The organism is Lacticaseibacillus salsurae, from assembly GCF_045862175.1.
GTDB lineage: Bacteria > Bacillota > Bacilli > Lactobacillales > Lactobacillaceae > Lacticaseibacillus > Lacticaseibacillus salsurae.
Window position 1 is genome coordinate 1 of sequence record NZ_BAAFZI010000003.1, and the last position, 56770, is coordinate 56770.

Below are 56770 nucleotides of genomic sequence, written 5' to 3' on the forward strand. Positions count from 1 at the left end.
TGCATCAAGACGATACCTCTTTCATTAATTGTGTAGGAACTTTAATGATAACAGGTCGTATCGACTTGGTGTTTTTTATTTTGTCTGAGTGCTAACGATAGTGGCTAACTTGATTGTAAAACGCGGGGATACTTATTATTGCTAATCTTGGCTATCGAATCGAAAATAACCTTCACCAGATTCCACCGTATAAGTCATCATATCACCGCGTACAATAAAATGAGAGTACTCAATTGGGGTCGCATTGATGTTGAAGCTTGTTTTATCAACTGCAAAAAGTGGAACTACTTGCTTTAACTCTAATTGTTTACTGATTGTTTCATCAGGCAATATAACATTCAGATCTTTGATGGAGCGATCGATGCGTTCATTATACGATTGTTGAAGAATGCGATAAACCGACACATCGTCAGTTATACGGGTCAACAAGTCGGGAAACTTTGACGCTGGATACCAAGATGTGTCGATCATCATCGGCACGTTGTTGGCTAAAAGAATCCGCTGAATGGCAAATAAGTCAGCATCAGCATCTATGTTTAAAGTCGCTGCAATATTTGCATCTTTGACCACTTCACGTTTCAGGACATGTGTATCGCTAGTCATCCCGTGTTTCGTTACATAATCTGAAAAACTTAACGTGCGGTCTAATTTTCCTTGGACTTTACCTAAAGGCGCAACAAAAGATCCTTTGCCTTGACGACGAATTACAAGCCCTTCATCAGCTAGTAATGTTAAGGCCTTCCGAATCGTAATCCGGCTCACTTGATAGTGCACACCAAGGTCGCTTTCGCTGGGAAGTTGTTCACCACGTTTCAGGGTGCCATCAAGGATGGCTTGTCGAATTTCATTTCTAATTTGTTCATATAGCGGGGTAACTGCCTGCGACTGGATCGCCAAAATACTCACTCCATTCATAGGGTTCTGCAATTATCATAACGGTTTGTGTCAACGAAGTCACGGAAATAGCTAATAAAATGTTAACTTACGGTGAGTAAAAATTAGAATAAATTAGAAAATGATGTTGACAAGATGAACATAAGGAATTACATTATCTTATGACAACACATAACAAATGCGCAGTCGAAAACATTTTTGGAGGATCGATTCAATGCAAAAACAATTTCAACAAGAAATCACTGCCGCAGTTAGCGCAGTGAAAGCCCAACAACCAATTTCTCATTTTTATTTTGTTGCGTGTGGTGGGTCCTTAGCTTTTATGCAACCAGCAGAGTTTATTTTCACCAAAGAGTTGACCGTGCCAGCGACCATTTTACCTGCTCGTGAGTTTGTTACTCGTGATCCTAAAGCTCTCGATGAACATAGTGTTGTTGTCAGTTGTTCACATTCAGGCACAACACCAGAAACAGTGGAAGCAACTAAATTTGCTGCTGAACATGGTGCTTTAACGATTGCATTCACAAACGCAGAACAGTCACCACTGGCTGAAGTAGCTAATCAAGTAATTCATTACAACTGGGGCAAAGGAACTGATGCCTCGGATTTGAACACGGGTGTTTTATATGGTTGGTTATTTGAAACGTTGAATGCTTTACAACCATCTGATAAATATGTTCGCGGTCGTCAAACAATTGATACGTTTGAACCAGTAGTTGCTAAAGCGCGCGTTCAATATACCCCGATTATGCAACAATGGGCCAAAGAGTTAAAACGAGAGAAATTGATTTATGCCATTGGTTCTGGTGTGAACACTGGGGAAGTTTATTCCTTCTCTGCTTGCTGGTTGCAAGAGATGCAATGGATCAACTCAGGATTCATTCATTCTGGTGAATTCTTCCATGGTCCCTTTGAAGTTACTGATTTCGATGTTCCGTTTGTGATTTGCAAAGGAATCGGCAAGAGTCGTGTGATGGATGAACGCGCGGCAACTTTCGCTAAACGTTTTTCTAAGAAAGTTTATGAAGTCGATGGCGCTGACTTTGACATGACCGGTGTCGATGAAGACTTGCAAGAATACTATTCACAAATTATTTCTGGAATTGCTTTCCGAGCGTTGGCAGAATCTTTGGCTTATGAACGTGGTCATTCCTTAGATGTTCGTCGTTATATGTGGCATCTTGACTACTAAAAAGGTAACAATATGAAATTAATTGCAGTTGGCGATAACGTCACAGATACTTATGTTGATGAAGGCATTTATTACCCGGGTGGTAATTGTATTAACGTTGCTGTTGATGCTAAAAAAGCTGGTGCAACCAGCGCCGGCTATATGGGAATTTTTGGTAACGATGTGCGGGCGATGCATATCCAAGATGCACTTGATCAAGAAGATGTTGAACAAGTACGCTGTCGCCGGGTATATGCACCAACTGCAATGCCAAAAGTTATCATTGCGCCTGATGGTGATCGACAGTTTCAAGCTGGCCCCCAAGACAGTGCGCAACATCTCTTTAAGTTGCGGCTAACGCAAACGGATCGCCAGATTATTAACAGTTATGATGTGCTACATACGAGTATTTACTCCAACATTGAAGCAGATCTGACGACTTTTGATTCACATGTAAAAATCGCGTTTGATTTTTCTGATTGTCGAGATGAAGATTATTTGGCGAAGACTTTGCCCCTGGTTGATTTAGCCTTTTTCTCGGGTTCGACATTGCATGATGATGAAGCGGAAAGCTTAGCGGCTCACTGGCTTGCTTTAGGTCCTGAAGTCGTTGTAATAACACGTGGCGGTCAGCCAGCATTATTACAGACTGCCACCCAGCGTGTTTATCAACGGCCAGAACCAGTAGATATTGTTGATACTATGGGCGCGGGAGATAGCTTCATTGCAGGATTCTTGGTTGCATATGCTGATGGCAAGTCACTGGATGCATGTGGCGTTAGAGCAGCAGCTAATGCGAAAGCAACTTGTCAATTGCATGGTGGTTTCGGCCACGGACACCCGTTTGCGTAACGGAGGAATTGAAGAATGAAATATAAAAAAACAGTGACCAGTGCTTTGGTTCTGGCGGGAACTTTAACGCTCGCGGCTTGCGGAGGAAATAGTAGCGCAAGTACCAATAGCAAAACTTTAACAATGGTACAAACGAGTTCGCTTGATTCACTGGATCCAATCTTAGGTTATGAAACTAGCTCCTGTACAGTTATTGGTAACACATACGAAGGGCTGTATTCAATCAACAATAGCGGTAATGCAACATTAGCCTTGGCATCAAAAGTGAAAACTTCTAGCGATGGCTTAACGCAAACTTACACGATTCGTAAGAATGCCAAGTGGTCTAATGGAGATGATGTGACCGCGGAAGATTTCGTCTTTGCTTGGCAACGTTTAGCGGATCCTAAAGAAGCATCAGCTTTTAACTTTGAGTTAGGAGCCGCAGGTATCAAGAATGCAGACGATATTGTTGCTGGGAAGATGAGCCCAGATAAGTTAGGTGTTGAGGCTAAGGATAAGAAGACTTTGGTTATTCATTATGCTAGTCGGGTTCCTTATGTGAAGAATATCTTGTCATTTTCAGCATTAGCACCAGTCGACAAGAGCTATTATCAAAAGACTGGTAAGAAGTTTGCTCAAGATTCTCAACACCTTGTTGCAGCTGGACCTTATAAGGTTTCTAAGTGGAAATCTGGCGATAACACCGTTACTTTAGTGAAGAACAATAAGTATTGGGATGCTAAAGCTGTTAAAGTCAACAAAGTGAAAATTCAAGTAATCACGGACCCAGAAAAAGCGGCTATTGCTTATCAAAATGGAACGGTTGATTACACACCACTGAGTAGCCAACTGGCTTCTAAATACAAAAAGACTGCTGGATATAAAAATCAGTTAGGGAACTTTACCCAATATTTGATGTTTAATATGGCAAGATCTAGCGTTAATAATACCGCCTTACATCAGGCAATTGCTTATTCAATCAACAAGAATACGATTGTCAAAGATGTGCTTAAAGATGGTTCTGAAGTTGCTAATTCAATGATCATGAAGAATTTGGTGACCGATCCAGGCACCAATAAAGATTTTGCTGATGAAAGCACTAAAGGCTATGGTTATTCTCCAGCCAAAGCTAAGGCTGCTTGGGCCAAAGCCAAACAACAAACATCGACGCGCAGTATCACATTGATGTACGATGACTCAGATCCTGCCTATGCTAATGTAGCGGCGTATATCAAGTCACAAGTCGAAAAAAATCTCCCAGGATTTAAAGTCAACTTACAACAAGTTACTAAAAAGACCCGTTCTAGCAAGCTTACCAGTGGTAACTTTGATGTGATGCTAACTCGCTGGGGACCGGATTATGCAGACCCAACAGCAATTTTGACGATGTACCGTTCCGACAATAACAGTAACTATATGAAGTGGGTCAACAAAGACTTTGATGCTGCTATGGATCAAGCTGCCGGTCGTGATGCAAATGACAGTGCCAAACGGTATCAAGATTTATTGAAGGCGAATGACATCTTGGTTAATAGTGCTGCTTGCCCGCCACTCTATCAAATTTCAAGCCCTGTTTTGCAACGTTCAAGCGTACACGGATTAGTCGATCATCTGGCTGGTGTTCCTTATCGTTTCAAATACGTAACGGTTAAGTAACGAAGTGGGTCGTGACAGTTGTCACGGCTCGTTTTTATAAGAGAGATTTCGTCGCCTTTTAGCTCGACTGTGCGTAATTGCGGTGAATTTTAGCTATCGGTTCTCGTTATTGAACACTGTTTGCCTAATTAATCGCTTGCGTTTGAGTGAAATTTGAATCAGCAATTTGATGGGAGGACATCATATGAAAAAATATATCTTCAAGCGCGTCCTCATTGCGGTGCTTACGCTTTTTATTATCACGTTAGCGTTGTTTGTGATGGAAAAAGCGATGCCCGGCTCCCCGTTCAATGACGAGAAGATGACGCACGCTCAACTACGGATTCTTTATGCTAAATATGGCCTTGATCAACCAGTATTGATTCAGTTCTGGGATTATTTTAGGCACATGCTGACTGGCGATTTTGGAGTGTCGTACTCCGTTCAAGTAAATACGCCAGTGGTCACTATGATTGCCCAACACTTCCCAATTTCTTTACAAATCGGACTGCAAGCAACCGCTTTGGGTGCTGTGATCGGCATGGGTTTAGGAATTGTGGCTGCGCTGAAACATAATAGTTGGATCGATAATTTAATGACTGGGGTCTCAGTGATTGGGGTCAGCTTACCAAACTTTGTTGTAGCGTTGATTTTATCGCTGCTATTTTCCTATCTGGTTCATTGGATGCCAGCCGTGTATGATGCTGATCGAAGTTGGGTGTCCACTGTTTTGCCAACAATTGCGCTAAGTACTTTCACTATGGCTAGTATGGAACGTTATGCACGTTCAGAAATGGTCGACGTGATGCAATCAGATTATTATCGTCTTGCTGATGCAAAAGGAATTACCCACGTTCAGTTGATTTTGCGGCACGTGTTACGGAACACTTTGATTTCAGTGATTACTGTGTTGGCACCCTTGATGATTGAATTGATTGCTGGCTCAATGGTAATTGAGAAAGCTTTTTCAATTCCGGGACTGGGCACGTTATATATCAGCGCAATCCAAGCCAACGATTATAACGTGGTGTTAGGAATCACATTCTTTTATGCATTGTTGTTTGTCAGCATTATGTTGATTGTTGATATCTTGTATGGCGTGATTGATCCGCGCGTACGATTGGAGAAGAGGTGAGCATAATGGCTGAGAACAATGATGACTTTACGTTTGCTAACAATGAGACTTCAGTGGAGCATTATAGTGGTGAGTCACTTTCCTTTGCTCAACTTGTTGTACGGCGATTCTTGCGTAACAAAGGCGCAGTTGTTGCACTAGCAGTAATTATTTTAATTGCTTTGTTTGCCTTTACGGTGCCGCTGATCAGTCGCTTTGCTCCTGAAGCAGTGGATCCGTCGCATTCTAATTTAGCTCCGGGTACGTTAGGACACTGGTTTGGTACTGATAATTTGGGCCGAGATATTTTCACTCGAGTTGCAGAAGGTACTGGGATCTCTTTGCGTGTGGCAGTGATTGCTATGCTGATTGATTTGTTTATTGGTACCAGTTATGGATTAGTGTCGGGATATTTTGGTGGTCGGATCGATATCGTGATGCAACGGATCACTGAAGTGTTGAGCACTATTCCGATGATCATTATCGTCACATTATTGGTGTTGGTAATGAAACCAGGACTAACAAGCATTATTGTGGCCATGATGTTGATGGGTTGGATCAATATGTCACGAGTTGTTCGGGCCCAGGTGTTGAAAGTTAAGTCCGAGGAGTATGTACTCGCGGCGAAAAGTATGGGAGTATCAACGAGCCGGATTATCTTCTCTGAGATTTTACCTAACGTCTTTGGTCAGATTGTAACGACCTTTATGTTTTCGATTCCCAATGCAATCTTTTTGGAAGCATTTTTAGCGTTTGTTGGTTTAGGTATCCCTGCTCCGCTGGCATCATTAGGGACGATGATCAACGATGGATACAGCCAAGCCATTGTTTATCCTTATATGGTCATCTTTCCGGTGATCAGCTTGGCGTTAATAATGTTAAGCTTTAACATTATTGCTGATGGTTTGCGCGACGCGATTGAATTAGATTAGGAGGGTGCATGATGAGTGAAAACATTTTAACGATGACTGATCTACAAGTCTCATATACCACCTTTCATGGTAGCGTTCATGCGGTACGTGGCATTTCTCTTGAAGTGAAGCGCGGTCAAACTTTAGCTCTGGTTGGGGAATCAGGTTGTGGTAAATCTGCAACGGTTAAGCCAATTATTGGTGAGGATGCTCCAAATCAAGTGATTGAATCAGGTAAGATCGAATTCACATATCAAGCCGACTCTGGCCAACGGACTGTTGATCTCCTTCAGTTATCAGCTAAAGAGATGCAATCTACTATCAAGGGAAAACAAATCGCTATGATTTTCCAGGACCCGATGACCTCGCTTGATCCAACAATGCGGATCGGACGTCAAATTGGTGAGGCGGTTGTCGCTGCCCATCCCAAGATTGAACAAGCGACGCTACAAGCCAAAATCATTGAGCTAATCACAACTGTTGGTATCACACGAGCCCAAGAAGTGAGCCGACAATATCCTCATCAACTGTCTGGTGGTATGCGACAACGGATAGTGATTGCCATTGCATTGGCTGGTGATCCAAGTCTTTTAATTTGTGATGAGCCTACCACTGCCCTTGATGTGACGATTCAGGCCAGAATATTGGCGTTAATCAAACAGATTCAATCTGAACGCAATCTCTCAGTGATCTTTATCACCCATAATCTTGGGGTCGTGGCTAAAGTAGCTGATCAGGTTGCAGTGATGTATGCAGGGAAGGTAATCGAATTCGGTACTGTCGATGATATTTTCTTCGATCCGAAGCATCCATATACTTGGGGATTACTGTCATCAGTACCAGATGTTTCAGCACACTCGACAAAACTGGCAACGATTAGTGGGACGATTCCAGACTTGACCAAACCAATTGTCGGTGATGCTTTTGCGCCACGTAATCCTTATGCGCTCAAGATCGACTTCAAAGAAGAACCCCCGATGTTTCAAGTAAATGAACATCATCAGGTGCGGACTTGGTTATTGGATCCACGTGCACCTGAAGTTAAGATGCCGGCGGCGCTTGCGGAGAGAATTCAAAAGATGAAAGCAGAGGCACAATATGACTGAAGCATTATTAACCGTGGCACATCTAAAGCAATATTTTCCTGGTGCGAATAAGCAAGTCATTAAAGCTGTTGACGATGTCTCCTTTAGTGTCCAGCCCGGCGAAACGTTTGGTTTAGTCGGTGAGTCTGGCAGTGGCAAAACTACCATTGGTCGGGCTATTATTCGTTTGTATCATCCCACTGCAGGAACGGTTACTTTTGAAGGAATGCCGATTTCTGGACAGATGGACGCGGCTACTACTAAGCAGCTCCGAACAGACATGCAAATGATTTTTCAAGATCCAATGTCGAGTCTCAACCCTCGTAAAAAGGTTGCAGACATTATTCAACTTGGCTTATTGACACATCATCCTGAAATGTCAAAAGCAGATCGGCTTGAAGCGGTAAATGTAGTATTGCGAAGAGTCGGATTAGACGAATCATTTGCAGTGCGTTACCCGAAAGAATTATCTGGTGGACAGCGGCAGCGAGTTGGAATTGCACGTGCTTTGATCCTTAAGCCTAAATTGATTATCGCTGATGAAGCTATTTCGGCGTTGGATGTTTCAGTACAAGCACAAGTTGTTAACTTGTTGAAAGAAATTCAGCAAGACACTGGTACGGCAATGCTATTTATTGCGCATGATTTGGCAATGGTACGGTATATTTCGGATCATATTGGTGTCGTTCACCTCGGTCATCTGGTTGAAATCGGGACCACAGAAGAAATCTTTGAACATCCCTATCATCCATACACGAAGAGTCTGCTGGCAGCAATTCCAACGATTAACCCACGTCAGCGTCAATTGTCATCAGGAGTTAGTTATCACGCCCAAGCGCAACAATATGAGAACAGATCGTTACACTGCATCGCCGGATCACACTATGTGTTAGCGAATGAAGCGGAGTTTGCAAAATGGCAATAAAATCGGAGCGTAAATTTCATAGTCTCGTTTTATAAAATAACCCTCAAAATACAAACGCCTCTACCTCATGCAAGTGATTGCGTGGTGTAGAGGCGCTTATATTTTGGGTGAAAACATACTTTATATTTGAAGTTGTATGTTAATCTTTTTTGCCGCTGTATACCGGAAAGGCTTTGTCAGCACCGTAATCAGTGAAGTGGATCTGATCTAACTTGGCTATATCACTGGCTTTGATGGTGAAATCCAAGTCCGCATTGGCCTTTAAATGCGCGATGCTGGCTGATTTAGGTAGCGGCAGTAAATCGTGTTGCAAGGTGTATTTGATCGCCAACTGCGGCACAGAAACGCCATATTGCGCCGCCATCGCGACGATCTGCGGTTCATTTAACATTGCACCATGGGCCACCGGCGAATAAGCTTCAGTTAAAATGTCATGGGCTTGGTCATAAGCCATCACCTCAGTGGGCAGGTTGCCGATATGGGCAAGCACTTGGTTGACTTGTGGGGCGATGGTACCGTGATCGAGAATATTTTGTACATCGATAGGCTCAAAATTCGATACCCGATGGCGCGCAACTTGCCTGCTTTGTAGGCATCTTCTAAAGCGCGCCAAGCTTCCAGATTGCCTTGAAAATAGTGGTCGCCATCACGGAAGTTAGCCCAAGGTTCTGGCGCATGGATCAACATTAAATCGATATGATCCAAACCGAGTTTCTTCAAGGACTCATCGATTGCTGCACTTGCTGTGGCATAGTCTTTATGTTCAGCAGCTAGTTTGGTGGTGACAAATAGGTCATCTCGCACCACGCCAGCAGCGCGGATGCCGCGGCCAACACCAGCTTCATTGCCGTAAGCTTGGGCAGTATCTAAATGCCGGTAGCCGGCTTGAATCGCCGCTGTGACCACAGATTCAACTGGGCCGTCATCGATCAACCAGGTGCCTAAGCCCAGTTTAGGAATGGCAACACCATTGGCTAAGGTATATTTTTCTTCGTGGATCGTCATACTCACGCCTCCTCGCTGTAGATCTTTTTGGCCAACGCAAAAGCACTCCAAGCTTTAGGCCAACCGGCGTAAAAGGCCAAATGGGTGATCAGTTCCACCATTTCGTCTTTAGTGACGCCATTTTGTTTGGCGATGGCCATATGCGTGTCAAGTTGTGGGAACAAGCCTTGCGCCATTAACGCTGAGCAAGTGATCAAACTACGATCGCGCGGCGACATTTGGGCTTCGCGCGCCCACACTTCACCAAATAACACATCATCATTCAATTCCGCAAACTTTGGGGCAAAATCTCCCAGTTGGTCGCGGCCAGCGGTTTGTTTTTTCATCATTTAGTCCTCCAAGGCGTTGTAATCAGTGTCAGATACCGCTTCTAACCATTCTGGGGTGCCGGCGGTAATGGCAATGTGGCTGAACCAAGCGTCTTTGGTCGCGCCATGCCAGTGCTTGATGCCATCTTTGGTCACGACGGTATCGCCAACATGTAATTTGCGCGCCGGTTGTCCAGCTTCTTGATACCAGCCAACGCCGCCGGTGACGATCAACAGCTGAAAGCCATCATGGTGAATATGCCAATGATTGCGGCAGCCGGGTTCAAAGCTGACTTCACCAACGCCGACATTGATGTCAGGGTCTGAGATCAAGTTGCGTAAGTAGCTGTTGCCGGTGAAATACTTGGCATAAGCGGTATTCAGTGGGCCATTTGGATATATTTTCGAAATTTGTTCAGTCATGATCTTCCTTCTGATCGAGTCTGTTGAGATAGGCTTCAAAACTTTCATCTTCGGCGATGGTGGCATCAACTTTGCCTTGATACCAATCGATTTTATGCTCCAGCACCGCCAGATTATTTTGCAATGCGCGGATCTGCGCATGGGCATCCGCTGCCACATCATGCAGCAACGTTAAGCGTTGTTTGATCGTGGCATCGCCTTGTGCGCGCAAACGGACATAAGTTTTCAATTGCGTCATAGTCATGCCAGTGCCTTTGAGATGCAAAATAAAAATCAGCCACTTCACATCGTCGTTAGTGTAATAGCGTTGTCCGTTGGCGTCGCGATGCGGTAGTAGTAAGCCAACTTGTTCGTAGTAACGCAGTGTATAAGTTGATAAACCGACTTTAGTGGCAAATTCACCGATACGATAAGTTTCCATGCGCCACCTCCTGATGACAGTAGCATAAGCCTTAGCGTGTACTCTAAGGCAAGCCTTTTTTGAAAAAACGCGAAAAATTATTTCCCGGGAAATCGATGGCAACAAAAAAGCCGCACGCGGCGGCTTTTTAGCAGATCAAGAGCGTTCAGGCACGGCATTAGGTTCGTCGAGAGTTTCTGGTTCTGGTTGGTGCTTAGCTTCAGCGCGCAGCTTGCGTTCCAGTTCGCGAACGATTTCAGTGTGGCGCTTTTCGGATAACTTCACTTTGAACATGTAAACCAAAGCCGATAAGATCAACAAGACCATTGGCACATAGAACATGTAAGATTTGAAGGTAAACAGTTCGCCTGCAGTAATGCTTGAAGGCTTGGCGTTGCCGACCATGCCGGCATGCACTGCGGCTAAGCCAACGACCCCCATGGCGATAGCACCGGCAAGTTTGTCGATCAAAGGCCGCACAGATAAGGTGACAGATTCATTGCGGGTGCCGTTTTTCCATTGGCCATATTCCACGGAATCGGTAATGGTCATTAAAGCGGCCAAGAAGATCATCGGGTATGGGAAGAAGAAGACGGCAACTGCCAGCAAAACCATGGTCAAGTTGCTACCAGCAAACAAGAACAGTAAGTAGCCGACAAACATCATGGCGATCCCGCCGACGAAGATCTTTTCGCGATGTAACACGGCGACTAAGCTTGGGAACAAAACCACGGAAACGATCCCTAAAATCGCGGTGATCACGCCGACTAACCAGAATTTGTCTGAAGCGCCTAACACATAAGTAAAGTAGTATGCGGTCAAGGAGTTGGTGACCACATAGCTTAAAGCAAATAAGAAGTAAGCCAATGATAACCACATCAGTTGATCATTTTGGCCGATGACTTTGAACACATCGCGGAAGCGTACATGTTCGGTGTTTTGACGCAGCAAGTTTTGCTTTTCCTTGGTGCCTAATGCGACAGCCATTGCGCCTAAGAAAGAGATCAAGCCGATCACAATGGCAAAGCCGGTCCAGCCAGCTTGGGTCTTGGTGTTGCCTTGGGTGCCGGAAATCGATTGTGAAAAGAACACAATCAAGGGGTAAATAATGATCGGGACGCCTTGCGCGCCTAAAGTCGAACCGAAACGGCCGATCGTGCCAAAGCGAGCGCGGACTTTGGAGTCAGTGGACAAAGCCGGTAACATGGACCAAAACGAAATATCTTTAAACGAGTAGAAAATGTCCAAGATCACAAAGGCGAAACCAAACAAAATCAAGTAAAGGAGTGGTTGGCTGGTGGCCAAGCCGCCGAAGTTGGTGAAGATCAATACCAGCATCACGGAACTGATCGTTGCCCCAGTCAACAGCCAAGGTTTGAATTTCCCCCAGCGCGTTTGGGTATTATCAACGGCGCCGCCGATCAAGGGGTCACAGGCGATCTCGGCGATACGAATGACGGTCATCATGACGGTCACATAGCCGATCATGCGGGTGTTGAAGCCTGAATCGGCGGTATTGAATAATTGCGAGGTGACAAAAAGCATGAAGTATGTCGATAAGGTGGCATAAAAGGCATCATGGCCAAACGCCCCAAAGGCATAAGACGAATATTGTTTGAGATGTTTCATGGTGGGTCCTCCTAAAGCGGTATCAGTGAGCGCTTACAGTTAGCGGAAAAATATTTCCGGCGATTCACCGCCGGAATGAGGGATCAATAACGATGTTCCATGATCTTTTGTAAGATCTTGGTACGTTGATCTTCTTTAGCAATATCAAATTGGGTGTTTTCAAGATTATTGAAATCTTGAATCATCAGCAACGCTTCTAGGTATAAACGCAATTGGCGTTTAATGTAGACCCGGTTGTCTTCGTCTGGGCCTTTAGGATTGCCTGCCAGGATCGTGCGGGCAAAGACTTCAGGATCGATGATGATTTTGTCACTTTTTGTCATAAGCGTTCTCCTTGTGTCAGGTAAACTTTAACTACCGAGAAAACCTTGCTGCTAATGAAACCGCTAACAGAAATATCGGTACTCGGCTTAACCGGTTAGTTATAGTCTAACGCGTTTTAGTAAAATGTAAAGCAAAAGTTTTACTAATTATGGTAAATATTTACCTAATCAGGCAAAAGCTGGGTTTCCGCCGCAAAACGGATTCATCATGAAGCGGTCTTAGCTTTTTACGCAGGTGAGTTTTGCAACGAACTTACTAGAAATTTAGTAGCAGGAAGAAAAACATGCTATAATGAACTCGTAGATAGAACCAAGTCGAAAGCCGCAGTGGGAGTAGTGCCCTGCTGTAAGCCGGCGGGCGGGACCTGATGATCAGGGTTCCGCTTTTTTTGTTCAACGATAACAAAACGCCCCACCCAGGTAGTGCGACCTGGGTGGGGCGTCGTTAGTCGGTACTATCGCTTGCGACGGCGTTTACCGTGGTGATGAGTGTGCCGGCCCTTGAGCTGCTGGTTGTGGTGGAGCAGATACCGACAAAGGTAAGTGACACTTGAAGCCAGCAGTGTGGCCAACGCCGGAGCGATGACCAAAGTGTAGATAGAACTCAAATCTATTCACCGCCGAGAGTCGCTGCAGCGGAGCTCCCAGCTTTATTAGTGTCACATGTAAGATATGCTGAATGCGTGCAAATATTATTCATCTGCAAGCATGGGTTGATTATTACGCTTCATGGTCTGTTGCTACATCAAGCGCACGTGTCAGTTTGCCAAGCTCTTGTGCATGTGATTATTGTAAGGCAGCATCAATGGCGGCGAGCTCGTCATCAGTAAAATCAAGTTGATCCAACGCTTTCAAGTTGGCAGCCAATTGACTGGTACGCGAAGCCCCAACTAACACGCTGGCCACGACGGGCTGGCGCAAGTTCCAAGCTAACGCCATCGCGGCTAAGCTTTGGCCGCGGTTTTGGGCGATCGCATTGAGCTTTTTCACGGTTGCTAAAGTGGCGGCAACTTTATCTTTATGCAAAAATGGACTGGTCGACCGAGCAGCGCGAGAATCAGCAGGGATGCCGTTTAAATACCGATCGCTTAACAACCCTTGCGCTAAAGGACTGAAGGTGATCGCGCCTAAGTGTTGTTTGGCTAAGGCTTGAAACAACCCTTGTTCTGGTTCGCGGTTAAACATGTTGTAGCGCTGTTGTTGAATAATGAACGGTACGTGTAAGTCTTGCAACAAGGTGCTCATTTGCACGGTGGCTTCTGGTTTATAGTTGGAAATGCCGATGTATAAGGCTTTGCCGCTGCGCACCAGTTGCGCTAAGGCTTCGGCAGTTTCAGCCAGCGGTGTGTTTTCATCAGGACGGTGATGGTAAAAAATATCCACATAATCCAAACCTAAGCGGCGCAAGCTTTGATCACAAGACGCGATGATGTGTTTGCGCGAGCCCCATTCCCCATAAGGACCAGGCCACATCAAGTAGCCGGCTTTGGTGGAAATGATCATTTCGTCGCGGTATGCGGCAAATTCTGAATGAAACAGCCGCCCAAAGTTGCTTTCGGCGCTACCTGGTTCTGGGCCGTAGTTATTCGCCAAGTCAAAATGCGTGATCCCGTGATCAAACGCATATTCAAGCAAGGCTTTTTGGTTGCTTAACGGGTCGACACTACCGAAATTGTGCCACAAGCCTAAGCTGATGGCAGGTAAATGTAAGCCGCTGGTACCGACTTGTCGATATTGCATGTGATCGTAGCGTTTTGGATCTGCTTGATACATGGCACTCACCTCAATAAAGTTTAGTAAACGTTGTCATTGTACCACCAGTGGCATAATTATTGTGATAACTTCAGACTTTTTGACGAGGAAAAGCCTTCAATTCATGGTATATTTAGCGTGTTCAGATTGGAGGGGTAGTATGGAAGCTTTATTGAAAGTTTCAGGGCTCAACAAAACTTTCGGCAAGAAAAAAGTTTTACATGGCGTCGACTTCACCGTGGCTTCAGGGCACGTGGTGGGTTTGGTGGGACCAAACGGCGCCGGCAAAAGTACGATCATGAAGGCGATCTTAGGGCTGATCCCCACGAATGGCGGTCAGATCCAAATCGCCCAACAACCGGTGAGCATCACCAAACACCAAGCGTTGCGCCATGTCGGGGCGCTGATCGAATATCCTGGTATTTATCCGTTTTTGACAGGGCGCCAACACCTTAACTTGTTTGCCGCGAAGAAAAATCGCCAAGAACATGTTGCTGCGATCGTACAGGCTTTGGGTATGGCCGGCTACATCGATAAACCAGCCAAGTCTTACTCGTTGGGGATGAAACAAAAGCTAGGCATCGCCCAAGCGTTGGTGGATCAACCACAATTGGTGATCTTGGATGAACCGATGAATGGCTTGGATCCGCAAGCAGTCAAAGATCTGCGCGACATTATTCGCCGCATGGCTAAAGCGGGCACCAGTTTTTTGATCTCTAGTCACATTTTGTCTGAGTTGGAGAAAGTCGCCGATGATGTGTTGATCTTAGATCACGGCCACATTATTCAACAAAGCACCATGCAAGCACTGGCTGACGCTGGTGGAACGATTTATGTGTTGCACACTGTTAATGACCGCGAAGCTTTGGCGGCGCTACAAGCCGCGCATGTGCCAGTGAATTTGGTGGATCGCCAGCTGCAGATCACCCAAAGCGACCGCACCGTGTTAAATGCGGCACTGATCGCGTTGGTGCATGCTGGCATTGCGGTACAAGATGTGACCAAAGCCCAACATGACTTGGAACAGTCATTTTTGGATCTGGTCGAACAGGAGGTGCACTGATGGGGACATTGATCAAACAAGAGTTATTTAAGCTCACCCATAAAAAAGGCACCTGGCTGGCGTTAGCGTTCATGGTTTTGGTGCAGATCGGCTTTGCGGCATGGATGTGGCGTCATCCTAAGTTCTTATCGCCACAAATGATGATCAGCATGAATTATGTTGGTGGGATGTTGGTGGATTTCATTATGATCGCCAGCGTCGCGTCAACGATCGCCATGGAGTTTCAATATGGCACCATCAAACAACTGCTGTATCGCAAGTATTACCGCAGCCAAGTGTTTGTCAGCAAGCTCATCGTGATGTTGTTGCAGTTAGTCGGCTTGCAGGTAGTGGCCAGTGGGATGACTGGGTTATTGACGCTTTTGGTCAAGCCACATTTTGATTGGCAACAAATGGCTAACAATATGCCGCTATGGCAGGCGTATTTGGTCAACACCGGCGCGTCGTTATTGGTATTGTTGTTACTACTGAGTGTGGTGATCTTGATGGCGACATGGTTTAAAACCAATGCCGCAGCGATCGCCTGTGGGTTCATCGGCTATTTTGTCGCGTCAGTGGCCGCATCGATCTTAGTGATGTTTATTCGCTATCAGCACTGGTTGAAGTGGAATCCCTTCACCATGCTATTGGTGGGCAATCAAATCGAAGATCCGAAAACTTATCACGCCTTGACGCTACTAGATACGCCAGTGATGATCGCTTGTACCGTTGGTTATACCGTATTGTTTACGTTTATCGCTTACTTAAGTTTCCGCCGCCGTGCGGTATAAAGGAGAATATGATGACAGAAATTTTAGTGACCACGACTGAGAACATTCCAGGTCGTCAATATGAGATCATCGGTGAAGTCTTTGGCTTGACCACCCAATCCAAAAACGTTTTTTCCAATATCGGTGCCGGCTTGAAGAATGTGGTCGGCGGCGAGATCAAAGCTTACACCAGCATGTTGCATGACTCACGGGAAAAAGCCATCGAACGCTTGCGCCAAGAAGCCGTCAACAAAGGTGCTGACGCAGTGGTGATGATGCGCTTTGATTCTGGGGCGATCGGCGGCGACATGCAATCAGTCGCCGCATACGGCACCGCCGTGAAGTTTATCGACTGATTCTGACCAAGGAAGATCAAGGCCCGATGAACAGTTACGAAATGAATACGACAATTTCTGAGATGTACGCGCCATAAAGCAACGCATTTGCGTAGAAAAGTCCTGCCAAGCAAATCCTAAGACCGGGATTTACTCGTCAGGACTTTTCTACTCGATGCTTTGACCGCTTGATGGCCCAGCCACTTTTTTCTGGCCAAACGCAGGGGCTTTGACCAACTGCGCTATAATAGAAGTAAAGCACAAGGGGGCAACAAGATGGCCAAAGTCGATTTAAAACGCTATACCGTCGTGAATACAAACGGTGAATTCCTCAAAACAGATAATTTATTGTTATTGCCGGCTTGGACACAAGATTTCCACGAAATGTGGCTGACTTATTCCGCCCTTGAAGCCCAAAAAGTGGCCCATCAAGCCGATGGTGTGGCTTGTGAGTTAAGCGTCACGCCGCTGGCCGTTGACCCCAAAGCCACTAAACACCGGGGTTTGCCGGTGGCAGTGCAGCAACAGATCGTGTCACTGCGGGCACAAGGAATGACTTACCGGCAGATCGCGGCTTTACTGAATATCGCCAAGTCTAGCGTTGGAAACATACTGAATAGGTAATCGGTTAACCGCCTGATATGGCGGCTTTTTTATTGAATGAAAATGAAACCGCTGACAAATCCTAAAAAAAGAATACGCTTTTAGATTGCGCTTTCAGTACCTAAAGACTATACTTTTAGTTGTAAATGGTTGCGCTTTAAAAATTGACTACCGTTAGGAGGTGGGGCAAGCAACGTAGGATCAGTTCTGGGGGGAACACAGTTTTATTTTTACCTAAGTGAGCACTTAGGTACGCTATCATATTTTGGTTGAAACGGAGATGAATCAATATGGAAAGTAAGAAAAAGCAAAGTGGCTTTTCTAAAGCACTGAACGAAACAATCTTTCCTGCGATCATGAAGTTCGTCAACACCAAGGCCATTACGGCGTTGAAGGATGGTATCGTTTATTCTATGCCATTCATCATTATTGGGTCGATCTTCTTGATCTTGAACAACATCCCGATTCCTGCAGTATCTGCTGCAATTACGGCATCGGGTTGGGGCGCTATTTTTAACCAGGCATACACCGCAAGTTTCGCGATCATGTCTGTATGGGCGGCTGTAGGTATCGCGTATGTCTACGCCCGTAACGAAAAAGTTGAAGCACTGCCAGCTGGCTTGACCAGTTTAGCTACCTTCATCTTGATCCAATCCTTATCCATCGCTAACCCATTGGTTGCTGCGATGGGCAAGACTGGTACTGGTGTCACTGATGCGGCTGGTAAAGTCGTATGGACTGGTACTCAATTATCTAACTTCATCGGTAAAGCGCCTGCCGCTGTGCAAGCCTTTATGAGCAAAGATGTTACCGGCGTTATCAACTTGACTTGGTTAGGCGGTCAGGGCATGATCGGTGCCATCATCGTTGGGTTGTTAGTCGGCTGGACTTACACTTCAATGATGAAAGCCGGCTGGCAGATCAAGTTGCCAGAACAAGTGCCTGCCAACGTTGCTGGCCAGTTCTCTGCAATGATCCCTGCTGGTATTATCTTAACTGTTGCGATGATCATCTACGGCTTGTTATCCAAGTTCGCTAACACTAACTTGTTGCAACTGGTTTACACTTGGTTGCAAACACCATTACAAGGGGTCTCCGATTCCTTGGGTGGCGCGTTGATCATTGCCTTCATGGTGCCATTCTTCTGGTTCTTCGGTGTCCATGGTGGGATGATCATGGGTGCCGTTACCGGCGGCTTGTTGATTCCTAACACTGCTGATAACGCGGCCTTGACTGCTGCTCACAAGTTGACTTTGGCCAACGGTGCGCACATTGTAACTAACGAATTCTACAACAACTTCATTAACCTGACTGGTTCTGGTATCACCATCGGGCTTGTGATCTTCACCTTGTTCTTTGCTAAGTCTATCCAACTCAAGTCCATTGGTAAAATTGAAGCCGTACCTGCGATCTTCAACATCAACGAACCATTCCTGTTCGGTTTACCTTTGGTCATGAACCCATGGCTGGCTGTACCATTCTTCTTGACACCAGTTATCGTTGCTTTAACGACTTACTTGGTCATTTGGTCTGGGATCGTACCACCACTGAATGGTGTTGCGGCGCCTTGGACCACTCCTCCGATCATTTCTGGTTTCTTGATCGGCGGCTGGAAGATGGCAATTTGGCAAGCAATCGTGCTGGTCGAATCAGCATTGATCTACTTCCCATTTGCTAAGAAGTACGATGCTTACTTGCTTTCCGAAGAACAAGCCAAAGCTGAAGAAGAAGCAAAAGCAAAGGCTTAACATTTCCACTGTTTAGCGTTATCATATAAATGAAAACGTGTTAAACAAAAATTGGAGGCAATATTATGGCTGAAAAAACGATCATGTTAGCTTGCTCAGCAGGCATGTCCACAAGCCTTTTAGTTTCAAAAATGCAAAAGGCGGCAGAGGCCGCGGGTAAGGATTACAAGATTTTTGCCACCTCTGCCTCTGACATCGACAATCAGTTGGAAAACGGTAACGTCGACGTCTTAATGCTCGGACCTCAAGTCGGGTACATGAAAGGCGACGTGAAGAAGAAGACTGACGCCAAAGGCATTCCTATGGACGTCATCAACATGCAAGATTATGGCATGATGAATGGCGCGAAGGTTTTGACCGCAGCTGAAAAGTTGCTTGGCCTCTAGTCAACTTAATAAAGGAAGCCTTGGCATTTTCCCCGCCAAGGCTTCTTTTTTTACATCGCGACTCAGATTAGACCAATACAATAAATTGTGAGCGTATCCGCAAGCTTACAAGCAAGTGGGTCTAGCCCAGCAACATCAGGCGTGTGATTGGGCACACGTCGGCTCAAAACGGTGACAAAACAGTGTATCAGATAGCGTATAATGATGGGTAACAAAAGGAGTGGGACACATGGCGACACCTAAATATCAAATGATCGCAGATGAGATCCGTCGACGCATTCATATGAATGTCTATCCAGCAAAATCTTTGATCCCCGATCAAAACACCTTAGCCAAAGAGTTCGGCGTCAGCCGCATGACGATCAAAAAAGCCTTAGATGGCTTAGCAGTTGAAGGTTTGATCTACAAACAATCAGGACTAGGCACTTATGTCTTAGGTGATGTGTCGGTGCATGCATCAGACTCGCCGGCTGAAGCTTTTGACGGCTTGACCAAACAAGAAGGCGAGGGGCATGTCAGCTCGGAAGTGATCAAATTCGATGTGTCATTACCAAATGAATTGATCCAAAAGAAACTGGATGTGGCCAGTGATGAGCCAGTTTACGTGATCGATCGGCTGCGTAAGATCGATGAGGTGCCGCGGGTGTTGGAGCATACCATTTTCCCATTGAAGCTGGTGCCTGGCTTGACCCGTGAGGTGCTGTTAGGGTCAGTTTACGACTACTTGCATCAAGCTTTGAACTTGAAGTTTGGCGGCGCGCTACGGCGTATCAATGCCACGTTGGCGACAGATTTTGATGTTGCTCACTTGAATGCCACCACTGGCGAGCCGGTGTTGGAAGTGGAGCAGGTGATCTGGTTGACCACTGGCGAAAACATTGAATATTCCACCAGCCGCAACTTAGCCAGCTTCCGTGGTTATACGGTGTTGGATATTAATAACGAATGATCTAAAGTCTCACACTTGCGTCATGCTTGTGTGAGGCTTTTTTTGCGTTGGGAGGGCCGGTCGTTTGAATTTAGGACTCCGGCGGGTTTCGCCGCGGCATGGTGAGGGTCCTCGGGAAAGCTAGCCGGGATGTCTCGCTGTGCTCGCCACCCGCCGGATCTTTCCCTGCGGCTTTCCGTAGGCGATAAATCGCCAACGGAAATCTCACTATGCCGCGCCGAACCCGCCTCCGTCCTAAATTCAAACGACCTCCGCACCGCGGTAACGTGCTAGTAGGCATTGCCTACTAGTGGAGAAAAATACGTCAGCGAAATGAGCCCGTTCCTTCCCAAACTTTACACGACCTTCGTGCTATCGCTAAATAACTGGTGATACTTTGATATCGCTCAGGCGCTAGTAGGCAATACCTACTAGCGGCAACCTGGACCTTTCAGGTTTAACTTGGCGATCTGAGAAAATCTGGCAGTGCAGGTGAATTGGGATCACTTAGGGAGGTTGGCCAAGTACCATGACAGTGAAATACCGCGTTGATGAATTTTTTCCCCACTGAAGTTGAAGCGCGGACTGGCGCTGTAAGTTAGTACCACTAGCGGAGAAGATCTGAGGGCGGAGGTAAAAAGGGCGTAGGCGGGCTGGTCATCAGCCGTGGGGGTCATAGCGGTTTACCGCTTAGACCCCAGCGAGAAGGAGATCCACTCGCGGTTTTTGCGAGTTAGCTCCGACGAGCGTCATTGCGTTCCATGACCAGCCCGCCGGAGTGCTTTTTGCCGCAGCCCCCAGATCTTCGTGAACGCCTGCAACAAAAAAACCGCAGCGCTGGCAAGGCGCTGCGGATATATAGGAAGATTCGAAACTAGAACACTATTTGGCTTGCTTGTACTTGCGCATCATTTCGGCCATATGGACTTCATGGACCAAGAACTCATGGGTGCGGCAGATGTAGTCGTGTTCGCGGCCGATTTTGGCGATATAGCCGTTGATGTAGTCGACTTCGGTGTTGCGGCCTTTGGAGAAATCTTGATACATTGAAGGATAATGGAATGGATTGGCCACGCGAGAGACGTAATCAACAGATTCAACTTCTTCTTGGCGGGTTTCAACCAAGTGGATGCCGGCGCGTTCGCAAGCGTCAAACGATTCATTCATCAATTGTTCCGCCATATCGCGCGCGCCTGGGTATTCGATGAATTGACCCATGGTGATCTCAAACATCGTGCATAACGTGTTGACCACGGCGTTGAACACCACTTTGGACATCAAGGTGCCCATAAAGTTTTCCGTTAAGATCGGGCCTAAGCCGGCTTCTTTGAAGTCATCAAACATTTGTTGGGTCATCGCGTCGGTTTTTTCAGTTTTGTTGCACAAATGCATGACGCCGGTGCGTGGGGCACCCATGAAATCGACATCGCCAGGGCCGTTCAAAACAGTGGCGATCATGGCAGTGCCGCCGACGATGTGGTCGTCTGGGAAGTATTCAGAGATCTTATCGATATGACCCATCCCGTTCATTGCGGAGAAAACATATTGATGAGACTTAAACAATGGGGCGCAGCGCTTCAACACTTCAGCCAATTGCATTTGCTTGACGAAAATGATCCACACATCAGGGTCGCCGGTATAGTCTTCTGGGAAGGAAATGTTGATCGGGACCATGTGCTTGTCTTTGTGGTCACGCGATACCCAAGTGCCTTGTTGTTCCTTGATGGTGTTGACGCTTGGTTCCCAAGTATCAATGAAGTCAACTTGGTTACCAGTACGTTCTTGGATCAAGACCCCATAGCGAAGGCCCATGGCGCCTGCGCCGATCACTGTATATTTTGTCATAATATGTACTTCCCTTCGTTTGGTTGGCTGTCTTTGAAAATGGTGAAAAAAAACGCGCCCCTTAGCATTCCTGCTAAAGGGCGCGTTTGCGCGGTACCACCTTCATTTATTGCTCGATAGTCGAATAGTGGCGACTGCCCATTGATGCTCAAACTTAGCTTTTACCTAGGGGATCGCACGTGTTTTCAGCAGCCACGCTTTCTAAGCCGTTCCCTTAGGCTCGTCCTTAAGTTCTTCAACGCATCTCATTATTTTCTAACCATGCTCACATAATACCTAAGGGAATTATTAAAGTCAACCTTTTTTTCTAAAAAAATGTCACCAATCGACGATCTGCTCAAAGTCACTTAAGTTAACGCTGAGGCCGGCTGACGGCGCGATTTTTCAGCATTCCAGCGGTGATCGCTGTGAGATAAGGTGACATGATTTCTGGACAGATCACGCAAAACCCGTTAAAATTTGAAGTAGATTGAAAATTTTCAGAAAGTGGTGTGTTATATGAAACGTAAGTGGCTTTGGTCCACCTTGTTCGCCGGTTTAATGGTCGTGTTAGGATTGTCGTTGGCTTCTGAACCGGTTCACGCCGCGCAGAAGACTTATACCATCGGGACTGACGTAACTTTTGCGCCATTCGAATTTGCAGATCAAAATAACAAATATGTCGGCATCGATATCGATTTGATGAATGCTGTTGCTAAAACAGAAGGCTTTAAAGTCGACATCAAACCTTTAGGCTTCAACGCCGCTGTTCAAGCTTTGGAAGCTGGGCAGATCGACGGGGTCATTGCCGGCATGAGTATCACCCCTGAGCGTCAACAGAAATTCTTTATGAGCTCACCTTATTATCAATCAGGGGTGGTCATGGCCGTGGCCAAAGGCTCCAAGATCCAGTCGTTATCTGGGTTACGCGGCAAGAAAGTCGCAGTCAAAACTGGGACTGCCAGTGCCGATTATGCCAACTCGGTGAAAGCCAAGTATGGCTTTTCGGTGGTGACCTTCGATGATTCCAATAACGTGTATGACAACGTCAAAACCAATAACGCGCAAGCTTGTTTTGAAGACAAGCCAGTCATGCAATATGCCATCGCCACTAGCTACAAAAATTCACTGCAACTGGCATCTAAGTTCAAAATGGCCAGTGCCAACAACTACGGCATTGCGGTGAAGCCGTCAGAAGCGTCAACGTTAGGCAAAAAGATCAACGCTGGGATCAAGAAGCTCAAAGCCAACGGGCAATACGATAAAATCGTCGCCAAATACTTAGGTAACGGCTCAGAGAAATCCCAAGCCAAAAAAACTGCCGCGATGCAAGAAACGGATCGCAGCTTTATCGGGTTATTGAAGTCTAACTGGGGCACGTTGATGTCTGGGTTAGGCGAAACGCTGTGGTTGACGGTCGTCGGGATCGTGTTTGCCACAGTGATCGGGGTGTTGATCGGCTTGCTTGGCGTGATGCCGCTCAAACCAGCGCAATGGTTATCCACGACTTTCATTTACATTTTCCGTGGATTACCCATGATGGTGTTGGCCTTGTTCATTTATTCTGGGGTGCCGACTTTGATCGGCGCGAAGATCCCAGCGTTTATCGCTGGGGTCATCACCTTGACGTTAAACGAAGGGGCCTACACCGCCGCGTTTGTGAAAGGCGGGATCGATGCCGTCGATCATGGTCAAATGGAAGCGGCACGCAGTTTAGGCTTACCATGGGGCAAAGCGATGCGCCGGGTCATTTTGCCACAAGGCGTCAAGATCATGATCCCAAGTTTCGTCAACCAATTCATTATCACATTGAAAGACACGTCGATCTTGTCGGTATTAGGTTTGTTGGAATTGACCCAAACTGGGAAGATTATTATTGCGCGGAATATGGAAGGCTTTAAGATCTGGGCCATGGTCGCGTTGATCTACTTGATCATCATTACTTTGCTGACTTGGCTTTCCAACTATGTTCAAAAGAAGGTGAATGCATAATGGCAACACGTGTTGAAATGAAAAACGTTAACAAGTCTTATGGTGACAACCATGTCATTAAAGGCGTGGATCTAAAAGTTGAAGACAATGAAGTTGTGGTATTGATCGGGCCTTCTGGTGCCGGTAAAAGTACGGTTTTACGCATGATGAACGGGTTGGAAACCACCACCAGCGGCGAGATCTATGTCGATGGTCAAGATATTGCCCATGCTGGCAACAACATCGACAAGATCCGCGAAAACATCGGCATGGTGTTCCAGCATTTCAACTTATTCCCGAATATGTCAGTGCTGGATAACGTCACACTCGCTCCGATCGAATTAGGCAAAAAGTCTAAAGCCGAAGCTCAAGAAGAAGCGCGGACTTTCCTTGAGGTCGTAGGATTGACGGATAAAGCTGACGCTATGCCAGCAAGCTTATCAGGTGGTCAAAAACAGCGTGTCGCCATTGCCCGGGCATTGGCGATGCATCCAGATATCATGCTGTTTGATGAACCGACCAGTGCGCTGGATCCAGAAATGGTCGGCGATGTCTTGGCCGTTATGCGCCGCTTAGCCAAGCAAGGCATGACCATGGTGATCGTGACGCATGAAATGGGTTTTGCCAAAGAAGTTGCGGATCGCGTGGTATTTTTCGGCGATGGCAAGATCTTAGAAGCAGGTACGCCAACTGAGATCTTTGATCACCCGCAACACCCACGGTTACAAACTTTCTTAAAGCAAGTATTGGAAGCTTAAATACATTGGCTGAAACAATAAACAGCTCGGCACCACGATTCGAACTGAATCGCGGTGCCGAGCTGTTTGTGTTTGGTGTCACGCGTCGCGCGGCTGACTGGGGTCTGGTCGCGTATTTAAGGTGCCATGCTGATACACATCGATATCTTGGATCGGCGTGCAGACGTTCAGCGGTGGGCATCCGGCAAGTGCCAATAAGTGCTCCCAAGACCAATCTTGCCGCAACACTTGCGCTTCTAAGGTGGTAAACGCGCAATCCAAGCGACAACAAGTGGTGCGCGGGCCTTGTGGGGTGCTCAAGTAGCCAAACTCGGCCACCAGTGGCGCTAAGGTTTGCAGATCCAAGCCTTGATAATCACACGCGACGATCAACACATCCACATGCGCACGCGGCAACGTGGCAAAATAACTCCATAACCCACTGATCGGCCCGCGATCAACGACTGGCTCGCGGTCCATGATCACGGTTGCCCCAAGCGAAGCGACAGCTTGTTGGATCGCCGCGCGGTTGCTGCTGTTGCAAGCCACATACACTTGTTGGCATAAGGCTTTTAATAATAATACGGCATGGGCCACGTTGTTGATGGCCGCTGAGTCAAAATGCGCCAAGGCTTTGTCTTTGCCAAAGCGACGCGAGGTCCCACCAGCTAATACTAATCCGTCCATTAACGTTTACGGCCATCCTTTCTCGCTTACTACAATTTAATGTAGGCGTTTTCTCTATCATACCGCGAAAACTTGCAAGGGGAAACCGGTTTATTCAAAAGTTCGCTATGCGTCGTCGATCACCACGTAACTCACCGTCAGTGGGCCATGAACGCCGACGATCAAGACCATTTCGATATCACCAGAATTAGATGGGCCAGTGATAAAATTAATGTTTGAAGTTTGTAAGGTGCCATTTTGCAGCGCCTGGCGATAAGCGTGCATCGCTTGATAACTGCGTGCGACCACGTGACTGCGCGGGATGATCGCCAAATAATGCGTCGGCAAGAAATGAAATGCCCGGCCTTGTCCGCGCGTGGTGGCTACCGTTAAAGTGCCAGATTCGGCTAATAAGTAATCGCCTACTGCGATCGCCGCATCAGCGTGGCTAGCTGCGTCAAGATTCGTGGCGCGGCCGGCATTTGGTTGCCAAAATCTTGGCGCTGGGGTGAGATGGGCGAGCCATTCATCTAAGCCGTATTCGCTGAGCCGCGGGTCAGTCGGCAACAAAATGTGCTTGGCTTTTTGCGCAGTCAGCCAGTGGCTTAGCGTTTGTCCAAGCAATTGCTTGGTGGTGATCTGAAAATCCACATGAACGGATTCGCTACGCGCTTGGGCCAGTGTTAACAGCTCATCGGCAGATAAGTCACTTAATGTCGTAGCTGGCAAGGCGTTGATCGGGGTGAACGGGTGGTCGACCAGCTGATGGCGCGCGCGGCCTGAAGCTTCAGCTAAATGGTTTAAAAACACATCACGATCAGTCATGGTTTGCCTCCTGATGGTGTTTGAACCAACTGCGGAAATTATCTTTGTGTTTTGGCGGCCGCGGCAAGTCGCGACTATCGGTCCAGCCTTTGGCCATGCCTGGCGCGTGCAGGAAGTAGCCGTGATGGTTGATGAAATTCTTGACGCTAGGTTCGTCATGTTTGACCATCGCCCCAGACATGGCGTGATCGACATCCATGGCCATACGAAACATTGGCGAATTGCCAGTGGCGATGCCGATGCCTTTCATCACCGTGTTATTGAAGCTATGATCGAGTTTCAAGCGGTCGTTCATCACCGCCCGATGTTTGATCAATAATTCATGTAGCGGGATCTTGACTGGGCAAGTTTCGCTACAAGCCCCGCATAAACTTGAGGCAAAAGGCAGATCGCCGAATTGCTCATATCCGCGCAAAACTGGCGACAAGACTGCGCCGATCGGGCCGGGATAAATCGACCCATAACCGTGTCCCCCGATATGGCGATATACCGGGCATACGTTCAAGCAAGCCCCGCAGCGGATACATTGTAAGACTTGTTCGAATTGCCCGCCTAACGCGTTGCTACGGCCATTGTCGACGATCACCACATAGAAGTTCTCAGGCCCGTCGATTTCATCTTCTGTCGCTGGTCCGCAAAATGTGGCATAACTGGTCATGCGCTGACCGACTGCTGAACGGGCCAACATGGTATCGAGTACCGCGGCTTCTTGCATGGTCGGCACCAAGCGCTCCATGCCCATCACCACCACTTGGGTTTTGGGGATGGCCATCACCAAATCGGCATTGCCTTCATTGGTGACCAAGTTGATCAAGCCGTTTTCAGCCACACCGAAGTTGCAACCGGTGATGCCCATATCCGCCGCCAGAAACGATTCGCGCAAATAACGTCTGGCAAAGCGCGCCATTTCTTGAGGGTCGTTGGTGCCGGTATAGCCGATTTTTTTGAAAATGGTTTGGATCTGGTCGCGGTTTTTGTGTAGGGTGGGGAAAACGATATGCGTGGGTTCGTCAAAATCGTCTTCTTGCAAAATAAACTCAGCGAGATCAGATTCTAACAACGTGCGATCTGGTAACTCGAGTAATTTCTTGTCGAGGTCGATTTCCGTGGTGACCATGGATTTGCTTTTGACGATATGATGCAAGTCGAGGTCAACGGCGAGCTGTTGGATATAATTAGCCGCTTCGTCATCGGTGCTGGCAAAAAACACATGCCCGCCGCGCGCTTGGACATTATCGCTGAAACGCTCTAAGTAATCTGGCAAGTAGCGGATCACATGTTGGCGGATCTGCTCGCCTAATTCGCGCCACTTCGGCCAATCCCCTAAGTCTTCTCGGGCGCTGGTGCGCTTATCCCATTGGGCATCTTGCGCTTTGGCGACGGCTTGTTGCATAAATTTTTCAGCTTCAGCTTCTTTAAGGCGTGTGGTAAATGGGTGATCAGACGTAGAGATCGGCATAAGTTCCACCTCCTGAAACCAGCGCGTCTTCGGCGATATGCGTGACACGCGTTAAATCGACATTTGAATTCAACACTTCGGCTAAATGCATGATCTTGATGCTTTCGCCACGCCGGTTGAAGCGCCCGGCGATATTCATCAAACAGGCTTGATCGCATGAGATCAACACTTGCGCTTGCGTGGCCAACACAGTGTCGACTTTTTCATCGACCATTTGCCGTGAGATCTCAGGCTCTTTGACGGAAAACATCCCGCCAAAGCCGCAACAATTCTCCAAATGCGGCAACGGGATCATGGTCAAGCCTTTGACGTGTTTAAGCAATTCAAACGGCGCCGTGCGCTCGCCTAACAGCCGCGTCATGTGACAAGAGCGGTGATAAGTGGCAGTGGTGTTAAGTTCCGCGCCAGCATTTTCCACATGCAAAATGCGGTACACGAACTGGGAGAACTCATAGGTTTTATCCGCTAAGATCTGCGCTTTGTCAGCATATAGCGGATCATTGGCTAAGTGCTTGGGGTATTCTTTGAGCATCGCCACACAAGAGCCTGCTGGGCCGACAATGTAGTCAGCGTCAACGGACAGTAATGCGTCGATTTCGTTGTGCATCACTTTGCTGGTTTCATCGATGTATCCTGAGTTATAAGTAGGCTGCCCGCAACAGATCTGTTTGACCGGCATGGCGGTTTCACAGCCGAAGCGCTCCAGTACTTCGACCATGGCAATGCCGACATTGGGAAACAGCAGATCCATAATACAGGTCGAAAAAATTGCAACTTTCATATTTCTCCCTCCTTGTGGATGCGCTCACATTATAGATGATGAAAAGCACTTGGTGGCGATGTTTACGAAAGTTGGCTGAAGTCAGGGCCTCGCCAAATCAATGACGTAAATATTTTTATAAAATATGTGACAGGCTTAGCAGACACACTGCATGATATCAGCTTTAAACTACTGCTAAAATCGTCAAAAAAACCGCTGATGATCGATCACTGATCATCAGCGGCACTTCTCACTTATAAGGCAGCGACAAAGCGGTCAAAAGCCGCTTGGCCTTGCGCGTTTTGTTTGAAGACACCAGCGTCTTCAAGCACCCGGGCGAAAACTTTGCCGACTGCTTGTTGCAGTTGGGCTTCAGCAGTATCGGCAGTCCAAGCTTGCGCGGCTTTGAGTTCATCCGCCCAAGGCTTGTGGATAGCGGCAATCTGGTTTGGCTGATCCAACAAGTATTTTTGCACTTCGGCTAATTCAGTCAACAGCCGCGCTGGTAAGATCGCCAAGCCCATGACTTCGATCAAGCCGATATTTTCTTTTTTGATGTGTTGAACATCTTGATGGGGATGGAAAATGCCATCAGGATATTGGGCGGAAGTTTGGTTATCGCGCAATACCAGATCCAATTGATAGGCATCACCGACACGCCGAGCGATCGGGGTGATGGTGTGATGCAGCGTGCCGTCAGCGTCTTGGGCTTTGATCGACACAGCTTCATCTGAATACGTCGCCCAAGTGGCACGAATATGTTCTGCAGCTTGCGCCAATTGCGTGCGATCATTGGCCGTTAAGCGCAACACGCTCATTGGCCAGTGCACGATGCCAGCTTGCACGCTGGGAAAATCAGGCAAGGTGATGGCTTTTTGAATGTCAGCTTTGGCCATGGCGAAATCATGGCGGCCGCCTTGATAATGTTCATGCGCCAACATCGAGCCGCCAACGATCGGCAAGTCCGCGTTAGAGCCGACAAAATAATGCGGCAACATGGTGACCAGATCCAATAAGTTGGTGAAAGTTTGGCCGTTGATGTGCATCGGTTCATGCACCGCATCCAAAAAGATCGCATGCTCATTGAAATACGCATAAGGCGAATATTGGAAGCCCCAAGTTTTGCCGCCTAAACCAAAGCGAATGATGCGATGGTTGCCACGGGCAGGGTAGTCCAAACGCCCAGCGTAGCCTTCGTTTTCCAAGCATAACTGGCAAGCCGGATAGCCGGATTTGGCGGCATGCGCTGCCGCAGCAATGGCTTTGGGGTCTTTTTCTGGCTTGGATAAGTTGATGGTGATCTCTAAATCGCCATATTCAGTCGGGGTCGTATAGCCGATATTTTTGGCAATGGCGCGAGTTTGAATGTAGTTATTGGCGCGAGACAATTGGAAAAACCAGTCAGTGGCAGCTTTTGGGGAGTCTTGGTAAGCGGACCAGAATTTGGCGTTGGCCGCACTAGGCGTTGGGGTGCCGAGGGCCATCAGTTCCGCTTCCAAGATCTGCTTGGCTGGGCCTAAGTCGTCGATGGCGCCATTGTCAACAGCACCTGCCACTAAGGCATCTAAGTTGTCTAAAGGATCGCTTTTGGCTGCAACGCGATCAGTGGCGTCGCCGACTAAATTGCGCACACGGTTGATCAAGTAGATGCGATCCATTGGGGTGAGCGTGGGATTTAATTGTAAGCAGTAATTCGCGTGAGCTTCGATAGCATTCATATTACTTATCTCCAAAACCTTCTGGGTGCGTTTGATGCCAATTCCAAGCCGTGGCGATGACTTGTTCGACATCATCGAACTTCGGCTTCCAGCCTAAGATCGTGCGGGCTTTATCAGAAGCGGCGATCAACGTTGAAGGATCACCTGGGCGCCGCGGGCCGATCTTAGCTGGGATCGGTTGGCCAGTGACTTTGCGGGCAGCATTTAAGATCTCTAAGTTAGAAAAGCCAGTGGCAGAACCTAAGTTAAAGGCATTAGAGTCATGGCCATCAGCCAGATATTGCATCGCCAAAATGTGCGCGTCAGCAAGGTCAACGACATGGACATAATCGCGGACGTTGGTGCCATCTTTAGTCGGATAATCATCACCAAAGATCTGCAGGCCATCGCGGGTGCCAGCAGCGGCTTGTAAAATGATCGGGATCAAATGAGTTTCGGGATGGTGATCTTCGCCAATGGACCCATCTGGCATCGCACCAGCCACGTTGAAGTAGCGCAAAGCCACGAACTTGATCCCATAAGCGACGTCCGCCCATTTGATGATCTTTTCCATGGCGAGTTTGGATTCGCCATAAGGGTTAGTTGGCACTTGCGGGTCATCTTCATGGATCGGCACTTGCTTAGGTTCGCCGTAAGTGGCGGCAGTAGAGGAGAAGACGATCTTTTTGATGCCGAATTGATGCATCGCTTCTAGCAAGGTGATCATACCGCCAGTATTGTTGTCAAAGTACTTCAACGGATCTTTCATGGATTCAGGCACAATGGAAAAAGCGGCAAAATGGATCACGCCATCGATTTTTTCTTGGGAGAATACTTGGCTCAAGAAATGGTAATCGCGGATATCGCCTTGATAAAAGCGGGCTTTGGGGTCAACGTCGCGTTTGTGGCCGGTGATCAAGTTGTCCAATACCACCACGTCTTGGCCTGCTTTGATCAGCTGAGCCACAGTATGGGAGCCGATATACCCGGCGCCACCTAAAACAGCAATTGTCATATGATGATCTTCCTTTCAAGTTTCACGTGAAACAACGACAGATTATAAAGCCTTTGGACCGTCAGCGATTTCAGCAACATAAAAGTCTGCCGCATAGCCGATAGTCTTTTCGTATTCGGCACCAACAGCGGCTTTAACCGCATCGACGGCATTCTTGTTGACGATGGCAATGGCGCAGCCGCCAAAGCCGGCCCCAGTCATGCGAGCACCTAATACGCCAGGTTGCTTCAAAGCGGTTTGCACCAAGGTGTCCAATTCCTTGCCAGTGACTTCATAGTCATAGGCTAACGATACCCCAGAAGCGGAAACCAAGCGAGAAAAGGCGTCCAACTTACCAGCTTTCAACGCGTCAACGGCTTCCAGCGTCCGTTGGTTTTCCAATACTGCGTGGCGCGCGCGACGGATCAAAGTGGCGTCATAGATCAAGTAGCTGTATTGGTCAAACGTTTCGGCATCCAAATCACCTAAAGACTTGATGTCGAGCTTGGTTTGCAGGCGGGCCAAAGCTTCTTCACATTCGCTGCGGCGTTCGTTGTACTTCGAATCAGCCAATTCGCGGCGCTTGTTGGTGTTCATGATCAAAATGACGTTGTCACCAAGTTCAACTGGGACGGATTCATATTCCAAGGTGTTGGTATCCATGAACGTCGCGCGGTTGGCTTTACCCATGCCGATGGCGAATTGATCCATGATCCCAGAGTTGACGCCGATGTAGTTGTTTTCCACTTTTTGGCCGAATTTGATCAAGTCAAGCATTTCAAAGCCAGCATCAAAGGTGTCATTGAGGATCTTACCAGCTAACAGTTCCAAAGAGGCGGAAGACGAAAGGCCCGCACCGTTTGGTAAGTTACCATAGATGTAAACATCCAAGCCTTGGGTGAGCTTGGCGCCGTTTGCGATCAATACTTGGGCCATGCCTTTGAAGTAGTCGCTCCATTTGTGATCAGCGGCGGAGTTGATTTGGTCTATTGGAATCTCAATGATCCCATTTTGTTCAAAGTTGCCAGAGATCAAGCGCAAGGCGTTTTGGTCGTTGGCCGCCACTGCGGCGTAAGTGCCAAGGCTGATGGCACATGGGAAAACATGCCCGCCGTTGTAGTCGGTATGTTCGCCGATCAAGTTGATGCGGCCAGGGGCGAAGTAGCATTGTTCAGGCTTAGTCCCGAAAGCTTTGGTGAAGCCTTGCGTTAATTGAGTGGTATCCATAAGATTTTCTCCTCGTTTCGTTAAGGTTAGCTTTGACGTAATTGTAAAGTCGATGCGATGGTCAGCTTCAAAGGTTGGCTGTATTGGCCGCGGCGGATATCGGCTAATAAATGCACAGCCGCTTGACCTAATTCAGCTGTGGCGACATGGACGGTTGATAATGCCGGCGTCAAAAACTTGCCGACTGCCAGATCATTAAAGCCGATCACCCGAACTTGATCAGGGACGCTTACGCCATGTTCTTGTAAGGCCTTGATCGCGCCGATCGCCATGGTGTCAGAAGCGACGAACCAAGCAGTGGGGCGCTTGTCTTCAGGCAGTTCATCCAGCGCTTGGGTCATGGTTTGATAACCAGACTCAGTGTTGAATTTGCCAGTGATGATCATCGGTTGAGTGCCACCAGCGGCGATCACCGCACTGGAGAATAACGCTGGGCGTAAGTCGTGTAACGGGACTTGATCGGTGGTGGCTTCTTGACCGGCCAACATGCCGATGTTGGTGTGGCCTTCATCCAAGAAGTATTTGGCGATCGCAGTGATCGGGGCTTGAAAGTCTGGCACCACGCAAGATACGCCGGCGGTAAGCACATCTTGATCGATCACGACCAAAGGTAATTTCTTGGCTTTAAACGCTTTCAATTGTGCGGGTGAGTATTTACCGATCGCGATCATGCCGATCAAGTCATTGGTTTCAGGGAAGTCGTCACCTGGAAACACCCGCACCAAGTCAAAACCATCTTGGGTCAGTTGATTTTCAACACCCCAGCGGATCGCCCGGTAATACAAGTCGCCAGTTTCATCGGCTTCCGTGTACCAAGGCATCACCGCGACAGTGCCGCCAGATTGCGGCTGTGTGCGTTGGTGTTTGGTATAGTTCAACGCTTCAGCAGCGGCAAAGATCCGCTGGCGGGTGTCGGTAGCAACTGATAATGTGGTGTCGCCGTTCAATACTCGAGAAACGGTGCCGACTGCGACGCCGGCTTGTTTGGCAATATCTTTTAAAGTAGCGATAAACACGCACCTCCTTTAACTCAAAATCAGTGTAACACATATTAAGTTAAAATTTAACCCATTTTTGGTAAAAGTTTACCAATAAATTTTTTCTATGCCTGATCAAGTGGGAAACCGCGTGAACGCTTTCGATTTATCGCTTGTGGCATGTTGACGACGCACTAAAAAAGCGACTCGCTTTTCAGCGAGCCGCTGGTGACATTCCGTTAATCATCGATTTCTGGGGCATGGCCGCGTTGCGCCGACAACATCCAGATGCGTTTTTCGATCGCAGTATGGAACCCAGTCAAAATATCTTGCGTGGAGTCGTCGCCTTCTTGGCCGGCAGTATCGATCCCTTCTTGATAGACCTTTTGCAAGTGACGATAGCCAGCAATCAAGCGAGCGAAGCGTTCATCCATGGTGGCTTCATAAGACCCTGGAACGGATTGAATGCCGGAATGTTCCGCGAATTCTTCCAAAGTCGAATATGGCGCACCATCGATCATGATCAAGCGTTCAGCAACGGCATCGAGTTGGTCGTTGATCTCGTCTTGATACTCATCCATCAGCGGATGCAAGAATAAGAATTCTGGCCCGCGCATGTACCAGTGCGTTTGGTGAATGACAGCAGCCATTTGACTGAGGTCGGCCACCAGTTGGTTCAAAACAGTTTTGGTCTGAGGATATTGCATAAAAACCCTCCTTTGCCCTAAGGCGTCCAAAGCAGCTAACAACATTAATTATAACAAGGGGCCTTAACGCTTGGCAAAGTTTACCCATGTTGGTAGACTGATGACAAGGAAGTGACTCAAAATGTCTGACTTACGCACGCGCCGCACGTTATTTGCGATTGATCGTACTTTTTTCAGCTTGTTAAAAACGCATGCCTTTAGCGAGTTGAACGTGTCGTTGATCTGCGAAGAAACGCACATCACCCGCTCGACATTTTACCAATATTACTTAGATCTTGATGATTGGCTGGAGCGCATTGTTGGCCGCTACACGCTAGAAGTACAGCCGCTGATCAAATGCGATGATCGCACCGCCGCTTCAGATGTGTCTGAGGTGGTGTCAACGCTGCAAGCAAACGCCGATTCGGTGTTGACTTTGTTGAAGATCCATCATCCAGCAGGGGATCTTTACGCCCAACTGGTGCAATTGTACGCCGATGCGTTTAAGCCATTGGTGCAAGGGGACCAGTATTTGGCCACGATCTATGCCCAAGCGGCAGTCGTCAGCATTGCGTGGCAGTTGCAACACCCTAAAGATCCACGCGTTGAACCGTTAGCCGCGGTGGTAAAAGCGCTGTGTGAACAGGCATAAGACCAAGACGCAATCGAAAGTTACGAAATGAACACGACAGTTACCGAGATGTACGAGCCAAAAAGCAACGCATTTGCGTAGAAGAGACCTGCCAAGCAAATCACAAAGTTTGCGATTTACTCGGCAGGTCTCTTCTACTCGGTGCTTTGACCGCTTTATGGCTCAGCCATTACTTTAATGCCCGCAATAATTCGACCATGTAGTAAGTCCCAGTTTGATAGTCTTTCACGCGCAAGCTTTCATTTGGCGCATGGGCACCAGAGCCGTAATACCCACAGCCAACTGAAACGATCGGGACGTTCAAGGCATCAGCCACTGGCGCTTGGGGACCGCCGCCAGCAGAATTTGGCACAACATTGACGTTGTCTTCGCCGTAAACTTGTTTGGCGACTTTGGTGACGGTTTGATACACGTTGGAGTCCAGATCAGAACGCAGCGGATCTTCCCCGAGGTTGAAGGTCATTTCCACGTCACTGAAGCCATTTGCGTCGAGTTGCTTGCGGATCAGGTCAAAACAAGCTTTTGGGGTTTGACCTTGGGCTAAGCGACAATCGAGTTTGGCGGTGGCGACTTTAGGGATGACGGTTTTGACGCCAGAGCCGTTATAGCCGGCATTAAAGCCGTTGACAGTTAAGGACGGTTCGTTGACAAAGGCGAGTTTAGGATCGTCGCGTAAAAATGGGGTGCGTAAGCCGGCGCGTTGGCGTAAACTTTCTGCGTCAAAATCCATGTTTGCCACAGCTTGTTTGGTGCTGTCACTCATGGGCGCCACCAGATCATAATACCCGGCCACAGCGAGCTTGCGATCAGGCGTGCGCAAGCTGGTCAAAGCGTCCATCAAGCGCCACGCCGCATTGTCGACAAACGCGCCTAAAGAAGAATGCAAGTCGACATCGGCGGTTTGGACTTTCAGATCAAAGGCTAAAATGCCTTTAACGCCGCCGCTCACGGTGAAGTGTTCTTGTTCGTTGATACTGCCGCCTTCCCAAACGCAAAGGTCACTGGCTAATGCTGCTTTGTGGGCGTCGACATATTGGTTAAAATGCGTGGAACCCACTTCTTCTTCGCCTTCGACCATGAATTTCACGTGGCAAGGCAAGCCGCCATGGTCTTGCAAATACTGCAAAGCGGTCAAGCGACACATCAATTCGCCTTTGTCGTCGCTGATCCCGCGTGCGCGCACGGTACCGTCAGGCAAGAAAGTCGGTTCAAACGGCTCACTATGCCATTCATCTAAAGGTTCTGGTGGCTGCACGTCATAATGGTTATAAAACAGCAAGGTTTGCTCGCTTTGCCCGTCAAATTCGGCAAAGACCACCGGACTGCCGCCAAATTCATGCCATTGGGCGGTTTGTTTGGCACCTAAGGCTTGGAATTTCTGTTCCAGCCAAGCGGCAGTTTCTTCAATGTGTTCATGTTTGGCTGATACACTGGCTAAGCGTACATATGGCGCCAGCTGGTCAAAATACGTTTTGGCAAATGCTTCAACAGTTTCTTGTTCACTCATATTTGTTTCCTCCTATTTCAGATCCACGCCACGCCAGCCAGGTTCACCACCAGCAGCGTTATTGATCACGCCGGTAAGCTTGGGGTTGCGCATGTAGTTGGTGGCATTTTGATATAACGGGATGACGCCTTGGTCTTTCATTAACAGCTTTTCGGCTTTGACCATGGCATCCCAGCGGGTTTGTAAGTCGGCAGTAGTGTTGGCAGTTTTCATTAAGCTGTCGTATTCAGCGCTGCTCCAGCCGCCGAAGTTATAGGAATTGCCGGTGGTCATCATGTCCAAGAAGGTGGTTGGATCGTAATCGGCGCTCCAGCTCGTCAAGATCACATCAAAATCGCTACCTAACAGTTTCTTAACCCGTGTGGACTTCGGGACTTTTTGTAAGGTGACTTTGCAGCCTTTAAGGTTTTGTGACCAAGTTTGTTGCAAGTACTGAGAAATCGTATCCCATGAGTCGTCTTCGTCCACGGTGAAGGTAAAGGCTAAGCTCGATACCCCTAGTTGTTTCAAGCCTTTGGCCCAGTATTGTTTGGCGAGTTTCATATTGTAAGCGACGCCGCTGTTTGCAGGATCTTGTACATAAGCATCTTTGGCAAAATCACTGCCATCTTTCGGGCTGGTGCCAAGGTTGCGAGACACGAAGCCTAATGCGGATTTCGAACCGTCAGCCGCAGTTTTTTGCGTGTACGTGTCACGGTCAACGACCAAGGACAACGCTTTTCTGATGTTGACGTTATTGAAGGCTTTCTTTAATAACGGTGAGCTTGGCGCTTTTTCGTTAGTGACCACATAAGTGCCGATCCCAGATAACACTTGTTTGAAGGCAGGGTCGTTTTTCTCCGCTTTGACTTGGGTGCCAGCGATCTCGGTTTGATCAAGTTTGCCAGATTTGAACAAGGTCAAGCCGGTGGTGGTGGTTTTGACCACTTGATAGTTGACGTTGTTCAAATGGATATTGTTTTTGTTCCAGTAGTGATTATTTTTGACCAAAGTCCAAGTATCATTGGTACCATTCCAACTTTTAACGGTATAAGGGCCGTCATAAGTCATTTTGGCGGCGTTGGTGCCATAAGCTTTGCCATATTTTTCGACGGCACTTTGTTCTTGGGGGAGGAATTCTGGATTGGACATCAAGGTCAAAAAGGTGGCCATTGGGTGTTCAAGTTTGACGGTAAATTGGTATTTGCCTTGCGCCGACACGCCTAAAGCATCCGGCTTTTGCTTGCCAGCCATGACGGCATCGGCATTGACGATGCCAGAATAGCGATAGCCGTTCACAGATTTGGTGGCTGGATCAACAGTGCGCCGCCACCCATAAACGAAATCTTGGGCGGTGACAGGTTTGCCGTCGCTCCATTTGGCGTTATGGCGCAAGGTGAAGGTGTAGGTTAAGCCATCTTTTGACTCGGTCCATTTCGTGGCGATGCCAGGGACTTTGGCGTTATGTTTGCCAACAGTGAGCAAGCCTTCTTCAACGTTGTTCAAGACTTCACCGCTAGTGGTGTCGCTATCTTGCGTCGGGTCTAGGGTCATCAGTTGGCTGGGGATGGAGACGGAGGAATTTTTTGAGGTAGCGGCGTCAGCGTTTTTGCTACCGCAAGCAGCTAATAGTAACAAGGAAGCAAGTGCGGTACTGGTTAACCCTAGCTTAAAGGGCCGGCTCTTTGTGAGTTGATTCACGGATCGTTTCATTCTTCATTCCTCCAATTTGTTAAAACATGCGTTGGCCATGCAAGTAAACTTGTTTGTCGGCTTGCCGGAAATTGTTGACGTCTTCGAGTAAGTTGCCTTTCAGCACCAAGAAGTCGGCGTATTTCCCAGTTTGTAAGCTGCCATATTCATCTGCGACACCAAGCAAGTCAGCGGCATTTTTCGTGGCGGCGTAAAGCACTTGTTGCGCCGGCATGCCGACTTTGTTGACCAACAAGTCGAGTTCGTCAAAGTACCCAGTTTCAAAATCGTTGAATGGGGTACCAGCATCAGTGCCAGTGGCAAAAGGCACGCCGGCTTTAACGGCCATTTTCATATTTTTGAAAAAGGCTTGGGCAAAATCGCTGGCTTTTTTCACCATGTAATCTGGGATCTGGCCTTGGCCATGATCGACGATGCCTTGCACGGCGTTAAGGGTCGGCACCAAGTAAACTTGATTGGTTTTCATGTATTCGGCTTCTGATTCATCTAAGAAGATCCCGTGTTCGATGGAATCGACTCCAGCATTCAACGCTAAGCGAATGCCTTCAGTGCCTTGGGCGTGGGCGGCGACTTTGCTACGGCGCGCATGGGCTTCGCGAGTGGCGACTGCCATTTCTTCTAAAGTAAATTCGGCATCAAGCGGGGAGTCAGCGACTGACATCACGCCGCCAGTGGCCATCAACTTGATCACATCCGCGCCGTGTTTGAAGCCTAAGCGCACCGCATGGCGCATTTCATCAGGCGAGTCGACGACATAAGATTCATCGCCAGTGTGATCTGGACTGTCACCGTGGCCACCAGTGGCACTCATGGCGCGACCAGAGGCGACCACATGTGGGGCTTTAAAGCCGTAAACTGGCTGGGCGTCACGCAACTTGATATCGACATCATAATTAGTTGATAAGTTGCGGACATAAGTGACGCCTGATTTCAGCAAGTCGTGCAAGTTCTGCAGGCCTAACAAGGTGACTTCTGCTTCACTGCGATGGCCTTGCGCCAGTTGATGCGAATTCGAACCCAGATGCACGTGACAGTTCATAAAGCCTGGGGTGACGAATTGCGCGTTGAGATCAACTTGACGGTCGGTAGTTGGCGCGCTGCCAGTACCAGTGGCGGTTAATTTACCGGATTCATCGTCGACGGTGAACCAGGAATCAGGCGTGAAACCATCGTGCAAACCATCGAATAATTGGGCGTTGAAATAAGTTGTTTGGGTCATAATAAGTGCCTCGCTTTCGAATTTTGGGTATAAAAATAGACGCCTGCGCAAAGTGATTTTTTGCGCTAGCGCCGATCAAATTGGATCGGCCGAGAGTTATTTGCTGAGTGGTTCAAGGTGCAAAAAAAGCACCTGCGATTAAACGACCAGCGTGAAAATGGCGTTAGGCCATGATCGCACTGATCACCATAATGGCGCGGGTGCTCAGTAAATATTCTCGGTTGTTTAAATTAAATGACATCAACATGGCAATTCCTTTCGGCGCAGTGATCACTCACTGGCAACGACCACCGGAAATTGATTTCCGGTTGGAATAGTCAGGCTTATGACGGCGTCCCATCAAACCGTCACCTTAACTATTCGGCGAACACATCAGCGTGTGGGACCACGTTAATGCGAATAATCGCCGAAATAATCAAACTGTGCAGTTGGACGTTTGCGTTGATCATAAGTCGTGGCCCCTTTCGTTTAATGTGATTCGCTTAGGAATTGTGATCAGTATAACGACTGATTTAATGGGTCGTCAAGGGGAAATTTCATTTTATTTTAATTTAGTTCTAACCTAAACGGGGCAATTCAGGCTGATCAAAGGCGTAACCTTGCACAAAACGGCCTTTCAAAACATGCCGCACATAATCCGCATCGACGGAATTTTCGATTTGGTTAAAAATCACGTCGACTTCAAATCGGCGACACCGCTGATACCACGCCACCATCGCCGCTTCGGCTTCGGTGTTATCAGAAAAGGCCTCGCGCAAGCCATTCAATGAAATATTCAACCCGTCAACTAGCGGCAAGATCTCGGCGACTTGGGCGGCATCTTGTTGCAAGTGCAACACATCTGGGATAATGCGAATATCATATTTTTCATAGCGATGGCGCACGCGTTTCAAAGTGGCCGCACTTGGTAAGCGGCGCAAGTTGACCCATAACAATTTCGGTGCGTCAGGCTGAGCGAGAAAGCGGCCTAACGTTTCGGGGATTTCTGGTTGGGCGAATTCTTCAGCGCTGAGGTAGATCGACATGCGCTCTTTGGTGTTCATGCGCGCGGCTTCTTGCATGAAGGTCATTTGCGTTTGCAACGGCTCTGGGCGCGTCACCGTTTCCCAAAGATCGCGGTCGCGGCGATAATGCGCCAATAAAACTTCATTGGCGATCACGTTCAAGTTGTGCTTCACATCGACGACACGTTGCGTGAAGTAAGTATAAGTTTCCATGGCGCGTTCTGGGCGCATATCCGCGACGGCTTGGCCAAAAAGGGTGACCGTATCGCGGCCACGTTGTTTGGATTGATAGAGATTTTTGTCGGCGCGGCGAAACAGATCATCCGCTTTGGCGTCAGCGAAAGTCATTTCCGCCAACCCACAAGAAAGGGTACAAGGAATGTGGTAGACCCCAGCAGGCAAGTCGCGACTGCGCACCGCTTGCCAACAAGCGCGTGCTAAATGCAAAGTTTCTTGTGAAGACAGTCCTAAGCACACGATCGTGAATTCTTCACCGCCAGTGCGGTAAAGCGTCGCGTTTACGCCTTGATCATTGATCTGATTTTGCAAGGTGTTGGCGATGCCAGTGAGGACATCATTGCCGATTAAATGGCCAAAATGGTCATTGATCGCTTTAAAACGATCGATATCAATGGCAATCAGTGTCAGCGGCGTATCGTTTTGGTGGGCGTCAGTAAAGGCTTTAGGATATTCAGCTTCAAACGCCGCAAAGCTTTTGGTTTGCGTCAACGCGTCGTATTCAACTTGAAAGGCATTGGCTTGGCTTTGCAGCTCTAAACGGTGAGTCCGCGCCAAAAAAACGCCAGAAACAGCGATGGCGATGGTTGAAAAACTCAACGCCTCCAGTCGGATCAAAGGCGTCATGGTGAGCCCGCGAACAACTGGTGGGACACTGAGCCAAAACGCCGCTGCAATACTCCAAATGGCGAAAATGTGGCGGCCGACGTGATAGCGGATCGCCCCGCGGAAAAACCAGATCACGATCACCCAAACGGCAAAAATCACCACCATTGCCGCAAAACTGAGTTGGTGAAAATCACTTTGGTAATAAGTTAACCCGACGCCAAACAGTACGGCTAAGCGCGCGATGTATTCCCAAAAGTTGGTATCAGCGTCAAACATCACAAACGTTAAAATAAAAACGGTGATCGCATTAAATAACATCGCCAAATTTGGTAGCGTATGTGCGGAACTGATCGCATAAAATATCAGCGCGATCGCCACGGCACTGCTTGGGACCCAAAAACGCCAACAAAGGCCACGCAAACTAGTGCGTGGCCTGGTGATCGCGTGTTCCCATTGTCGACTTTGATAATTAACGAAACCTGTGGTGAAAAGCACCATCATCACAGCTTGTGCGGTGTACAATAAAAAAGCATAAAGCATACTCGGCCCTTCCCCCTTGGCTGATCGTGCATTGCCTTCCAGTATAACAGTTGTATTCAATCAAATACAATTGCGTTAATGGGACTGTCACCACTTTTCGTGAAAAAAAGGAGTTTAAGATGCAAATTGCGACGCAAGTGAATCAATTGGCGCGCTTTTTAGGACCACGCAAGGTTTCGGCATTGACTCAAGAGGCTTTTCAGAAAACACTTGGTCACCCACAAGTGGATGTGTGTGCGCTGTTTGGCGGGTCGATTCTAGCCGGCGTGGCGGTGTTGGCAGAAGCGATCCAACACCATATCGCCAAGCATTATGTGATCGTTGGCGGCTTCGGCCATACTACCGCCAAATTATTGGCCAAAGCGGCGCAATTGTACCCAAAGCTGACGCCGGTTGAAAGCGAAGCCGAGCTGTTTGCACAAATTTTGCAGCGAGAATACGGCTTATCAGTGGACGCATTGGAAACGGCATCGACGAATTGTGGCAATAATATCACCAATTTATTGCAGGTGGTGGCGGCTCATGATTGGCCTTGCGAGTCGGTGTTATTGATGCAAGACGCCACCATGCAGTTGCGCATGCATGCAACGTTAGCCAAAGTCGCGCCAAATCTTGAGATCGTCGATTATGCCACGTATCACGTGCAAGTCGACGACAAATTGGCCTATGATACCACCCCGCTTGGCATGTGGCCGCTGCATCAGTATTTGACCTTACTGTGTGGGGAGTTGCCGCGGTTGCGCGATGATGCTAGCGGCTATGGACCACAAGGCAAAGGCTTTTTGGCGCATGTCGAGATCCCTGCTGAAATCCAACAAGCGTGGCAGGATCTGATCACGATGGATCCAAGTTTGAATCGGCAAGCGGATCCGCGGTTCAAAAGTACCGATTAAATAACAAGATCCCGATCAGTGACGTCGCTGATCGGGATTTTTTAAACTGAGATTCAGCGCGCGAGCAACTTTTTGCGCAGTTCACTGACTTTGCGGAAACTGACTGCGGCTGGTGGCGCAAAAGCAAAGGTCAACTGGCGGCGTTTGGGGTCAAAGGCCACGACTTTGGCTAAGTTGACCAAGTAACTTTTGTGACAGCGACACAACTGCGGGTAGCGCGCTTCATAATCGTTGAGATTGCCGCGAAATTCAGCCGTTTCGTTGTCACTGATCAAACTCAGCGTGCCTGGTTCACCAGGTACCGTCATTAAATAAGCGATTTGGTTTAACGCAACGGCGTGAATGGTGCCAGCTAAGGTATACGTCACTTGGTCGAGCGCTTGCGTCAAGCGCTTGGCCACCGTCAGCAGATCTTGATGGATCATCGCCGCACACGTGTCTGCAGGTAAGCCTTTTTGGATCAAGTCCAGCGGCATGATCTTGTTGGTGACGATCAATAAAGCCGACTCTGGGTGATTGGTGACGAAAATAATGTCAGCATTTGGGACTTTGCTGCGAATAAAAGTGGCCAGATCGATGCCGCTGATCGCTGAATCGGCAATTTCAATGTCTAAGAAAAATATCGCCGTTTGCGGGGTATGGGTTGAAAGGTTGTCCATGATCGCTTGTGGATCAGCGGTCGCCAGCTGGAGTTGAAACGCCAGCGCTTCGATCGTGATGGTGTTGGTGACTTGTTGGGTCAAAAAGGCGCGATAAGTGGGATCATCTTCTAATATGTAAATAGGGGGCATCAAACTACCTCGATCACTAAATTAATGGCCAGTTTGTTTGTTGACACATGCTTTCTGAGCTTGAGGTGATGATTTCGGGTGGAGATCGCGCGAATGTTGGCCCAACCATGGCCGTGGTCAGCGCCTTTGGTGGTATAGCCGGCTTCACCTAACCGAAACAGTTTAAAGTCGGCTGAGACTTTATTGATCACTGTGATCATTAAATCGCGCTCAGACGCGTCAAGTAGCACCTCGACTTCACCTTGCGGGTCAGTGGCTTCAATGGCATTATCCAACAAAATGCCCACCACACGCAAGCTATCCAGTAAGTCGGCATTATTGGCGATCGTCACTGTGCCGTTGGTTTGCAGGTTCAGCTTAATGTTGCGGTTTGCCGCTTGAGTCCATTTCAAATACAGCAAACTGCGCAGCGGCAACGCTTTAACAGCATCAAGTGCTGAGTGATCAGGCTGGATCTGATTTAAGGTCTGTTTGGCTTGGGTGAGCACTTGCTTGGTTTGGGTCAACTCGGCGTTAGGGTGGGCCAACGACAACTCCAAAGACGCCAATACATTCTTGTAGTCATGCAAGATCTTTTGGGTGTGGGCTTGTTGGGCTTCAAGATCGGCGTAGTATTTTGCCCGCGATGCGTCTGCGGCTTGTAACAATTTGAATTGGGCGCTGGCTTGCAAAGCGTGGTTCAAAAAGAAGAACGCCGCCAAGTTGCTGGCGATCAATAGCAATAAGATTCCTAAGATCGTGGCTTCCACGCGAAACGACAAGTGGACCCAATCGGCGATCATGTCCGCCGCGTAAAGGCTGGCACAAGTGAGCAACGAATAGCCGATAAACACGCGCCGACTGGCCAAGTCAGCAGCTAAGGTCTGCTTTAACGCCTGCAGTTGCGAGTCAAAGCGATAAGTTGCGTAAATGATCGCGCCGATCACCAAGGCATTGATCAAAATGGTGGAAATGGCGTCAGCGATCACTAACTGGTGCGTCGATAACGGCAATTTCAACAAGCGCGGTAAGGTGACCAGATTGCGATAGAAAATATAGCCATCGATCAAAAACAAAAAGCTGATGATCGTCGGCGACGCGTGGCGCTTCAATAGCGTGGCAATATAAAGCGCCGCAAAAACGACTTCACCGACGCTGCTGAAAGCCAAGGAAAAAATCGTGGCCAATAGCCACCATTTCACCACATAGCCCCAATGGATCTGGTCAAATAACAGTTTGGATTGCACCACAAAAATCATGGCAAATTGGGGAATGACTTCCATCAAATAAGTGGGAATGGTCACATCGATCATTATCAAGCACCTTTCATCTTTTGATCGCACGCAAAGCTTGCTTGCCCCTTAATTATAGTGGTTCACGGCGATAAAAGTATCGACGTTTATCGGCGAATCTGAGACGTTAATTTTTTTGATCGTCAATTTTACTTGCGGCAAGTATACTGAAGGCGAAAGCAAAAGGGGTGAGCAAATGGATACGCGACAAAACGCACAAACGTTGGTGCATGACTTATACAACGAGTTGATCCAGCGTGAACAAACGCCTGAATTGACCGATATCACTGATGTGTTGTTGCAAGTTTATAAGAAACTCGATACTGTCAAAGATCCAGAAGTTTGGGTGAATCGCCTGGTGAATTATATTTACCTGGTGGGTAAAGCTGGAAACGTTGAATTTGGCCACAGTGCCGAAGCCAAGCTGATCGCATTAGGCGATATTTCCAAGTTAGCTGGGTGGAATGGGCATAATCGCGCCGCTTATAACGACAAAATGCAGTTTTATGGCGTGCTTGACCCAAAGCCTAAGCGTTTTCCATAAGCTGATCAAGAAAGCAGGTGGACACATGTATGGGGTAGCTTTTCGCATCGGCACTGGCGAAGCCATGCTGGCCAGCGCTGAGATCATCGCGCTGATCCCGGCAGTTTTGCTCAAGGCGCCTTGGTGGGTTTATGTCATGATCACCGTCGCCGTCGTGTTGGCGTTCATTGGTGGGCGCATCGACAAAAATGCTGAGTTGCGCGATCCCAAGAACTTCCGCAATGGCTCAGCCGGGTATCCGTTTTGGAATAAGTATCGCAAGTAAGAATCGAAGTGAAACAAATGTCTTTCAAATCACAAAAGCGTATGGATACGGTCAAAACATCCAAACAAGCCATTCAAGCGTTACGCGGCTTACTGATCAAACGTCCGGACCAGTCGCCACAATTGTTAGATATCACCGATGTATTGGGTCAAGTCTACCGCAAGCTGGACACCGCTAAAGATCCAGAAGCGCTGATCAATCGGTTAGTGAATTATATTCGCATCAAAGCCAGCAATGGGAAGATCATTTTCCCGACGCCGCAAGAAAGCTTGATCGGCCAATTGGCTTGGATCGGTGCCAAGGCTGGGTGGAATGGGCTGTATATGGCAGACTTTTCAGACAAGCGCCAATTTTATAGCCTCTTAGAACCCATGCCGATTCGCGACTGAGTTGAAGCGAGTTAAACGCGAGTCGACCAAATCAAAAGACCAAGACTTGAAAATCATTCGTGATTTCCGAGTCTTGGTCTTTTTTGATCAAAGTAAGTGACGGCCTTGAATCAAGCGTCGATCTTAGTTTTCAGGTCTTGGATGATCTCAGCTAAAGAGACGTCAGCCATTTGCGCTTCTGCGGCGTGTTGGATGCGGTCATACACGCCATCTAAAGTGGTTTGGATATTGCGACCAACAGGGCAGGCCAGATTGGTTTGCGGGTCAACATGTAGCAATTGTTGCGCGTCATCGATCGCTTGATACACATCCAGCAAGCTGATGGTATCTGCTGGGCGCGCCAAAGTTGCAGCACTGATGCCAGGGCGCGTCGTTAACAAGCCTGCCTTGGCCAATTGCGCCATCAATCGCCGCACCAAACTAGGGTTGGATTCGATCGAGCCGGCGATGGCTGTACTGGACACATCGCCGCCTTGGAAAATGTCAACAAAGGCGAGAATGTGGATCGCATCAGAAAGCTTGTGAGAGTATTTCACGCTAAGACCTCTTGGATCGCCTCAGCCAGTGGCGTCAATGGATGGCCGAGCACTTGGGTCAAGTCCGTTGTGGTTGGTTGTAAGCCGCCATTGCGGATCACGGTTTGAAAACCAGCGATCAATTCGGCGACGGGTTTGGGTAAACCAGCTTGTTGCAAACCAGCGGCATAGTCGGCATCGCTGACAAGTTTCACGTGAAACATGCCAGGAATCGCATGGGCGAGATCCGCGTAAGTCCGCGGCGCGCCAGCGAATTCGTAAACGGGTTGCGGATCGGTCAACGTCATCACCCGCGCTGCGGCTTCGGCGTATTCACGCTCTAAAGCCCAGCCGGCTTTGCCATCAGCGGCAGAATAAATAAAATCTTTGCCGTTGGCGGCAGCTTTCAAGGTGCTGGCTTCATTCTCCAAATACCAGTTGTTGCGCAAAAAGCTGTGCTTGATCCCAGAAGTTGCGATCATCGCTTCAGTGGCTTTGTGATCAGCAGCCAAGCTCGCAGGGTTAGTTGGCGCTTGCGGAAAGCTGGTGTAGGCGATGAATTTCACCCCAGCGGCTTTGGCGGCATTGACCACGTTTTGATGTTGGTCAGCGCGAGAAACCTTTTGGCCAGGTTGGCTAGAAACAAATAACAAGCGGTCGATCCCAGCTAAACTTTGGGTCAAGCTGGTGACATCATCGTAGTCGCCTAAGCGTACTGGCACATTGTCAGGCACCAGCTTTTGGGCTTTTTCGAGGTTGCGGGCCAAGGCGATCAAAGCATCACCTGGTTGTAAGAATTGATGTAAGAATTTCAAGGCGACTTGGCCGAAATGGCCAGTAGCGCCGGTAACTGCATATGTTGTCAAAAAAATGCCTCCTGTGATTTATAAAGTAACTTGTAATTTACATTGTAACACCATTGACGAAAAAAACAAGCCGCAAAAGCTACGACTTGTGGTGATCTGGTTTGGGGACACTTTCGAGCAACGCTTGCGCCAAACCATGGGCAGCGGCTTTGAAAGCCTGATGGTCGGTGGCTTTGAGGCCACTTAAAATCGCTTTGGCGCTGGTGGCCGGTTGTTTGGCCAAGTCAGCGAAGGTTTCTTGGCCAGTATTTTGCACCACTTGATATGCCGCATCTAAGGCTTGTTGTTTGGTGGCGTCGTCAAGATCAGCGACCCATTGATTCAGTAATTTCTGCGCATAACGCGAGCGCAGATCAAGCGCCGGCAAATAAACAAAATCCCGCTGGCGGATCTCCCAAGAAAACAAGTCATGTTGATTAAAGCCACTGGCAGTGCTGTGCACCACCGCGAAATCTTGACTGGGATCTAAAATGATCCCGATCAACGAAGATTGTGGCACCAACTTTAAGATCTTAGGGTCTGAAGGCATTGGGCGTTTCAAGCCTGGACCATCTAAGTTGTAAACCATTTGAATGGTAGAACGTAAGTCGCCGGCATGGGCAAAGGCAAAGGTGGCGAGATTGCCGCCTTTGGAATGCCCACCGAGGTAATAATTTCCCGGGTAATAATCAGCGATCTCAGCCAAGTAGTTGCTAGCAGCCAATTGCGACGGGATCGCGTCTAAAAATGTCAGGTTGAAATCTTCTTTCCAATCGACAAAATTTGCTCGGGTACCGCGGAAACTCAAGTAGTACGTGTTGGGCGTCAGCTGAAACGTCACTGCTGAGAATTGTTGTTGGCGCTGGAAATCAAAGTCATTGACTGCTGCTAACCAGTAGACATTTTGATACCGCGGCGTGTGCGCTAGCGTGGTGAGCAACTTCAAGTTATTTGCCGCTTGCCAAGTTTTGGCCACCATCGGCGTTGCGTCAGCTTTGGTCAAATCGCCTAAGCGACCATAAGTGCGGGTGCCGAAGTCACAATAAGCCAGTTGCGCAAAAATCGCCGCATCAACGATCGATAGTGACTGCTGGGCAAAGGTGACGTTGCCAAAACGGTTCAAATAATCAAAATAATCGGCCATGTCGGCACCTCCTTTTGGCTTTAGTTTAACATGTCAGCGCAACGAAAAACCGCCTTGAACCGCGCCAATCGCGCAGTTCAAAACGGTTTTTGTTAATGCGTTGCCACAAAGTGCGTCAAGCGGGAAACGGCTTTGTGCAAATTCTCTTCGCTAGCGGCGTAGCTCAAGCGCACATAACCTTGGCCAACGTCACCAAAAGCCGTGCCAGGAATGATCGCCAAGTGGTCCTCTTTGGCCAAGTCGGTACAGAATTTTTCGGCGTCTGCCGCAAAGCGCTCAGGCAACTTGGCAAATAAGTAAAAGGCGCCTTGGGGATCGATCGCCGAAAACCCGATTGGTTGCAAGGCCTTTAATAAATAGTCGCGGCGTTGTTGATAGATCACGCGCATTTCAGCACCGTCGTTTTGGCCATGTTCTAGCGCTTCGATGCCAGCCATTTGCGCGACAGTGGTGGCGGCAGTGACCGTATATTGATGGATCTTTTTCAACGCTTGGGTGATCGGTGCCGGCGCCAACAAAAAGCCGATCCGCCAGCCGGTCATGGCATGGGATTTGGACAAGCCGGAAATGATCACGGTGTTATCCCAAGCAAATTCAGCGATCGACACATGCGGCGTGCCATAAGTTAGCTCAGCATATATTTCGTCAGCCAAGATCATCAAGTCATGCGCCACGCAAGTTTGAGCCAAAGCTTGCAGCTGCAAGCGGCTATAGGTGATGCCAGTGGGGTTGTTAGGATAATTCAAAATGATCCCCGCAATATGGTCATCAGGGTGGTCGGCAATGGCTTGATCGATCATTTCAGGCGTTAATGAAAAATCATTGGCGCGCGTATTGATGATGATGGCTTTGATGTGGTTTAAGGTGAGCAACGGAATGTAGCCAGGATACACTGGCGCTGGCACTAACACGGCGTCGCCTGGCGCAAACAGTCCTTGCAAGGCGATGGCAATGGCTTCAGTGGCGCCAACGGTGACTAAGATCTCATCTTCGGCGCGATAATCGACATGATATTTGTCATGCCAAGTGGCGGCCACTGCAGCGCGCAGGCGCGGGTCGCCAGCATTGGCAGTGTAATGCGACTGATCGGCAGCAATGGCTTTGATCGCCGCTTGTTTGATATGTTCTGGCGTGTTGAAGTCCGGTTCGCCTAACGTTAAGCGCACCATGTCGGGAATGCCGGCCACCGCATCGTTAAAGCGGCGGATCCCGGAAATCGCAATGTGATCAAGGGCTGGGTTCATGCAAAAAGACTCCTTTTATCGATGTGTTGCATTTAGTGTGGCGGTTTTGGCGAAATTTGTCAAAACTTGATGCAAACTTGATATAGATCAAGAACTTTTTGGCTAAGCGCCGCTACACTGTATTTGTAATCAAACGAAGGGAGTCTTCAACATGAATAAAAAAATCACGATGCAACTCGACGCGCTGACTTGCCCGTCTTGCTTAACTAAAATCGAAGCTGCAGTGAAGCAACAACCTGGCGTCGATAATGTCAAGGTGCTGTTCAACGCCGCTAAAGTAAAAGCTGATTTCGACGACACCCAAAATTCTGCCGAACAACTGACTGATGTGGTCACCAAACTCGGCTATGAAGTCCAAAAAACCAAAGTTAAAGATCTGTAATCAGGAGGAGACAACCAATGTCTGAAGCAATCGAAGCCAAGTACCAAGCAGAAATCAAACAAGCCGATATCGATCACCATAAGCCCACTGCCGGCGCCATGACTGGCCATATCGTGGCCAATATGTGGTATCTGGATGTGAAATACCATCAAATTTTGTGGTTTGTCAAAGGCCCACAAGCCTTCCAGCTACAACAGGTTTACCGCGACTTGATCGCCCAAAACCGCGCGCAACTCGATGACCTAGCTGACGTGTTGTTGGATGAAAATCAGCTACCGCCTAGCACCGTTGATGAATATACGCGCTATACCAAAGTCGAAGAAGACGGGCGGTTGAAGTATGAATCCGCCGAAACCATGGTAGACACCACAGCGCATGATCTGACATTTGCCAACTTGTTTATCGATCGCGCCATTAAGCTCGCTCAGCGCGAAGACCGCCCAGCGATGGCACAAGCATTGACCAAGTTACGCGGTGAAAATAACCGCAACATCCGCCACTTGCAAGCATTCTTAGGCAAAACGGCTTGGGAAGGCTTAGTTGAAGAAGACGATGACGACGACGATGATTAACGTTGGTTTCATGGCCAGCCCCCAAAAGTTTAGCTGACCTGTTTCATCAAATCCGCCCAGTGTTTGGGCTTGCGAATATTAAAAGGTTGCGACTATGCGGCTTTAAAACGCCCATGTCCCACGATCCCGTTTTCTGGAATCGCGGTGCATGGGCGTTTGTGTGTCTTGGCGTTGGTATGGTACGCGACTGCACTGTTTTTTCGTGATTTTAATCGATGGTGATGCTGCCATCATAAGTGGTGGCATGGAGTTTAGGTGATGCTTGAGGATTTTGCGTGATCGCCGTGGGGTGTGTTTGTTCAAACCAGCGAATGTGGCCATCGGTGGTGCTGAGCTGATAACCCCAAGCTTTTGAAGCACCATGGATTGATAGGTCGCCATCGTCGCTTTGCAACGTCACGGCTTGTTGGAAGGTGGTGGCGCTAAAACTTTGATCGCCATCGCGGGTAATGAAGCGCCCGCCGACGACGCTACCACCTTGCATGTCAAGGTCACCATCAACGCTATTGAAGGTTAAAGCAGTTAAGTGGCTGTCGGTTAATTTAACGTCGCCATCATGACTGGTCAAACTGCCTGAGTCCACGCGCAGGTGATGAGCAGACAAATCGCCGTCGCGCAACGTCAACGCCAGCTTGTTCACGTGCACGGGACTATTGAATAAGACTTCGCTGTCTTCAAGCGTGCCACTGAAAGCTTTAAGGGCCAAGGGGTTTGGCACCGTGAGCACGATATGCGGTTCTGCCTCATCGTCGTCATCATCAAAATCGTCGTGGTTAGCCGAGTTCTTTAGCGTCAAGTGACCATCTTGCTGGGTGATCGTCGGTTGGTTTTGTTTGCCGCTGACCACTTTGATCGCGGCTTTGGCGCCTTGTTGGAGCGTTAAGTCGCTATCGTGCAAGTCGACAGTCAGCGTATCAAAATCTTTTAAGGCGATCGTTTTTTGCGTGCGGTGAGAGAGCTTGATGCCGTCATCAAACGTGATGTTGTCAGCAGCGTAATGCCGCCAGCCGAATACCGCCAACACGGCGACGACGATGATGATCAAGCTTGCGATAAGTAAATGTTTGCGCGTCATTTTGTCCCTCCATAGGTCAAACGATGGTAACCATTCTTCAAAAACCGGTCAATCAGTAGGTGCGGTCAATAAGTGATCCACCGCCGAGCGATAATGATGCCAATCGTGGCGGATCTTGGCCAATTGCTCTTGGCCTAAGTCGGTAATGGCGTAGTAGCGCCGGTTGCGCCCATCGACAGGGCGATCATACGTGGTCACCCAAAGCATTTTGTTCAAGCGGCGCAACACCGGATACATGGTCGATTCAGATACGGGCAACACAGCTTGGACTTGTTGCGTCAGCGCGTAACCATAGTCATCAGCATGAGCCAACAGCCCCAAAACGCAGCCATCAAGCACTTCTGTGGCGATCGCAATACTCATAGCTTCCTCCTGACAATATTATATTTGATATAGTATTGTACATTTATAAATATATCGATAACAGCGGCGCTTGTCAACCAAATTATTGCGTCATTGAATTTCCTGTAAGCGTATTAAAAACCGCGACAGCATGGTTTAATAGAAGTATCGAATGAAAAAGGGAGCATGATGAAAATGAAAAAGTGGGTCCACACACATCCCAAAGGGTTTTGGGGCAGCTTAGTTGCCGTGATCGTCGTGGTGATCTTAGTCGGATTTGGTTTGTGGCATCAACATACCAAACAACTGGCTGCCGCCAAAGTCGACCAAACATTAAAAGCCGCCGTTGTTGACAGCCAAAAGCTAGATGCAGCAGTGGCGAAGCACTGGGCCAAACCCAATCAATACATCAAGTCCAACACCTCTGCCCATCAGCTGAGCGCGTTAAAAAAATCAGGCCATCAGCTGATCGCCAAGGTCAAACCTTATCGCGCACACGCCACCGCGAAAAATCAACAACGCTTGAAGCAAATCGACGCGGCGCAAACCAAGCGCACCACCGATATTCGCCACTTGCAACAAGCTCGCGTGGCCACCAACGCGGTGAACGCCTTGGTGATGCCTGAAGCGATCCATGACGCCAGCGTTGATAAAACGGCGATGATCATTGAATCAACTGATCAAGCCGCGATCACCAAAGCCAAGTTGAAAATCGCTGACGCCAATCCGACTTTGAAAAAGACGTTAGGAGATATTTTGGCAACCTGTTCGGCGCAGCTAAAAGAGCGCACGGAATTGAAACAAGAAATCTCCAAAATTTCCAATGGCGGGACTTTAAAAAACGATGTTTCCTTGGCACAGTTGCAGGCGTTTCAAGCGTTTTTGAAGCAAATGACTTATCCCAAGCTGGCAGAAGGCGACCAAACCTTGATCCAAGGCGTTCAAAAAGCGATCGCTGCCATGGATACCAAAAAGATCCCACTAGCCGAACTGCAACGGCGCGCGTTTTACGCGTATAGCAACGGCAAAGACTTACCGGCGGCCTACTTAGATGCCAAACAGTCGCATTTTGATGGGGAGACTTATGTGGCCAGCATTTGGGGGATTTATATCGCCGGCACGGGGCCTTCTGCGCATGAAATGGCCCAACTGAAAATCGCGCGCAACGGGGATTATACGATGACTACGCGAGGCGGTGATCAGAGCGGGAATATTTTCAAAGACATCACCAAAGCGCAGTTAGATAAATTGCGTCAAGACGTGACCAAAGGCGAGCAGCCTAAAGCCAAACCACTGACGGACATTTTTGCCAATGCGCAGGATTTTTATAATTGGGCGATCTCGGCACTGCCGGCGGCGCATGATCCGCATGTGGACGAGCTCAAAACCAACACCAAAGCGACGTTTTCGTTATTCACTGAAGACGATACCAAAGATTTTTCCGTCGATGCCGTGTATGATGTGTCGTTTGATTATGGTACCGGCGAGCCGGCCGTTGATGCCGACTTCGGTCATTTTGGTCGGGTAGTACTGACCAAAGATGGCACGGTTTACTCTGGCTTGCCATGGGGTGTGCTGAGTTTGGATACCGATCTCACTGCGCAAGTGCAACAAAAAATATATACTGAGTAAAACAAAAACGTGAGCGACCGCATTTTGGTCGCTCACGTTTTACGTTAAACAGATTTACGCAAATGAATATCGGCAGGAACTTCAGTGCGGCAAATTTTGATCGGGTCACCGGCGATCAAGGTCATCAATTGCTTGGCGACAGTTTCACCGATTTGATGCAGATCTTGATTGACCACTGTCAAAGCCGGCGCGGCCAAGCCGCCGAAGCGCCAATCGTCATAGCCACATAAGCCCACCGTATCTGGAATGGCGATGTGATGGTGTTGTAACCACTTCAAAGTCGCCAACAACAAATTCCCGTTAGCGGCAAAAATCACGGCGCGTTGATCGGCCACCCGATTCAGCCAGCTTTGCAGATCGTCGACTTGATCATCTGCCACTTCTAACAACGTCACTGGCACGCTGAATTTCTCAGCGACACTTTGCCAAGCGTCAAAGCGCTCTTGGCGCACTGACGCTTCAGCTAACGGATTGGCGATCACCAGCACTTGTTGATAGCCTTTTTCAAGCACCGCTTGGGCCAAGATCTGCGTCGCTTGGCGATCGTTTGACGTCACGCACGCAAAAGCTAGGGGATCGATCACGCGATCGACCAGCATCACTGGGACTTTAGCGTCTTGGACGAACTGGTAGTCTGCGGCTTTAGGACTGCGCGGTTGGATGATCAGCCCGTCAACGTTTTGCGATAACAAGTGGACTAACGCATGGTGTTCTTGTTCAACGGTTTTGCCTTCTGCCACTAGGATCTGAACGCCAAGCGGTTGCGTGATCGCCGCGATGCCTTTGACTAAAAATGGGGCATAGCCATTGGCCAGATCACCGACGACCACGCCGATTTGGTGGGTGTGTTTGGATTTTAAGGCGCTGGCGTTATGGTTGGGCACAAAATGCATGTCTGCGATCACCTTTTTTAGGCGCGCTTGCGTCGATTCAGACATGCGTTCAAAATGGCCATTTAAATAACGGGATACCGTCGCTTTAGAAACGCCAGCTTGTTTTGCCACATCATTGATCGTGTATCTTGCCACTGGTTTCGCCTCATTTCGTCAGTCTTCACCGCTTATTGTACACGTTTTGACGAAGGCATGAAACCGTTGCCTTGCGCCAAGGAACAACTTCCGGTAGAGTGTGAGCAGGAGGTGGTACGATGACGTATGGTTATATCAAAATGATCCGTGGATTAGTCGGACATACGCCGATCATTCTCAATTGTACAGCTGGGATCTTAGTCAATGAAAAGCGCGAAGTGTTGTTGAATCTGCGCACCGATACCCATAATTGGAGCTTGCCAGGCGGGTATTTGGAATATGGTGAAACGTATGCGCAAGCGTTGGTGCGCGAATACAAAGAAGACAGCGGCTTGGAGGTGCGCATTGTGCGGCCGTTGAAGCTGTTTGATCAAGGCGAAACCAAATATCCTAACGGGGATGTGGCGCAAACCATTGCGATGTTGTACTTAGTGGCCCCAGTTGGCGGCGCACTGTTAACGCAAGCGACGGATGAGACCTTAGGCTTGAAGTTTTGGCCATTTGATCAGCTGCCGCCACTGTTGAATCAACAAAATGCCGACATGTTGGCATACGCCGCAAAAAATATTTAGCCGTTCATAAATTGAGCACTTGTTCAACCCTTGATAGCGAACTTAACTAACACGAAACCTACTATATAGGTTTCGTGTTTTTTCGTTGTTGAAGCCTGTAAACGGGCATTGGTGACTGAAAAATAAATTTAGGAAACACTAAAATACACTTTACATATGGAAAGATTAGGTTAGACTAAAAGGTGTTTCAGGGAGGAGCGTGTTCAAATTGAAACAACAGAACAAACAGCCTGAAAAGCATAAATTGATCGAATATGCGAATGGGCCATCGTTGGAAGAGATCAATGGGACCGTTGAAGTTCCGAAAGACAAAGGATTTTGGCGCACGTTATTTGCCTATTCCGGCCCAGCGGCGTTAGTGGCAGTCGGATATATGGATCCCGGTAACTGGTCGACGTCCATTACCGGCGGGCAGAATTTCCAATACTTATTGATGTCTGTGATCTTGATTTCCAGTTTAATCGCCATGTTATTGCAAAACATGGCGGCTAAACTGGGCATCGTTACTCAAATGGACCTTGCGCAAGCCATTCGTGCTCGCACAAGTAAGGTACTAGGCATTATTTTATGGATCATGACCGAGTTTGCGATCATGGCCACTGATATCGCAGAAGTGATCGGCGCGGCCATCGCGCTATACCTGCTTTTCAATATTCCGTTAGTCATCGCGGTTTTCATTACCGTTTTTGATGTCTTGATCTTATTGTTATTGACCAAAATCGGCTTTCGGAAAATTGAAGCGATTGTGGTGTGCTTGATCATGGTGATCTTGTTCGTTTTCGTTTACCAAGTGGCTTTGTCTGACCCAGATTGGGGCGGGGTGATCAAAGGCTTGGTACCAAGTGCCGCGATGATCGCCAACCATCCAAAAGTTGGCGGCATGTCGCCGTTATCTGGGGCCCTTGGGATCATCGGGGCAACTGTGATGCCGCATAATTTGTACTTGCATTCGGCGATTTCACAAACCCGCAAGATCGATCACAGCAATGAAGCTGAGATTCGCCAAGCGGTGCGGTTTTCTAACTGGGATACGAACATCCAGTTATCCATCGCTTTTGTGGTCAACAGCTTGTTGTTGATCATGGGTGTGGCGGTGTTTAAGTCTGGCGTCGTGAAAGATCCATCATTCTTTGGGTTATATCACGCCTTATCCAACACCTCGATGTTGTCTAACGGCGTGTTGATCGCCGTAGCGAAATCTGGGATCTTATCGGCGCTGTTTGCCATCGCATTATTAGCCAGTGGGCAAAATTCCACCATTACTGGGACGTTGACTGGCCAAGTGATCATGGAAGGCTTCGTGCACATGAAAATGCCACTATGGGCACGGCGGTTGGTCACCCGGTTGATCTCAGTGATCCCAGTGCTGTTATGCGTGGCGATGACGTCTGGCATGAGCAAGATCGATCAGCACACAGCATTGAATGATCTCATGAACAACTCGCAAGTGTTCTTAGCCTTTGCGTTACCATTTTCCATGTTGCCACTGTTGATGATGACTGATTCTGCCGCGGAAATGAGTGCCTCGTTTAAAAATGTGGCTTGGGTCAAAATTTGCGGCTGGCTATCTGTGATCGGTTTAACAGTGTTGAACATGATCGCGTTGCCTGATTCATTCGCCGGCTTTTTAGGCGATCATGCGTCAGCTGCTGACGTGAATATGGCCCACATTGCCGCTTATGTGGCGATCGTTGCAGTGTTGGCTTTGCTGGTGTGGTGTGCGGTCGATATTTACCGCGGCGACAAGCGTTTGGCACAACTC

General features: G+C 48.3%; 57 protein-coding genes and 1 pseudogene (1 of these 58 cut by a window edge). 27 read left to right on the forward strand and 31 right to left on the reverse strand.

Translation table 11 applies throughout. The features are described from left to right. Nucleotides 1-141: 141 nt before the first annotated feature. The gene (locus ACKTSG_RS01895; protein WP_407891402.1) at nucleotides 142-897 is read right to left on the reverse strand and encodes a GntR family transcriptional regulator; all 756 of its coding nucleotides are present in this window, start codon (nucleotides 895-897) and stop codon (nucleotides 142-144) included. 211 nt (nucleotides 898-1108) lie between these two features. Between ACKTSG_RS01895 and ACKTSG_RS01900 the strand changes: the two genes are divergently transcribed. From ACKTSG_RS01900 to ACKTSG_RS01930, 7 genes are all read left to right on the forward strand, one after another. Beyond that, nucleotides 1109-2086, forward strand: coding sequence for an SIS domain-containing protein (locus ACKTSG_RS01900; RefSeq protein ID WP_407891404.1), 978 nt, complete (start codon nucleotides 1109-1111; stop codon nucleotides 2084-2086). Between the two features lie 12 nt (nucleotides 2087-2098). Further along, the gene (locus ACKTSG_RS01905; RefSeq protein ID WP_407891406.1) at nucleotides 2099-2917 is read left to right on the forward strand and encodes a PfkB family carbohydrate kinase; all 819 of its coding nucleotides are present in this window, start codon (nucleotides 2099-2101) and stop codon (nucleotides 2915-2917) included. A 15-nt stretch (nucleotides 2918-2932) separates the two neighbouring features. Beyond that, a complete protein-coding gene (locus tag ACKTSG_RS01910; protein WP_407891408.1) occupies nucleotides 2933-4555 on the forward strand; it encodes a peptide ABC transporter substrate-binding protein in 1623 nt (540 codons plus the stop codon). A 184-nt stretch (nucleotides 4556-4739) separates the two neighbouring features. Next, the gene (locus ACKTSG_RS01915) at nucleotides 4740-5669 is read left to right on the forward strand and encodes an ABC transporter permease (RefSeq protein WP_407891410.1); all 930 of its coding nucleotides are present in this window, start codon (nucleotides 4740-4742) and stop codon (nucleotides 5667-5669) included. A 5-nt stretch (nucleotides 5670-5674) separates the two neighbouring features. Beyond that, complete coding sequence (locus ACKTSG_RS01920) at nucleotides 5675-6580, forward strand: ABC transporter permease (RefSeq protein ID WP_407891412.1); 906 nt, start codon at nucleotides 5675-5677, stop codon at nucleotides 6578-6580. Nucleotides 6581-6588: 8 nt separating this feature from the next. Then, nucleotides 6589-7665 (forward strand): ABC transporter ATP-binding protein, encoded by a 1077-nt coding sequence (locus tag ACKTSG_RS01925; RefSeq protein ID WP_434056249.1) that lies wholly within the window; start codon nucleotides 6589-6591, stop codon nucleotides 7663-7665. Next, nucleotides 7658-8569: an oligopeptide/dipeptide ABC transporter ATP-binding protein gene (locus tag ACKTSG_RS01930; protein WP_407891416.1), complete on the forward strand. Its 912-nt coding sequence runs from the start codon at nucleotides 7658-7660 to the stop codon at nucleotides 8567-8569. Before ACKTSG_RS01925 ends, ACKTSG_RS01930 begins: the two co-directional genes overlap by 8 nt. 139 nt (nucleotides 8570-8708) lie before the next feature. On the opposite strand, the pseudogene ACKTSG_RS01935 reads toward ACKTSG_RS01930, so the two are convergent. From ACKTSG_RS01935 to mgrA, 7 genes and pseudogenes are all read right to left on the reverse strand, one after another. Beyond that, nucleotides 8709-9574 (reverse strand): annotated as a pseudogene (locus tag ACKTSG_RS01935) (aldo/keto reductase). 2 nt (nucleotides 9575-9576) lie between these two features. Continuing rightward, complete coding sequence (locus ACKTSG_RS01940; protein WP_407891418.1) at nucleotides 9577-9903, reverse strand: carboxymuconolactone decarboxylase family protein; 327 nt, start codon at nucleotides 9901-9903, stop codon at nucleotides 9577-9579. Continuing rightward, entirely contained in the window at nucleotides 9904-10305 is a 402-nt protein-coding gene (locus ACKTSG_RS01945) for a cupin domain-containing protein (RefSeq protein WP_407891420.1), read from the reverse strand. It lies immediately after the preceding gene. Further along, complete coding sequence (locus tag ACKTSG_RS01950) at nucleotides 10298-10726, reverse strand: MerR family transcriptional regulator (RefSeq protein WP_407891422.1); 429 nt, start codon at nucleotides 10724-10726, stop codon at nucleotides 10298-10300. The genes ACKTSG_RS01945 and ACKTSG_RS01950 overlap by 8 nt, the downstream gene beginning before the upstream one ends. A gap of 135 nt (nucleotides 10727-10861) precedes the next feature. Continuing rightward, nucleotides 10862-12334: a glycoside-pentoside-hexuronide (GPH):cation symporter gene (locus tag ACKTSG_RS01955; protein ID WP_407891424.1), complete on the reverse strand. Its 1473-nt coding sequence runs from the start codon at nucleotides 12332-12334 to the stop codon at nucleotides 10862-10864. Nucleotides 12335-12417: 83 nt separating this feature from the next. Next, the gene (locus tag ACKTSG_RS01960; protein ID WP_407891426.1) at nucleotides 12418-12657 is read right to left on the reverse strand and encodes a hypothetical protein; all 240 of its coding nucleotides are present in this window, start codon (nucleotides 12655-12657) and stop codon (nucleotides 12418-12420) included. Between the two features lie 786 nt (nucleotides 12658-13443). Beyond that, the gene (gene mgrA / locus ACKTSG_RS01965) at nucleotides 13444-14430 is read right to left on the reverse strand and encodes an L-glyceraldehyde 3-phosphate reductase (RefSeq protein WP_407891427.1); all 987 of its coding nucleotides are present in this window, start codon (nucleotides 14428-14430) and stop codon (nucleotides 13444-13446) included. Between the two features lie 139 nt (nucleotides 14431-14569). Here mgrA and ACKTSG_RS01970 point away from each other — a divergent pair, with 139 nt between their 5' ends. The 7 genes from ACKTSG_RS01970 (at nucleotide 14570) to ACKTSG_RS02000 (ending at nucleotide 20242) form a co-directional block, all read left to right on the forward strand. Continuing rightward, entirely contained in the window at nucleotides 14570-15472 is a 903-nt protein-coding gene (locus ACKTSG_RS01970) for an ABC transporter ATP-binding protein (protein ID WP_407891429.1), read from the forward strand. Next, a complete protein-coding gene (locus ACKTSG_RS01975) occupies nucleotides 15472-16242 on the forward strand; it encodes a DUF2705 family protein (protein WP_407891431.1) in 771 nt (256 codons plus the stop codon). The genes ACKTSG_RS01970 and ACKTSG_RS01975 overlap by 1 nt, the downstream gene beginning before the upstream one ends. Nucleotides 16243-16250: 8 nt before the next feature. Then, nucleotides 16251-16577, forward strand: coding sequence for a heavy metal-binding domain-containing protein (locus ACKTSG_RS01980; protein WP_407891433.1), 327 nt, complete (start codon nucleotides 16251-16253; stop codon nucleotides 16575-16577). 255 nt (nucleotides 16578-16832) lie between these two features. Beyond that, the gene (locus ACKTSG_RS01985; RefSeq protein WP_407891435.1) at nucleotides 16833-17180 is read left to right on the forward strand and encodes a helix-turn-helix domain-containing protein; all 348 of its coding nucleotides are present in this window, start codon (nucleotides 16833-16835) and stop codon (nucleotides 17178-17180) included. 269 nt (nucleotides 17181-17449) lie between these two features. Then, nucleotides 17450-18907, forward strand: a complete 1458-nt coding sequence (locus tag ACKTSG_RS01990; RefSeq protein ID WP_407891437.1) for a PTS sugar transporter subunit IIC — start codon at nucleotides 17450-17452, stop codon at nucleotides 18905-18907. Nucleotides 18908-18972: 65 nt separating this feature from the next. Beyond that, complete coding sequence (locus ACKTSG_RS01995; RefSeq protein ID WP_407891439.1) at nucleotides 18973-19293, forward strand: PTS sugar transporter subunit IIB; 321 nt, start codon at nucleotides 18973-18975, stop codon at nucleotides 19291-19293. Between the two features lie 229 nt (nucleotides 19294-19522). Further along, entirely contained in the window at nucleotides 19523-20242 is a 720-nt protein-coding gene (locus tag ACKTSG_RS02000; protein WP_407891441.1) for a GntR family transcriptional regulator, read from the forward strand. 861 nt (nucleotides 20243-21103) lie between these two features. Here the strand turns inward: ACKTSG_RS02000 and ACKTSG_RS02005 are convergent. Continuing rightward, complete coding sequence (locus ACKTSG_RS02005; RefSeq protein ID WP_407891443.1) at nucleotides 21104-22066, reverse strand: ketopantoate reductase family protein; 963 nt, start codon at nucleotides 22064-22066, stop codon at nucleotides 21104-21106. A gap of 540 nt (nucleotides 22067-22606) precedes the next feature. Here ACKTSG_RS02005 and ACKTSG_RS02010 point away from each other — a divergent pair. Both ACKTSG_RS02010 and ACKTSG_RS02015 read left to right on the forward strand, forming a co-directional pair. Beyond that, a complete protein-coding gene (locus ACKTSG_RS02010; RefSeq protein WP_407891601.1) occupies nucleotides 22607-24037 on the forward strand; it encodes an ABC transporter substrate-binding protein/permease in 1431 nt (476 codons plus the stop codon). Beyond that, nucleotides 24037-24774, forward strand: coding sequence for an amino acid ABC transporter ATP-binding protein (locus ACKTSG_RS02015; RefSeq protein ID WP_407891445.1), 738 nt, complete (start codon nucleotides 24037-24039; stop codon nucleotides 24772-24774). The genes ACKTSG_RS02010 and ACKTSG_RS02015 overlap by 1 nt, the downstream gene beginning before the upstream one ends. Before the next feature lie 78 nt (nucleotides 24775-24852). Here ACKTSG_RS02015 and ACKTSG_RS02020 read toward each other — a convergent pair whose 3' ends face one another. From ACKTSG_RS02020 to ACKTSG_RS02060, 9 genes are all read right to left on the reverse strand, one after another. Next, nucleotides 24853-25440: an NTP transferase domain-containing protein gene (locus ACKTSG_RS02020; RefSeq protein ID WP_407891447.1), complete on the reverse strand. Its 588-nt coding sequence runs from the start codon at nucleotides 25438-25440 to the stop codon at nucleotides 24853-24855. 105 nt (nucleotides 25441-25545) lie between these two features. Beyond that, entirely contained in the window at nucleotides 25546-26244 is a 699-nt protein-coding gene (locus ACKTSG_RS02025; RefSeq protein WP_407891449.1) for a LutC/YkgG family protein, read from the reverse strand. Further along, complete coding sequence (locus tag ACKTSG_RS02030; protein WP_407891451.1) at nucleotides 26237-27703, reverse strand: LutB/LldF family L-lactate oxidation iron-sulfur protein; 1467 nt, start codon at nucleotides 27701-27703, stop codon at nucleotides 26237-26239. Before ACKTSG_RS02030 ends, ACKTSG_RS02025 begins: the two co-directional genes overlap by 8 nt. After that, the gene (locus tag ACKTSG_RS02035; RefSeq protein ID WP_407891453.1) at nucleotides 27684-28484 is read right to left on the reverse strand and encodes a (Fe-S)-binding protein; all 801 of its coding nucleotides are present in this window, start codon (nucleotides 28482-28484) and stop codon (nucleotides 27684-27686) included. Before ACKTSG_RS02035 ends, ACKTSG_RS02030 begins: the two co-directional genes overlap by 20 nt. Nucleotides 28485-28717: 233 nt before the next feature. After that, nucleotides 28718-30181 carry a UDP-glucose--hexose-1-phosphate uridylyltransferase gene (locus ACKTSG_RS02040; protein WP_407891455.1) on the reverse strand — a complete coding sequence of 488 codons (1464 nt, stop codon included), beginning with the start codon at nucleotides 30179-30181 and terminating at the stop codon, nucleotides 28718-28720. A 1-nt stretch (nucleotide 30182) separates the two neighbouring features. Continuing rightward, entirely contained in the window at nucleotides 30183-31175 is a 993-nt protein-coding gene (gene galE / locus ACKTSG_RS02045; protein WP_407891457.1) for a UDP-glucose 4-epimerase GalE, read from the reverse strand. Nucleotides 31176-31217: 42 nt separating this feature from the next. Continuing rightward, complete coding sequence (locus ACKTSG_RS02050; RefSeq protein ID WP_407891459.1) at nucleotides 31218-32381, reverse strand: galactokinase; 1164 nt, start codon at nucleotides 32379-32381, stop codon at nucleotides 31218-31220. Nucleotides 32382-32407: 26 nt separating this feature from the next. After that, nucleotides 32408-33397 carry a LacI family DNA-binding transcriptional regulator gene (locus tag ACKTSG_RS02055; protein WP_407891461.1) on the reverse strand — a complete coding sequence of 330 codons (990 nt, stop codon included), beginning with the start codon at nucleotides 33395-33397 and terminating at the stop codon, nucleotides 32408-32410. A 200-nt stretch (nucleotides 33398-33597) separates the two neighbouring features. Further along, the gene (locus tag ACKTSG_RS02060; protein WP_407891463.1) at nucleotides 33598-34065 is read right to left on the reverse strand and encodes a Dps family protein; all 468 of its coding nucleotides are present in this window, start codon (nucleotides 34063-34065) and stop codon (nucleotides 33598-33600) included. A gap of 121 nt (nucleotides 34066-34186) precedes the next feature. Here ACKTSG_RS02060 and ACKTSG_RS02065 point away from each other — a divergent pair, with 121 nt between their 5' ends. Next, nucleotides 34187-34696, forward strand: coding sequence for a hypothetical protein (locus tag ACKTSG_RS02065; protein ID WP_407891465.1), 510 nt, complete (start codon nucleotides 34187-34189; stop codon nucleotides 34694-34696). 169 nt (nucleotides 34697-34865) lie between these two features. On the opposite strand, the gene ACKTSG_RS02070 is transcribed toward ACKTSG_RS02065, so the two are convergent. The 3 genes from ACKTSG_RS02070 to ACKTSG_RS02080 are packed head-to-tail and all read right to left on the reverse strand — an operon-like array spanning nucleotide 34866 to nucleotide 39114. After that, complete coding sequence (locus tag ACKTSG_RS02070; RefSeq protein WP_407891467.1) at nucleotides 34866-36203, reverse strand: M20/M25/M40 family metallo-hydrolase; 1338 nt, start codon at nucleotides 36201-36203, stop codon at nucleotides 34866-34868. Between the two features lie 12 nt (nucleotides 36204-36215). Then, the gene (locus tag ACKTSG_RS02075; protein ID WP_407891469.1) at nucleotides 36216-37895 is read right to left on the reverse strand and encodes a peptide ABC transporter substrate-binding protein; all 1680 of its coding nucleotides are present in this window, start codon (nucleotides 37893-37895) and stop codon (nucleotides 36216-36218) included. A gap of 19 nt (nucleotides 37896-37914) precedes the next feature. Then, entirely contained in the window at nucleotides 37915-39114 is a 1200-nt protein-coding gene (locus ACKTSG_RS02080) for a metal-dependent hydrolase family protein (RefSeq protein WP_407891471.1), read from the reverse strand. A 170-nt stretch (nucleotides 39115-39284) separates the two neighbouring features. Between ACKTSG_RS02080 and ACKTSG_RS02085 the strand changes: the two genes are divergently transcribed. Further along, nucleotides 39285-39431, forward strand: a complete 147-nt coding sequence (locus tag ACKTSG_RS02085) for a hypothetical protein (RefSeq protein ID WP_407891473.1) — start codon at nucleotides 39285-39287, stop codon at nucleotides 39429-39431. 240 nt (nucleotides 39432-39671) lie between these two features. On the opposite strand, the gene ACKTSG_RS02090 is transcribed toward ACKTSG_RS02085, so the two are convergent. After that, the gene (locus ACKTSG_RS02090; protein ID WP_407891475.1) at nucleotides 39672-41504 is read right to left on the reverse strand and encodes a GGDEF domain-containing protein; all 1833 of its coding nucleotides are present in this window, start codon (nucleotides 41502-41504) and stop codon (nucleotides 39672-39674) included. A gap of 119 nt (nucleotides 41505-41623) precedes the next feature. On the opposite strand from ACKTSG_RS02090, the gene ACKTSG_RS02095 reads away from it, so the two are divergent. Further along, on the forward strand, nucleotides 41624-42397 hold the full coding sequence (locus ACKTSG_RS02095; RefSeq protein ID WP_407891477.1) for a YdcF family protein: 774 nt from the start codon (nucleotides 41624-41626) through the stop codon (nucleotides 42395-42397). Nucleotides 42398-42450: 53 nt separating this feature from the next. Here ACKTSG_RS02095 and ACKTSG_RS02100 read toward each other — a convergent pair whose 3' ends face one another. Then, nucleotides 42451-43188: a LytR/AlgR family response regulator transcription factor gene (locus ACKTSG_RS02100; RefSeq protein WP_407891479.1), complete on the reverse strand. Its 738-nt coding sequence runs from the start codon at nucleotides 43186-43188 to the stop codon at nucleotides 42451-42453. Continuing rightward, nucleotides 43188-44480 carry a GHKL domain-containing protein gene (locus tag ACKTSG_RS02105; protein WP_407891481.1) on the reverse strand — a complete coding sequence of 431 codons (1293 nt, stop codon included), beginning with the start codon at nucleotides 44478-44480 and terminating at the stop codon, nucleotides 43188-43190. The genes ACKTSG_RS02100 and ACKTSG_RS02105 overlap by 1 nt, the downstream gene beginning before the upstream one ends. 175 nt (nucleotides 44481-44655) lie before the next feature. On the opposite strand from ACKTSG_RS02105, the gene ACKTSG_RS02110 reads away from it, so the two are divergent. From ACKTSG_RS02110 to ACKTSG_RS02120, 3 genes are read left to right on the forward strand one after another with little or no spacing between them, the layout of a single operon-like run. Further along, nucleotides 44656-45003: a bacteriocin immunity protein gene (locus ACKTSG_RS02110; RefSeq protein ID WP_407891483.1), complete on the forward strand. Its 348-nt coding sequence runs from the start codon at nucleotides 44656-44658 to the stop codon at nucleotides 45001-45003. Between the two features lie 25 nt (nucleotides 45004-45028). Continuing rightward, entirely contained in the window at nucleotides 45029-45268 is a 240-nt protein-coding gene (locus tag ACKTSG_RS02115) for a hypothetical protein (protein ID WP_407891485.1), read from the forward strand. A gap of 41 nt (nucleotides 45269-45309) precedes the next feature. Then, nucleotides 45310-45657 carry a bacteriocin immunity protein gene (locus ACKTSG_RS02120; protein ID WP_407891603.1) on the forward strand — a complete coding sequence of 116 codons (348 nt, stop codon included), beginning with the start codon at nucleotides 45310-45312 and terminating at the stop codon, nucleotides 45655-45657. 110 nt (nucleotides 45658-45767) lie between these two features. Here ACKTSG_RS02120 and ACKTSG_RS02125 read toward each other — a convergent pair whose 3' ends face one another. The 4 genes from ACKTSG_RS02125 to ACKTSG_RS02140 all read right to left on the reverse strand — a co-directional run bounded on the left by ACKTSG_RS02125 (nucleotide 45768) and on the right by ACKTSG_RS02140 (nucleotide 49405). After that, nucleotides 45768-46193: an Rrf2 family transcriptional regulator gene (locus tag ACKTSG_RS02125; RefSeq protein WP_407891487.1), complete on the reverse strand. Its 426-nt coding sequence runs from the start codon at nucleotides 46191-46193 to the stop codon at nucleotides 45768-45770. After that, nucleotides 46190-47038 (reverse strand): NAD(P)H-binding protein, encoded by an 849-nt coding sequence (locus tag ACKTSG_RS02130; protein ID WP_407891489.1) that lies wholly within the window; start codon nucleotides 47036-47038, stop codon nucleotides 46190-46192. Before ACKTSG_RS02130 ends, ACKTSG_RS02125 begins: the two co-directional genes overlap by 4 nt. Before the next feature lie 79 nt (nucleotides 47039-47117). After that, a complete protein-coding gene (locus ACKTSG_RS02135) occupies nucleotides 47118-48161 on the reverse strand; it encodes an Mbeg1-like protein (RefSeq protein ID WP_407891491.1) in 1044 nt (347 codons plus the stop codon). Between the two features lie 92 nt (nucleotides 48162-48253). Beyond that, the gene (locus ACKTSG_RS02140) at nucleotides 48254-49405 is read right to left on the reverse strand and encodes an aminotransferase class I/II-fold pyridoxal phosphate-dependent enzyme (RefSeq protein WP_407891493.1); all 1152 of its coding nucleotides are present in this window, start codon (nucleotides 49403-49405) and stop codon (nucleotides 48254-48256) included. A gap of 151 nt (nucleotides 49406-49556) precedes the next feature. On the opposite strand from ACKTSG_RS02140, the gene ACKTSG_RS02145 reads away from it, so the two are divergent. Next, nucleotides 49557-49787 (forward strand): heavy-metal-associated domain-containing protein, encoded by a 231-nt coding sequence (locus ACKTSG_RS02145; protein ID WP_407891495.1) that lies wholly within the window; start codon nucleotides 49557-49559, stop codon nucleotides 49785-49787. Nucleotides 49788-49804: 17 nt separating this feature from the next. Next, the gene (locus tag ACKTSG_RS02150) at nucleotides 49805-50359 is read left to right on the forward strand and encodes a ferritin-like domain-containing protein (RefSeq protein WP_407891497.1); all 555 of its coding nucleotides are present in this window, start codon (nucleotides 49805-49807) and stop codon (nucleotides 50357-50359) included. A 208-nt stretch (nucleotides 50360-50567) separates the two neighbouring features. On the opposite strand, the gene ACKTSG_RS02155 is transcribed toward ACKTSG_RS02150, so the two are convergent. Next, complete coding sequence (locus ACKTSG_RS02155; protein ID WP_407891499.1) at nucleotides 50568-51434, reverse strand: DUF4097 family beta strand repeat-containing protein; 867 nt, start codon at nucleotides 51432-51434, stop codon at nucleotides 50568-50570. A 48-nt stretch (nucleotides 51435-51482) separates the two neighbouring features. Beyond that, entirely contained in the window at nucleotides 51483-51797 is a 315-nt protein-coding gene (locus tag ACKTSG_RS02160) for a PadR family transcriptional regulator (RefSeq protein WP_407891501.1), read from the reverse strand. A 174-nt stretch (nucleotides 51798-51971) separates the two neighbouring features. Here ACKTSG_RS02160 and ACKTSG_RS02165 point away from each other — a divergent pair, with 174 nt between their 5' ends. Beyond that, entirely contained in the window at nucleotides 51972-53408 is a 1437-nt protein-coding gene (locus ACKTSG_RS02165; protein ID WP_407891503.1) for a hypothetical protein, read from the forward strand. Between the two features lie 44 nt (nucleotides 53409-53452). Here the strand turns inward: ACKTSG_RS02165 and ACKTSG_RS02170 are convergent, their stop codons facing one another. Then, nucleotides 53453-54436: a LacI family DNA-binding transcriptional regulator gene (locus tag ACKTSG_RS02170; protein WP_407891505.1), complete on the reverse strand. Its 984-nt coding sequence runs from the start codon at nucleotides 54434-54436 to the stop codon at nucleotides 53453-53455. A gap of 119 nt (nucleotides 54437-54555) precedes the next feature. Here ACKTSG_RS02170 and ACKTSG_RS02175 point away from each other — a divergent pair, with 119 nt between their 5' ends. Further along, on the forward strand, nucleotides 54556-55008 hold the full coding sequence (locus tag ACKTSG_RS02175) for an NUDIX hydrolase (protein ID WP_407891507.1): 453 nt from the start codon (nucleotides 54556-54558) through the stop codon (nucleotides 55006-55008). Nucleotides 55009-55216: 208 nt separating this feature from the next. Continuing rightward, nucleotides 55217-56770, forward strand: the 5' portion of a protein-coding gene (locus tag ACKTSG_RS02180) for an Nramp family divalent metal transporter (RefSeq protein ID WP_407891509.1). It continues 57 nt past the right edge of the window; the window shows 1554 of its 1611 coding nt (coding positions 1-1554); its start codon is at nucleotides 55217-55219; the stop codon falls past the right edge of the window.

Bases quoted from the DNA above. Each gene is read 5' to 3' on its own strand.
- ACKTSG_RS01985 (WP_407891435.1), top strand. From the start codon at position 16,833: ATGGCCAAAGTCGATTTAAAACGCTATACCGTCGTGAATACAAACGGT.
- ACKTSG_RS01915 (WP_407891410.1), top strand. From the start codon at position 4,740: ATGAAAAAATATATCTTCAAGCGCGTCCTCATTGCGGTGCTTACGCTT.
- ACKTSG_RS01930 (WP_407891416.1), top strand. From the start codon at position 7,658: ATGACTGAAGCATTATTAACCGTGGCACATCTAAAGCAATATTTTCCT.
- ACKTSG_RS02105 (WP_407891481.1), bottom strand. From the start codon at position 44,480: ATGATCGATGTGACCATTCCCACTTATTTGATGGAAGTCATTCCCCAA.
- ACKTSG_RS01970 (WP_407891429.1), top strand. From the start codon at position 14,570: ATGGAAGCTTTATTGAAAGTTTCAGGGCTCAACAAAACTTTCGGCAAG.
- ACKTSG_RS02120 (WP_407891603.1), top strand. From the start codon at position 45,310: ATGGATACGGTCAAAACATCCAAACAAGCCATTCAAGCGTTACGCGGC.
- ACKTSG_RS02155 (WP_407891499.1), bottom strand. From the start codon at position 51,434: ATGACGCGCAAACATTTACTTATCGCAAGCTTGATCATCATCGTCGTC.
- ACKTSG_RS02050 (WP_407891459.1), bottom strand. From the start codon at position 32,381: ATGGATACCACTCAATTAACGCAAGGCTTCACCAAAGCTTTCGGGACT.
- ACKTSG_RS02010 (WP_407891601.1), top strand. From the start codon at position 22,607: ATGGTCGTGTTAGGATTGTCGTTGGCTTCTGAACCGGTTCACGCCGCG.
- ACKTSG_RS02040 (WP_407891455.1), bottom strand. From the start codon at position 30,181: ATGAATGCTATCGAAGCTCACGCGAATTACTGCTTACAATTAAATCCC.
- ACKTSG_RS02080 (WP_407891471.1), bottom strand. From the start codon at position 39,114: ATGACCCAAACAACTTATTTCAACGCCCAATTATTCGATGGTTTGCAC.
- ACKTSG_RS01990 (WP_407891437.1), top strand. From the start codon at position 17,450: ATGGAAAGTAAGAAAAAGCAAAGTGGCTTTTCTAAAGCACTGAACGAA.
- ACKTSG_RS01925 (WP_434056249.1), top strand. From the start codon at position 6,589: ATGATGAGTGAAAACATTTTAACGATGACTGATCTACAAGTCTCATAT.
- ACKTSG_RS01995 (WP_407891439.1), top strand. From the start codon at position 18,973: ATGGCTGAAAAAACGATCATGTTAGCTTGCTCAGCAGGCATGTCCACA.
- ACKTSG_RS01910 (WP_407891408.1), top strand. From the start codon at position 2,933: ATGAAATATAAAAAAACAGTGACCAGTGCTTTGGTTCTGGCGGGAACT.
- ACKTSG_RS02165 (WP_407891503.1), top strand. From the start codon at position 51,972: ATGAAAAAGTGGGTCCACACACATCCCAAAGGGTTTTGGGGCAGCTTA.
- ACKTSG_RS01945 (WP_407891420.1), bottom strand. From the start codon at position 10,305: ATGACTGAACAAATTTCGAAAATATATCCAAATGGCCCACTGAATACC.
- ACKTSG_RS02175 (WP_407891507.1), top strand. From the start codon at position 54,556: ATGACGTATGGTTATATCAAAATGATCCGTGGATTAGTCGGACATACG.
- ACKTSG_RS02095 (WP_407891477.1), top strand. From the start codon at position 41,624: ATGCAAATTGCGACGCAAGTGAATCAATTGGCGCGCTTTTTAGGACCA.
- ACKTSG_RS01960 (WP_407891426.1), bottom strand. From the start codon at position 12,657: ATGACAAAAAGTGACAAAATCATCATCGATCCTGAAGTCTTTGCCCGC.
- ACKTSG_RS02025 (WP_407891449.1), bottom strand. From the start codon at position 26,244: ATGACTGATCGTGATGTGTTTTTAAACCATTTAGCTGAAGCTTCAGGC.
- ACKTSG_RS01900 (WP_407891404.1), top strand. From the start codon at position 1,109: ATGCAAAAACAATTTCAACAAGAAATCACTGCCGCAGTTAGCGCAGTG.
- ACKTSG_RS02070 (WP_407891467.1), bottom strand. From the start codon at position 36,203: ATGAGTGAACAAGAAACTGTTGAAGCATTTGCCAAAACGTATTTTGAC.
- ACKTSG_RS02005 (WP_407891443.1), bottom strand. From the start codon at position 22,066: ATGACAAAATATACAGTGATCGGCGCAGGCGCCATGGGCCTTCGCTAT.
- ACKTSG_RS02065 (WP_407891465.1), top strand. From the start codon at position 34,187: ATGTCTGACTTACGCACGCGCCGCACGTTATTTGCGATTGATCGTACT.
- ACKTSG_RS02000 (WP_407891441.1), top strand. From the start codon at position 19,523: ATGGCGACACCTAAATATCAAATGATCGCAGATGAGATCCGTCGACGC.
- ACKTSG_RS02160 (WP_407891501.1), bottom strand. From the start codon at position 51,797: ATGAGTATTGCGATCGCCACAGAAGTGCTTGATGGCTGCGTTTTGGGG.
- mgrA (WP_407891427.1), bottom strand. From the start codon at position 14,430: ATGTATCAAGCAGATCCAAAACGCTACGATCACATGCAATATCGACAA.
- ACKTSG_RS01940 (WP_407891418.1), bottom strand. From the start codon at position 9,903: ATGATGAAAAAACAAACCGCTGGCCGCGACCAACTGGGAGATTTTGCC.
- ACKTSG_RS02110 (WP_407891483.1), top strand. From the start codon at position 44,656: ATGGATACGCGACAAAACGCACAAACGTTGGTGCATGACTTATACAAC.
- ACKTSG_RS02020 (WP_407891447.1), bottom strand. From the start codon at position 25,440: ATGGACGGATTAGTATTAGCTGGTGGGACCTCGCGTCGCTTTGGCAAA.
- ACKTSG_RS02060 (WP_407891463.1), bottom strand. From the start codon at position 34,065: ATGCAATATCCTCAGACCAAAACTGTTTTGAACCAACTGGTGGCCGAC.
- ACKTSG_RS02090 (WP_407891475.1), bottom strand. From the start codon at position 41,504: ATGCTTTATGCTTTTTTATTGTACACCGCACAAGCTGTGATGATGGTG.
- ACKTSG_RS01920 (WP_407891412.1), top strand. From the start codon at position 5,675: ATGGCTGAGAACAATGATGACTTTACGTTTGCTAACAATGAGACTTCA.
- ACKTSG_RS02030 (WP_407891451.1), bottom strand. From the start codon at position 27,703: ATGCCGATCTCTACGTCTGATCACCCATTTACCACACGCCTTAAAGAA.
- ACKTSG_RS01975 (WP_407891431.1), top strand. From the start codon at position 15,472: ATGGGGACATTGATCAAACAAGAGTTATTTAAGCTCACCCATAAAAAA.
- ACKTSG_RS01980 (WP_407891433.1), top strand. From the start codon at position 16,251: ATGATGACAGAAATTTTAGTGACCACGACTGAGAACATTCCAGGTCGT.
- ACKTSG_RS02115 (WP_407891485.1), top strand. From the start codon at position 45,029: ATGTATGGGGTAGCTTTTCGCATCGGCACTGGCGAAGCCATGCTGGCC.
- galE (WP_407891457.1), bottom strand. From the start codon at position 31,175: ATGACAATTGCTGTTTTAGGTGGCGCCGGGTATATCGGCTCCCATACT.
- ACKTSG_RS02075 (WP_407891469.1), bottom strand. From the start codon at position 37,895: ATGAAACGATCCGTGAATCAACTCACAAAGAGCCGGCCCTTTAAGCTA.
- ACKTSG_RS02035 (WP_407891453.1), bottom strand. From the start codon at position 28,484: ATGAAAGTTGCAATTTTTTCGACCTGTATTATGGATCTGCTGTTTCCC.
- ACKTSG_RS02015 (WP_407891445.1), top strand. From the start codon at position 24,037: ATGGCAACACGTGTTGAAATGAAAAACGTTAACAAGTCTTATGGTGAC.
- ACKTSG_RS02085 (WP_407891473.1), top strand. From the start codon at position 39,285: ATGATCGCACTGATCACCATAATGGCGCGGGTGCTCAGTAAATATTCT.
- ACKTSG_RS02145 (WP_407891495.1), top strand. From the start codon at position 49,557: ATGAATAAAAAAATCACGATGCAACTCGACGCGCTGACTTGCCCGTCT.
- ACKTSG_RS02135 (WP_407891491.1), bottom strand. From the start codon at position 48,161: ATGGCCGATTATTTTGATTATTTGAACCGTTTTGGCAACGTCACCTTT.
- ACKTSG_RS01905 (WP_407891406.1), top strand. From the start codon at position 2,099: ATGAAATTAATTGCAGTTGGCGATAACGTCACAGATACTTATGTTGAT.
- ACKTSG_RS01950 (WP_407891422.1), bottom strand. From the start codon at position 10,726: ATGGAAACTTATCGTATCGGTGAATTTGCCACTAAAGTCGGTTTATCA.
- ACKTSG_RS01955 (WP_407891424.1), bottom strand. From the start codon at position 12,334: ATGAAACATCTCAAACAATATTCGTCTTATGCCTTTGGGGCGTTTGGC.
- ACKTSG_RS02150 (WP_407891497.1), top strand. From the start codon at position 49,805: ATGTCTGAAGCAATCGAAGCCAAGTACCAAGCAGAAATCAAACAAGCC.
- ACKTSG_RS02100 (WP_407891479.1), bottom strand. From the start codon at position 43,188: ATGCCCCCTATTTACATATTAGAAGATGATCCCACTTATCGCGCCTTT.
- ACKTSG_RS02140 (WP_407891493.1), bottom strand. From the start codon at position 49,405: ATGAACCCAGCCCTTGATCACATTGCGATTTCCGGGATCCGCCGCTTT.